Source organism: Clostridium sp. AM49-4BH (genome assembly GCF_003478335.1).
GTDB lineage: Bacteria > Bacillota > Clostridia > Lachnospirales > Lachnospiraceae > Butyribacter.
The window spans coordinates 1-57,671 of the sequence record NZ_QUFB01000005.1 but is presented as its reverse complement, the minus strand read 5'-3'; the positions used below and the strand labels follow the sequence as shown (position 1 = coordinate 57,671).

59 protein-coding genes, 5 tRNA genes and 2 pseudogenes are annotated in these 57,671 nt (G+C 42.5%); 51 read left to right on the top strand and 15 right to left on the bottom strand.

Annotated features, from left to right (window positions below; genetic code table 11):
- The first annotated feature begins 163 nt into the window (after positions 1-163).
- The 3 genes from DW981_RS02680 to DW981_RS02670 all read left to right on the top strand — a co-directional run bounded on the left by DW981_RS02680 (position 164) and on the right by DW981_RS02670 (position 2,308).
- Complete coding sequence (locus DW981_RS02680) at positions 164-1,156, top strand: aldo/keto reductase (RefSeq protein ID WP_118506690.1); 993 nt, start codon at positions 164-166, stop codon at positions 1,154-1,156.
- Positions 1,157-1,200: 44 nt separating this feature from the next.
- On the top strand, positions 1,201-1,578 hold the full coding sequence (locus DW981_RS02675) for a hypothetical protein (protein WP_022025018.1): 378 nt from the start codon (positions 1,201-1,203) through the stop codon (positions 1,576-1,578).
- A 208-nt stretch (positions 1,579-1,786) separates the two neighbouring features.
- Positions 1,787-2,308 (top strand): isochorismatase family cysteine hydrolase, encoded by a 522-nt coding sequence (locus DW981_RS02670; protein WP_022025017.1) that lies wholly within the window; start codon positions 1,787-1,789, stop codon positions 2,306-2,308.
- Positions 2,309-2,347: 39 nt separating this feature from the next.
- Here DW981_RS02670 and DW981_RS02665 read toward each other — a convergent pair whose 3' ends face one another.
- The 7 genes from DW981_RS02665 to DW981_RS02635 all read right to left on the bottom strand — a co-directional run bounded on the left by DW981_RS02665 (position 2,348) and on the right by DW981_RS02635 (position 6,861).
- The gene (locus DW981_RS02665) at positions 2,348-2,554 is read right to left on the bottom strand and encodes a hypothetical protein (protein ID WP_118506689.1); all 207 of its coding nucleotides are present in this window, start codon (positions 2,552-2,554) and stop codon (positions 2,348-2,350) included.
- Between the two features lie 44 nt (positions 2,555-2,598).
- A complete protein-coding gene (locus DW981_RS02660) occupies positions 2,599-2,823 on the bottom strand; it encodes a hypothetical protein (protein ID WP_118506688.1) in 225 nt (74 codons plus the stop codon).
- A 260-nt stretch (positions 2,824-3,083) separates the two neighbouring features.
- The gene (locus DW981_RS02655; protein ID WP_279220173.1) at positions 3,084-3,629 is read right to left on the bottom strand and encodes a manganese catalase family protein; all 546 of its coding nucleotides are present in this window, start codon (positions 3,627-3,629) and stop codon (positions 3,084-3,086) included.
- A gap of 58 nt (positions 3,630-3,687) precedes the next feature.
- Positions 3,688-4,791, bottom strand: a complete 1,104-nt coding sequence (locus tag DW981_RS02650; protein WP_182434103.1) for a recombinase family protein — start codon at positions 4,789-4,791, stop codon at positions 3,688-3,690.
- A gap of 5 nt (positions 4,792-4,796) precedes the next feature.
- Positions 4,797-5,162 carry a recombinase family protein gene (locus tag DW981_RS02645; protein WP_118506711.1) on the bottom strand — a complete coding sequence of 122 codons (366 nt, stop codon included), beginning with the start codon at positions 5,160-5,162 and terminating at the stop codon, positions 4,797-4,799.
- A gap of 508 nt (positions 5,163-5,670) precedes the next feature.
- Positions 5,671-6,189 carry an SHOCT domain-containing protein gene (locus DW981_RS15540; protein WP_243034644.1) on the bottom strand — a complete coding sequence of 173 codons (519 nt, stop codon included), beginning with the start codon at positions 6,187-6,189 and terminating at the stop codon, positions 5,671-5,673.
- Positions 6,190-6,462: 273 nt separating this feature from the next.
- Positions 6,463-6,861, bottom strand: a complete 399-nt coding sequence (locus DW981_RS02635; RefSeq protein ID WP_118506685.1) for a helix-turn-helix domain-containing protein — start codon at positions 6,859-6,861, stop codon at positions 6,463-6,465.
- A 530-nt stretch (positions 6,862-7,391) separates the two neighbouring features.
- On the opposite strand from DW981_RS02635, the gene DW981_RS02630 reads away from it, so the two are divergent.
- The 8 genes from DW981_RS02630 to DW981_RS02610 all read left to right on the top strand — a co-directional run bounded on the left by DW981_RS02630 (position 7,392) and on the right by DW981_RS02610 (position 11,733).
- Complete coding sequence (locus DW981_RS02630) at positions 7,392-7,619, top strand: helix-turn-helix transcriptional regulator (protein WP_118506684.1); 228 nt, start codon at positions 7,392-7,394, stop codon at positions 7,617-7,619.
- A 311-nt stretch (positions 7,620-7,930) separates the two neighbouring features.
- Positions 7,931-8,101 carry a hypothetical protein gene (locus tag DW981_RS14990; RefSeq protein ID WP_182434102.1) on the top strand — a complete coding sequence of 57 codons (171 nt, stop codon included), beginning with the start codon at positions 7,931-7,933 and terminating at the stop codon, positions 8,099-8,101.
- Between the two features lie 105 nt (positions 8,102-8,206).
- A complete protein-coding gene (locus DW981_RS14985) occupies positions 8,207-8,365 on the top strand; it encodes a hypothetical protein (RefSeq protein ID WP_182434101.1) in 159 nt (52 codons plus the stop codon).
- A 116-nt stretch (positions 8,366-8,481) separates the two neighbouring features.
- Positions 8,482-8,652 carry a hypothetical protein gene (locus tag DW981_RS14980; RefSeq protein ID WP_182434100.1) on the top strand — a complete coding sequence of 57 codons (171 nt, stop codon included), beginning with the start codon at positions 8,482-8,484 and terminating at the stop codon, positions 8,650-8,652.
- Between the two features lie 2 nt (positions 8,653-8,654).
- On the top strand, positions 8,655-8,978 hold the full coding sequence (locus tag DW981_RS02625) for a ParA family protein (RefSeq protein WP_118506683.1): 324 nt from the start codon (positions 8,655-8,657) through the stop codon (positions 8,976-8,978).
- On the top strand, positions 8,947-9,231 hold the full coding sequence (locus DW981_RS02620; protein ID WP_147352592.1) for a hypothetical protein: 285 nt from the start codon (positions 8,947-8,949) through the stop codon (positions 9,229-9,231). The genes DW981_RS02625 and DW981_RS02620 overlap by 32 nt, the downstream gene beginning before the upstream one ends.
- Positions 9,232-9,548: 317 nt before the next feature.
- Positions 9,549-9,881, top strand: coding sequence for a hypothetical protein (locus DW981_RS02615; protein ID WP_118506681.1), 333 nt, complete (start codon positions 9,549-9,551; stop codon positions 9,879-9,881).
- A 115-nt stretch (positions 9,882-9,996) separates the two neighbouring features.
- Entirely contained in the window at positions 9,997-11,733 is a 1,737-nt protein-coding gene (locus tag DW981_RS02610; RefSeq protein WP_118506680.1) for a M15 family metallopeptidase, read from the top strand.
- Positions 11,734-11,774: 41 nt separating this feature from the next.
- Here DW981_RS02610 and DW981_RS02605 read toward each other — a convergent pair.
- The 3 genes and pseudogenes from DW981_RS02605 to DW981_RS02595 all read right to left on the bottom strand — a co-directional run.
- Positions 11,775-11,867 (bottom strand): annotated as a pseudogene (locus DW981_RS02605) (manganese catalase family protein); the annotation flags it as partial.
- Between the two features lie 91 nt (positions 11,868-11,958).
- Positions 11,959-12,387: a spore coat protein CotJB gene (locus tag DW981_RS15535; protein ID WP_243034643.1), complete on the bottom strand. Its 429-nt coding sequence runs from the start codon at positions 12,385-12,387 to the stop codon at positions 11,959-11,961.
- Positions 12,384-12,542 carry a spore coat associated protein CotJA gene (locus tag DW981_RS02595; protein ID WP_243034647.1) on the bottom strand — a complete coding sequence of 53 codons (159 nt, stop codon included), beginning with the start codon at positions 12,540-12,542 and terminating at the stop codon, positions 12,384-12,386. The genes DW981_RS15535 and DW981_RS02595 overlap by 4 nt, the downstream gene beginning before the upstream one ends.
- Before the next feature lie 784 nt (positions 12,543-13,326).
- Here DW981_RS02595 and DW981_RS02590 point away from each other — a divergent pair.
- From DW981_RS02590 to coaBC, 9 genes are all read left to right on the top strand, one after another.
- Positions 13,327-15,177, top strand: coding sequence for a DUF885 domain-containing protein (locus DW981_RS02590; RefSeq protein ID WP_118506679.1), 1,851 nt, complete (start codon positions 13,327-13,329; stop codon positions 15,175-15,177).
- 130 nt (positions 15,178-15,307) lie between these two features.
- A complete protein-coding gene (locus DW981_RS02585; RefSeq protein WP_118506678.1) occupies positions 15,308-16,252 on the top strand; it encodes a L,D-transpeptidase in 945 nt (314 codons plus the stop codon).
- A gap of 226 nt (positions 16,253-16,478) precedes the next feature.
- Positions 16,479-18,083, top strand: a complete 1,605-nt coding sequence (gene pckA, locus DW981_RS02580) for a phosphoenolpyruvate carboxykinase (ATP) (protein WP_118506677.1) — start codon at positions 16,479-16,481, stop codon at positions 18,081-18,083.
- A 414-nt stretch (positions 18,084-18,497) separates the two neighbouring features.
- Positions 18,498-19,274 carry a Rossmann-like and DUF2520 domain-containing protein gene (locus DW981_RS02575; protein WP_118506676.1) on the top strand — a complete coding sequence of 259 codons (777 nt, stop codon included), beginning with the start codon at positions 18,498-18,500 and terminating at the stop codon, positions 19,272-19,274.
- A complete protein-coding gene (locus DW981_RS14975) occupies positions 19,256-19,393 on the top strand; it encodes a hypothetical protein (protein ID WP_182434099.1) in 138 nt (45 codons plus the stop codon). The genes DW981_RS02575 and DW981_RS14975 overlap by 19 nt, the downstream gene beginning before the upstream one ends.
- The gene (gene panB / locus DW981_RS02570) at positions 19,390-20,217 is read left to right on the top strand and encodes a 3-methyl-2-oxobutanoate hydroxymethyltransferase (protein WP_022025998.1); all 828 of its coding nucleotides are present in this window, start codon (positions 19,390-19,392) and stop codon (positions 20,215-20,217) included. The genes DW981_RS14975 and panB overlap by 4 nt, the downstream gene beginning before the upstream one ends.
- 25 nt (positions 20,218-20,242) lie before the next feature.
- Positions 20,243-21,088: a pantoate--beta-alanine ligase gene (gene panC, locus DW981_RS02565; protein WP_118506675.1), complete on the top strand. Its 846-nt coding sequence runs from the start codon at positions 20,243-20,245 to the stop codon at positions 21,086-21,088.
- A gap of 84 nt (positions 21,089-21,172) precedes the next feature.
- Positions 21,173-21,565: an aspartate 1-decarboxylase gene (gene panD, locus DW981_RS02560; protein WP_022025999.1), complete on the top strand. Its 393-nt coding sequence runs from the start codon at positions 21,173-21,175 to the stop codon at positions 21,563-21,565.
- A gap of 134 nt (positions 21,566-21,699) precedes the next feature.
- The gene (gene coaBC, locus DW981_RS02555) at positions 21,700-22,884 is read left to right on the top strand and encodes a bifunctional phosphopantothenoylcysteine decarboxylase/phosphopantothenate--cysteine ligase CoaBC (RefSeq protein ID WP_118506674.1); all 1,185 of its coding nucleotides are present in this window, start codon (positions 21,700-21,702) and stop codon (positions 22,882-22,884) included.
- 154 nt (positions 22,885-23,038) lie between these two features.
- Here coaBC and truA read toward each other — a convergent pair whose 3' ends face one another.
- A complete protein-coding gene (gene truA / locus DW981_RS02550; protein ID WP_118506673.1) occupies positions 23,039-23,953 on the bottom strand; it encodes a tRNA pseudouridine(38-40) synthase TruA in 915 nt (304 codons plus the stop codon).
- A 342-nt stretch (positions 23,954-24,295) separates the two neighbouring features.
- Here truA and DW981_RS02545 point away from each other — a divergent pair, with 342 nt between their 5' ends.
- Complete coding sequence (locus tag DW981_RS02545; protein WP_022026003.1) at positions 24,296-24,466, top strand: 4Fe-4S binding protein; 171 nt, start codon at positions 24,296-24,298, stop codon at positions 24,464-24,466.
- Positions 24,467-24,816: 350 nt separating this feature from the next.
- Positions 24,817-25,029 carry a DUF1858 domain-containing protein gene (locus tag DW981_RS02540; protein ID WP_118506672.1) on the top strand — a complete coding sequence of 71 codons (213 nt, stop codon included), beginning with the start codon at positions 24,817-24,819 and terminating at the stop codon, positions 25,027-25,029.
- Between the two features lie 122 nt (positions 25,030-25,151).
- On the opposite strand, the gene DW981_RS02535 is transcribed toward DW981_RS02540, so the two are convergent.
- Positions 25,152-26,054, bottom strand: a complete 903-nt coding sequence (locus DW981_RS02535; protein WP_118506671.1) for an adaptor protein MecA — start codon at positions 26,052-26,054, stop codon at positions 25,152-25,154.
- A 730-nt stretch (positions 26,055-26,784) separates the two neighbouring features.
- Here DW981_RS02535 and DW981_RS02530 point away from each other — a divergent pair.
- From DW981_RS02530 to DW981_RS02500, 7 genes are all read left to right on the top strand, one after another.
- On the top strand, positions 26,785-27,018 hold the full coding sequence (locus DW981_RS02530; protein WP_118506670.1) for a hypothetical protein: 234 nt from the start codon (positions 26,785-26,787) through the stop codon (positions 27,016-27,018).
- Between the two features lie 199 nt (positions 27,019-27,217).
- On the top strand, positions 27,218-28,930 hold the full coding sequence (locus tag DW981_RS02525; protein ID WP_118506669.1) for a glycosyl hydrolase family 18 protein: 1,713 nt from the start codon (positions 27,218-27,220) through the stop codon (positions 28,928-28,930).
- A gap of 83 nt (positions 28,931-29,013) precedes the next feature.
- The gene (locus tag DW981_RS02520) at positions 29,014-29,808 is read left to right on the top strand and encodes an N-acetylmuramoyl-L-alanine amidase (protein ID WP_182434098.1); all 795 of its coding nucleotides are present in this window, start codon (positions 29,014-29,016) and stop codon (positions 29,806-29,808) included.
- On the top strand, positions 29,762-30,817 hold the full coding sequence (locus DW981_RS02515; RefSeq protein WP_118506667.1) for an L-threonylcarbamoyladenylate synthase: 1,056 nt from the start codon (positions 29,762-29,764) through the stop codon (positions 30,815-30,817). The genes DW981_RS02520 and DW981_RS02515 overlap by 47 nt, the downstream gene beginning before the upstream one ends.
- 15 nt (positions 30,818-30,832) lie before the next feature.
- Entirely contained in the window at positions 30,833-31,306 is a 474-nt protein-coding gene (locus DW981_RS02510) for a hypothetical protein (protein ID WP_118506666.1), read from the top strand.
- Positions 31,290-31,718 (top strand): ribose 5-phosphate isomerase B, encoded by a 429-nt coding sequence (gene rpiB / locus DW981_RS02505; RefSeq protein WP_118506665.1) that lies wholly within the window; start codon positions 31,290-31,292, stop codon positions 31,716-31,718. The genes DW981_RS02510 and rpiB overlap by 17 nt, the downstream gene beginning before the upstream one ends.
- A 159-nt stretch (positions 31,719-31,877) precedes the next feature.
- Positions 31,878-32,924, top strand: coding sequence for a branched-chain amino acid aminotransferase (locus DW981_RS02500; RefSeq protein WP_279220174.1), 1,047 nt, complete (start codon positions 31,878-31,880; stop codon positions 32,922-32,924).
- Between the two features lie 265 nt (positions 32,925-33,189).
- Here DW981_RS02500 and DW981_RS02495 read toward each other — a convergent pair whose 3' ends face one another.
- On the bottom strand, positions 33,190-34,797 hold the full coding sequence (locus DW981_RS02495) for an SPOCS domain-containing protein (RefSeq protein ID WP_182434097.1): 1,608 nt from the start codon (positions 34,795-34,797) through the stop codon (positions 33,190-33,192).
- A 199-nt stretch (positions 34,798-34,996) separates the two neighbouring features.
- Between DW981_RS02495 and DW981_RS02490 the strand changes: the two genes are divergently transcribed.
- The gene (locus DW981_RS02490; RefSeq protein ID WP_022026014.1) at positions 34,997-35,449 is read left to right on the top strand and encodes a GNAT family N-acetyltransferase; all 453 of its coding nucleotides are present in this window, start codon (positions 34,997-34,999) and stop codon (positions 35,447-35,449) included.
- A gap of 78 nt (positions 35,450-35,527) precedes the next feature.
- Here the strand turns inward: DW981_RS02490 and DW981_RS02485 are convergent, their stop codons facing one another.
- Together DW981_RS02485 and DW981_RS02480 are read right to left on the bottom strand one after the other, a co-directional pair.
- Positions 35,528-35,704, bottom strand: coding sequence for a DUF4250 domain-containing protein (locus DW981_RS02485; RefSeq protein WP_022026015.1), 177 nt, complete (start codon positions 35,702-35,704; stop codon positions 35,528-35,530).
- Between the two features lie 13 nt (positions 35,705-35,717).
- A pseudogene (locus DW981_RS02480) lies at positions 35,718-36,820 on the bottom strand (undecaprenyldiphospho-muramoylpentapeptide beta-N-acetylglucosaminyltransferase).
- A gap of 267 nt (positions 36,821-37,087) precedes the next feature.
- Here DW981_RS02480 and DW981_RS02475 point away from each other — a divergent pair.
- From DW981_RS02475 to DW981_RS02370, 21 genes are all read left to right on the top strand, one after another.
- Positions 37,088-37,669: a 2-oxoacid:acceptor oxidoreductase family protein gene (locus DW981_RS02475; RefSeq protein WP_022026017.1), complete on the top strand. Its 582-nt coding sequence runs from the start codon at positions 37,088-37,090 to the stop codon at positions 37,667-37,669.
- Positions 37,670-37,760: 91 nt separating this feature from the next.
- On the top strand, positions 37,761-38,066 hold the full coding sequence (locus DW981_RS02470; protein ID WP_022026018.1) for a 4Fe-4S binding protein: 306 nt from the start codon (positions 37,761-37,763) through the stop codon (positions 38,064-38,066).
- Positions 38,066-39,244 (top strand): pyruvate ferredoxin oxidoreductase, encoded by a 1,179-nt coding sequence (porA, locus tag DW981_RS02465; protein WP_118506662.1) that lies wholly within the window; start codon positions 38,066-38,068, stop codon positions 39,242-39,244. Before DW981_RS02470 ends, porA begins: the two co-directional genes overlap by 1 nt.
- A gap of 29 nt (positions 39,245-39,273) precedes the next feature.
- Positions 39,274-40,215, top strand: a complete 942-nt coding sequence (locus tag DW981_RS02460) for a thiamine pyrophosphate-dependent enzyme (protein ID WP_022026021.1) — start codon at positions 39,274-39,276, stop codon at positions 40,213-40,215.
- Between the two features lie 70 nt (positions 40,216-40,285).
- A complete protein-coding gene (locus DW981_RS02455) occupies positions 40,286-41,176 on the top strand; it encodes a LysR family transcriptional regulator (protein WP_118506708.1) in 891 nt (296 codons plus the stop codon).
- Entirely contained in the window at positions 41,173-42,696 is a 1,524-nt protein-coding gene (locus DW981_RS02450; protein WP_118506661.1) for a leucine-rich repeat domain-containing protein, read from the top strand. The genes DW981_RS02455 and DW981_RS02450 overlap by 4 nt, the downstream gene beginning before the upstream one ends.
- A gap of 374 nt (positions 42,697-43,070) precedes the next feature.
- On the top strand, positions 43,071-46,232 hold the full coding sequence (ileS, locus tag DW981_RS02445; RefSeq protein WP_118506660.1) for an isoleucine--tRNA ligase: 3,162 nt from the start codon (positions 43,071-43,073) through the stop codon (positions 46,230-46,232).
- Between the two features lie 224 nt (positions 46,233-46,456).
- On the top strand, positions 46,457-46,969 hold the full coding sequence (locus DW981_RS16070) for a response regulator (protein ID WP_118506707.1): 513 nt from the start codon (positions 46,457-46,459) through the stop codon (positions 46,967-46,969).
- 38 nt (positions 46,970-47,007) lie between these two features.
- Complete coding sequence (locus tag DW981_RS16065) at positions 47,008-47,661, top strand: response regulator transcription factor (RefSeq protein WP_147352591.1); 654 nt, start codon at positions 47,008-47,010, stop codon at positions 47,659-47,661.
- 6 nt (positions 47,662-47,667) lie between these two features.
- Entirely contained in the window at positions 47,668-49,164 is a 1,497-nt protein-coding gene (locus DW981_RS02430) for a histidine kinase (protein ID WP_243034642.1), read from the top strand.
- Positions 49,165-49,515: 351 nt separating this feature from the next.
- Positions 49,516-50,556, top strand: coding sequence for an ABC transporter substrate-binding protein (locus DW981_RS02420; protein WP_118506657.1), 1,041 nt, complete (start codon positions 49,516-49,518; stop codon positions 50,554-50,556).
- Positions 50,557-50,747: 191 nt separating this feature from the next.
- Positions 50,748-52,265, top strand: coding sequence for a sugar ABC transporter ATP-binding protein (locus DW981_RS02415; RefSeq protein WP_118506656.1), 1,518 nt, complete (start codon positions 50,748-50,750; stop codon positions 52,263-52,265).
- A complete protein-coding gene (locus DW981_RS02410; protein ID WP_118506655.1) occupies positions 52,258-53,319 on the top strand; it encodes an ABC transporter permease in 1,062 nt (353 codons plus the stop codon). Before DW981_RS02415 ends, DW981_RS02410 begins: the two co-directional genes overlap by 8 nt.
- 1 nt (position 53,320) lies before the next feature.
- On the top strand, positions 53,321-54,358 hold the full coding sequence (locus tag DW981_RS02405) for a sugar ABC transporter permease (RefSeq protein WP_022026030.1): 1,038 nt from the start codon (positions 53,321-53,323) through the stop codon (positions 54,356-54,358).
- Positions 54,359-54,392: 34 nt separating this feature from the next.
- Positions 54,393-55,985, top strand: coding sequence for an FGGY-family carbohydrate kinase (locus DW981_RS02400; protein WP_118506654.1), 1,593 nt, complete (start codon positions 54,393-54,395; stop codon positions 55,983-55,985).
- Between the two features lie 39 nt (positions 55,986-56,024).
- The gene (locus DW981_RS02395) at positions 56,025-56,723 is read left to right on the top strand and encodes an L-ribulose-5-phosphate 4-epimerase (RefSeq protein ID WP_022026033.1); all 699 of its coding nucleotides are present in this window, start codon (positions 56,025-56,027) and stop codon (positions 56,721-56,723) included.
- A 289-nt stretch (positions 56,724-57,012) separates the two neighbouring features.
- Positions 57,013-57,087 (top strand) — tRNA-Pro (locus DW981_RS02390).
- Positions 57,088-57,146: 59 nt separating this feature from the next.
- Positions 57,147-57,217: transfer RNA gene (locus DW981_RS02385), tRNA-Gly, on the top strand.
- 7 nt (positions 57,218-57,224) lie between these two features.
- Positions 57,225-57,298, top strand: a tRNA-Arg gene (locus DW981_RS02380).
- A 13-nt stretch (positions 57,299-57,311) separates the two neighbouring features.
- Positions 57,312-57,385 (top strand) — tRNA-His (locus DW981_RS02375).
- A 79-nt stretch (positions 57,386-57,464) separates the two neighbouring features.
- Positions 57,465-57,536, top strand: a tRNA-Gln gene (locus DW981_RS02370).
- Positions 57,537-57,671 lie beyond the last annotated feature (135 nt).

The following is a 57,671-nucleotide window of genomic DNA, read 5'->3' as shown; positions in this document are numbered from 1 at the left end:
CAGGATTTCTATGCCTAATGGAATTTCCGGGGAACTCCTGAGATGAGTACGTCGTGTTTGTTATGGAAAAAATGATTGGGATAGATTCTATGTAAAATATATGATACACTGAAAGAGAATTGTGACGTTATGTTGTTATTTTTGGAACAGGAGGAAACAGAAAATGTATTTGCCGAGTGATAAGAGATATGACAAAATGATCTATTCGCGTTGTGGCCGCAGCGGGTTAAAACTGCCTAAAGTGTCTATGGGATTATGGCAGAATTTTGGGCATCAGGGTCGTTTCAGCGATATGGAAGAAATGGTACATACAGCGTTTGATCTGGGGATTACACACTTCGATCTGGCGAATAATTATGGGAATCCTTATAATGGAAGTGCAGAGGAAAATTTTGGGCGGATATTAGACCGGGGAATGCGTGAATTTCGTGATGAACTTTGCATTTCAACGAAGGCGGGTTATGAGATGTGGGACGGACCATATGGTGATCGAAATGGTTCTCGCAAATACTTGATCGCTTCCTTGGATCAAAGTTTACGACGGATGAAATTGGATTACGTCGACATTTTTTATCATCATGTTTTTGACCCGGATACTCCGCTTGAGGAGACGGCACATGCGTTGGATCAGATTGTTCGTCAGGGCAAAGCATTGTATGTGGGAATCTCGAATTATAATGCAGAGCAGACCGAGAGAATGCAGCAACTGCTTACGGACTTGGGGACGCCGTTTATTGCAAATCAGCCGTCATATTCGATGCTTAACCGTCAAGTGGAAAAGGATGGTCTGGATCAATACGCGTTGGCGCATGGGATTGGACTTGCTGTCTTTTCTCCATTATCACAGGGATTTTTAACAGACCGATATTTAAATGGGATTCCAACAGATTCGCGCGTGGGAAGAGGAAATACATGGCTTGGAGAACAATTGAATAAAGAATTGGTCAGCAAATTGCAACAGTTAAATACCCTCGCCGAGCGACGGGGACAGACGCTTTCTCAGATGGCATTGTCTTGGTGCCTGCATAATCCGGCGGTTGTCACAGTACTTGCCGGCGCAAGCAGAAAGCAGCAGATCATTGATAATGCGGCTTGTATAGAACATTTAGAGTTTAGTGAGGAAGAATTGCAGGAGATAGAACAAATTCTTAAGTGATAAATGAGATGGGGATGCTGGATTTGCCAGGGAGGAGAAATGTTATGGAATTATGCGGATTTTTAGCAGGGGATGGAACTTTTACATTTTGTGAATGTTGGCAGCATGTGGCATCTGCCCAAAAATTGGTACAGGAGACCTATGGCGAATATTTGACAGGTATCAGAGCTGAGAACTTTTTAATGGAACAAGGCTATGTTGTTTATTATGCGAATAGCGTGCAACATCGTTTTTGCATAGGATTTGGTGCGAAAAGCAGAATGATGCTATTGACGGCAGAACAAAAGGATTTCATTGTGGCAAATCTCTCAAATGCACTTACTGTAGAACAGCGTAAATCGATGGAAGCATTGCTGCGGCAAGACGAGGAGTGTCAAGAGAAGAGCGTTTTGTCGAGAATGGAGGCAAAATATTTGCAGTGATTTTGTCCTTACAAAATGTTAGTAAACGTACCCCGTAATAAGTATTATGGGACTTTGGCGTACATTCGGGTGTGGGAAGTTTGAGTTATTGACATAATAAGCAATATGTGGTTGTGGAGGACTTGAGGTATGGGAAGTTGGAGTTGTTAATAAACAGAACGTTAGAAGCTTTTTAAGCTTGATATAGTTGGAAAGGAAAAGTGAATTTATGAAAGTATTAATTGTTGTAGATATGCAAAATGATTTTATTGACGGTGCACTTGGCACGAAAGAAGCGGTTGCTATTGTACCTAACGTTATTGAGACAATTAAGGGCTTTGAAGGAACGATTTTATACACGAAAGACACACATTTTGATGATTACATGGATACGCAGGAAGGAAAAAATCTGCCGGTGCCACATTGCATCAAAGGAACCGACGGTTGGAATCTGGCAGAGGATATAGAGACGGTGAAATGCCCACAGGACAAAGTGTTCGAGAAGATGACCTTCGGCTCCAAAGAGTTGGGAGACTATTTACAGAGACTGGCTATTGAGGAAGACATTGAAGAAATTACGTTGGTGGGGCTGTGTACGGATATTTGTGTTATTTCCAATGCATTGCTCGTTAAAGCGTATTTACCGGAAGTACCGGTTGCTGTATTGCAGGATTGCTGCGCCGGTGTCACGCCTGAAAGCCATAAGAATGCTTTAGAAGCAATGAAGATGTGCCAGATCGAAGTGCGGTAATACAAAAAATACCACCATGTCATCTCCGACTGGTGGTATTTAATCCCAAATTATTTCAGGTTTAGGCTGTTCTGTTTTTGGCACCGTTCCATACTTCTTTATTGTATAATCAAAGTTATCTTCGACACATTTTAACAGTTCCTCTGCATAGGCATCCTGATCAAAATCTATATCATTTGGATGATTTGGGTAATATCCAAAATGCTCGATAAATTTCATACTGGCTTCCTTATGTTTTTGAGTCATTTTATCCCTCCTTTAACTTTTGGGTAGCGTTGTCGCCTTCTAATTTATTGTCTACTTATCACAGTAGCAAATCTATTTCTCGCGGCCTCATCTTGTGGGCGTATTATTATTTTTCCATCTTTAGCACACTCTCGAAGATGTTCTTTGTAGTCTTCTATTCCCGTATAACAATCATAATTAAACCCCAGACTCTGTCCGGTCTTTTCCTTTAACTCTTTATTTAATTGTGATATCTCTTCATCTGCAGCTATCATGTTCAATATTGTCATTTTACAATCTCCTTATAAGCATCATACAACTATCGCGTATCCCAATTTACTGCCTGACCACATATTGCTATTTTGCCAATAAAATAATAACAATATGTGGATCGGTCAGTAACCTCCGATATGGGAAGTAGTTAGTAATTATAACATAATATTTTATCAATTTGTGGGTTGGAATGCAATGCCTTCAACCCAATGTAATTTTAGCATGATTTTTTATCAATCTGTGGGTTGGAATGCAATGCCTTCAACCCAATGTAATTTTAGCATGATTTTTTATCGATCTGTGGGTTGAAGGCATAGAAGTTGCGTGAGTCTCGTTCATCCTGTACTTTGCGGAGCGCTTCACCAAAGCGCTGAAAATGAACAATTTCACGTTCTCTTAAAAAGCGAATCGGATCTGCAATCTCTGGGTCCTTCACAAGACGGAGAATATTGTCGTAAGTTAAGCGTGCTTTTTGTTCAGCCGCCATATCTTCGTAAAGATCTGTGATCGTATCGCCGGTGCTCTGGAACTGGCTGGCACTGAAAGGCTCGCCGCTTGCGGCCTGTGGCCAAATGGCTAAGGTGTGATCGATATAATATTTGTCAAATCCAGAAGCCTTGATTTCTTCCGGGGTAAGATTCCTGGTTAATTGGCAGATGATGGTTGCAACCATCTCTAAGTGGGCCAATTCCTCGGTGCCGATGTCAGTCAACGTTCCGGCCGCAATGCGGTTTTCCATGGAATAACGCTGTGACAGATATCGCATGGAAGCACCAATTTCGCCGTCAGGACCACCGTACTCGGATAGTAGCAATTGCCCCAAAATGTCTAAAATGCGGCATTTGTTATATAGATATCATAATGGAGTTTCGGAGAAACTCCTAAGATGAGCACTGTGTGCTCATTATATCATCAGACAGAAATGCAGAAAACTGTTGTTTCTCACGATTCCATTCAAAATGATCAAATATTTTTCGTATAGCGGTGGCTTTTTGCTCTGTGGTAACAGATTCATCTTGAATCAATCGGATTATTTCCCCAAAATCAACTTTCTTGCGATTTTGTTTTGGAGCGATAGGTGTTTCTAAGGTAGCTAGCTTGGCTTCCAGTTCGTTCTGTCGTGCCATGATCAATTGCTTATTTTCTCGGTATTCATCGAGTGTGTCTACTCCGTTTCGGTATGCTTCTTTTACGCGCTTGAGTTTTACGCTCAAGCTGTCAAGTTCGGATTGAGTACGTTTCACCTCAAGGTCATCCGTTTCCGCTCCGGCTTGCTCGCTGTATATATAGTAAAAATCGGAGGCGGCAAGGGACTGTAGTGCAGATAAAACTTCTTGGATCGCTTTGGCTTCTGTGATACTGCTGGTGGAACGACACACTCCTTTAGCATGCTTCCAGCAATTAAAAAAATGCACATCACGGTGATAGCCTAAATTGGATCCGCATTCGGAACAGGCTATCATGCCTGACAGCCAATGCCCGGCAGTAACGGAAGTTCGTTTGCGGCCAAATCCACCATGTTTTCTTGCCTTGCAGCGCTTGGCTTGTGCCAATCCCCATTGCTCATCTGTAATGATCGGCTCATGCTTTCCGTCAACTATGATAATTTCATCCTCATTTTTACGCTGGTGATTGTTTCTGTCGTAATAGTTCCAACGGATCTTCCCGATATAAAAGGGGTTATCCAAGATGTATGCGACTGTTTTTAACTCAAATTTGCTACCCCTGTTGCTACGATAACCGAGAGCATTGAGCTTGGCAGCGATGTCAGCCATTGCCATATCATCTTTCGTGTACATATCATATATGTACTTAACGATGTCTGCTTTAGGTGGGTCTATTTCGGGTATGCAGCCTTTCTTTTTGATGTAACCTAGTGGCGCATTGCTGTTGTAACCGCCTCGCAGAGCATTTTCCGTCATTCCACGATGAACTTCGCCGGAAAGGTTATATAAATAAAATTCGTCCGACCATTCGATCACCATCTCGATCAAACGTCCATACATACCTCGATAATTGGCTCTGATACACTCTGGACATCTACATTGCATTTCTTGCGCAAGATTGATTTGTAATAGGTCGATTCGTCAATGTTGCGGGCGAATCGTGAGAATTTCCATACCAGCACAACATCATATGGATGTGATTTCTCCTTGCAGGTGGCGATCATTTCCTGAAATGCCGGGCGTTTACTGGCATTTTTGCCGGAAATGCCATGCTCTTCTACGTATATTTTGGAGATAAGCATATTGTTTCTAGCTGCATATTCTTTGATTTCACGGATCTGACTATCCGGGGACAGTTCTTCTTGTTTGTCAGTGGATACACGCACATAGGCGCAGGCTGTTTTTATCATATTCACACACTCCTTTGGTATAATTTATAAAAATGTGTATAAAAATAACACATCTTTGCAAAATGTGCCTGTGTGTGATATAATAAGCTTGCTTAGGGCGTGTTTGTATCACCAGACACGTGTTGACTGCCTCTGGTCGTTGACCGGGGGCAGTTGACTTTTACAGCAGATTTGCTATAATACACTTAACAAGAGAGCCAAACGCTAGGTGCAGACTAGCCGCCGGCATAAATAAGAAGAAAAAAGTAACGCCTTACTTTGTCGAAGCTGGGGCGTTACTTTTTGCGTATAAGCGATATAACAAGAGTAATCACTGCGCAAAGCATAATCACAAAAGTAAATAAATCACTGTATGTAACCATTGGCATCAGCCCCTTTCGTAAAGTCCGGTGGCTGTCGTAGCACCCTTTGGCTCCCCAGTTAAATGTACATTATTATGTTAATCAATAAAAAACTCCGGGTCCGAAGGACGCCGGAGTACGTTCCAAATCACTCCGGAATATCACAATTAAAGTAACTCGCTTTTCTTTTTGTCAAATTCTTCTTGCGTGATTGCTCCAGAATCTAATAATTCCTTATACTCTTTAATAAGTTCAATGGTATTAGCATTATCGGATATAGAATCTTGTTGCTTTTTCTGTCGTTCGCGCAATTCCCTTTGTGCTTTTGCATTTATTGCTTTTTGCTGTTCGCTTTCTTCCTTGCTTTTGCCGCAACCGCAATTGGTAACATAGTCGGCGTTTATTCTGTGGCAAAAATAGCATTCCCAATCGCCATCATTCATGCTGTTTTTGCGATGCTCTGCAACGAAAGAATTAGCTGCGCTAGAGAGCGGTAAATACTCTGATGATTCGTATTCGGAATGATGGTATACTGTTGGTTTGGATAAAGCAACAAGAAGAGCGATGAGCCCGAAAAAGAATCCCCACCAGAACCAATTTTCATCATATCCTTTATTTTCAACGATTTTGTTTGTTGCAAATCCCCAAATGGCGCCTTGAACCGCCCATATAATTAGATAGATCATTTTGTACCTCCTAGATTTTCATAATTTGTTGTGATGTGCTGTCAATTCGATGTCGTTGACGTTAATGTTTGCAGTTTCGAAGTCGTGATTAAGTATGTGTCTTAATTCGTGTTGATAGGCCTGTAGCCGTTTTTCGTGGGAAATTCTTGCATTGAGAAAAATGCTATAACTGCCATCTTCATTGACCGTTACTGATGCAGGTACAGAATTTCCAAAGTCGATTAGAAAACTATTAATATCATCGTATATTTGCGTCACCCCCTTAGTCTATAATTATGAATTACCCTGCTCTTTACGTTTTAATGCCATTAACATGCTATGCACAGTTTGCAGATCTTCGGGATCTGCGTCTCTGGCTGCGTCAAAGAGTAAGGATAGTTCTTTGTTGTCATAAATCTCTTGTGCTATTTTGCTTGTTTCTGGATTGAGATAGTAATCATCTGTATTACTGGCAGATTTTTCTTCTAGCAAGTCGGATTTCATAATATGAAAATAATCTGCAAGCAATTGTATCTTATCCATACGTGGAAGTTTTGCACCTGTACACCAATTTGATACGGTTGAAGAACTCAATCCTAAATCGTGCATAAGATCCATTTGGTTTTTGCCTTGCGATGTCATATAGTGTTTAAGGTTTTTTGCAAAAATTTTTTTATATTCGTTTTCTGCCATATGATACAACCTCCTTATAAGATACTAATATCATAAAAGCGAGAAAAATACAACAAAAAGTAAAAAAAATCTCGCAAAAAGGGTTGACATCTCGCTATTAGCGAGGTGCAATGTGTTTGGAAAGGAGGAAAACGATGGCTAATAAAAAGAAGAAAGACAAAAAGAAAAAAGCTATCAACTTATGAGATATTAAGTCTTATAATAGAAGCGGTCGGAGTACTCGCAACGCTCATTGCTTTATTAAAAGACTGAGTTGATAGCTAGGGTGGGAGGGGCGAAAGCCCCAACCACTTGAAGTATAGCACATCGTATATAATAATACAATGAAAAGCAGTGATAAGATTAGACACACATTGACTGTAATTCTCTGTTTAGCAACTATTGTAGGTGTTAAAATGGGGATGCCTATTCCGGTAAAGATATGTATGGGATTTTTAGCAGTAGTGTTACTGGTGATGATTCTGTATAAGCTAATGAGTAGAGATTAGGTAAGAAGGCTGACCTATCGGCTACACGGGGAGAAAGGAAAGATGGAAGTGTTACAAATTAGTTTGGCGGCGGCAAGGGTTAATGCAGAAATGACACAGGAACAAGTGGCAGAAAAAATGCAAGTCGATAGATCTACTGTTAGAAGATGGGAAAAGGGAGATAAAATTCCTGGATATGATGAATCGAAAAAATTATCGGCTATATATAATATACCATTAGACTATATTTTTTTTGAAAAAAATCTCGCTGAAAGCGAGAGCTGGCGCTGATTGACAAACCTCGGTGCTAACGTACCGAGATAACCTCGGTATTTTTTGTATGATATTGCCATCAAAACGAAAGGAAAGAAATTGTATGGTAACAACAATAAGATTGCCGGAAGAATTACATAGCAAGTTAAAAAGGAATGCAAAGAAGTAAGGGATGACATTCAATGGATATGTATTAAGCATATTGTGGAAAAGCGTGCAGACGATGTGCCATAACGACACAATACAGTTTTGATGATACAAACACGCCCTAAGCAAGCATAAGACAACCAGATCACTTCATATATTGTCACAATTTTGGAGGTGATTCTATGTGTAGAATATTAATTAAAAAAGCCGGCAAATTTGTCGATTTTGAAACATTAACATCAGAGGAAAAAGATACAGTGCGTTGTAATGTGACTGGTAAGTTAGCAGATACGCTCATGCTTCAGCTTGGATACAAGAGAGTTGCGAAGCAGCGAAAAGAGAAAGCGGGATAATACAAATTGCTGAGCTACCGGCATGACGGGCAAACTCCCACCCTATTTTGATCCCCCCGGCGTTTAGCCTGCCGGGGGGATTAGAGAACAAGAAAGGAGAACCTTATGACAGTACAGAGGGCGACTACGTTAGGCAGCCATAAAGAATGCAGATTGTGCGGCAAGATCTATTCACTGCGGCATGACAAAAAGTTTTGTCCGTGTGGCGGATTTATCTATACGATCAGTCAGGTGTATCAGCCAAAAGTAAAAAAAGAGCAGTAGACGAATCTACTGCCCCTATGATGAACCATACAAGTTACACCGTACAAATCTATTGTAACAAACATATGGTTCATCCGTCAATAAATCCACTGACGGATATTTTGTTAGGGGGATTTATGTGGAAAGACGAATATCGGGTCAGTGATCCGTTTTTTATCGTGCATTGTAAAAGTTGTGGAAAAAAGTATTGGAGTACCAGACGGAGCAATGCAGTGTGTAGCTTTTGTCACAGCGAAAATGTGTATACGGAGACACCGAAGCACACGATCGTCAAAGAAGGAGGGTAATAATGTACACCATATGTGTTGCAGCATTAAAGGGTGGCGTAGGTAAGACAACGACCGCCACCAATATAGCATATTTGTTAAGCAAAAGTAACAGGGTATTATTTGCAGATGCCGATTGTCAAGGCGATTCGTCAAAAGTGTTTGGAGCGTATTCTGCATCGTTTGGCGGCATGGCAAAGCTGATGCAGAATGGCATATCTGTATCTGATGATATTACCGTAGATGATTACTGCAGAACACCAAAGTCTGGCAGTTTAACAGTGCTTCCGGCGAATGAGTGGCTGCAGAAAACGAATGCAGAACTCATGCTCGTTGTATGTGTTTGAGAAAAAGCTAATTGGTGATGCAAAGGAAAATGTGTCGCTTGACATAGCGACAGTGCGTAACACGGCGAGACTGTTTCTGGAAGATGGTGCGAAAGCCTCCGGATCAGAGTTGACGAAAAAGGCCATAGAGAGCATCATAGACAATGCAGGCGGTGTATATGACCTGGCAGCAAATTTGTATGTGATATTCTCGAAGAGCATCGCTTCCAATGTCGATGAAAAAAACGAGGAGAGCCAGACGGAGACAGAGTAAATATTGACTTCGGCTGGCTGAAATATGTAAGTGTGGCCAGACTGGGTTTTAGTCACACGGAAACAATGTGGCTCTCGTTTGGAGAGTATCAAGAATTGTATCAAGCATATATGAGGCTGTTTGATGTTGAGAATATGTTACATAAAACAGGGCAAAACTATGAGCATTTGATAAAAGCAGAAAATGAGATAGAAAAGCCTATAGATTTTGATTTTTAGCGATATAATAGGGGATTTTTTGTTGTAAATAAGGATGTTTTGGATTATAATATTAGTACAAAATATTGTAATGATTGTTGTAGAAACGGGGGGATGATTATGTACTATTCGCCAATATCCATTAGTGGAATGCTTATATTATTGATTGTTTTGTTTTTTAGGAAAAATGAATATACTAGAGGTTTGTTTTGGGCATTGTGCATGATAGTGTATGGAATGATTGTTAAGAAGTTTGTTGGTCCTATTTTGGGGTGGGCGCTTATTGGCATTGGTGCATTTATAATAATAATGGAAATAGTTGCATGGTTGACGGTCAAATTTGACCACGATCAGGCAGGAAAAGTTAATAACATTATAGATAGCATGGAAGAGACCCGGAGAGAAAAAGAATACATGAATAGACTGGAAAACTGGTCAAAACATGTAAATTAGCAGAGTGGAGAAAAATGATAGCTAAACAGACTATATGAAAAGGTTAGATAACTGTGGAAAAGAATATAAGCGATTAGGAGACTGTAAAAGGTCTCCTTTTTGATTGGAGGAATTTATGGCAAACAAGGCAAAGATTGGGGCATCGATAGTATTAGATGGGGAAAAAGAGTTTAAAAGTGCGGTGACGGCCTGTAATAAAAAGCTGGCAACGATGAGGTCTGAATTGGGCCTCGTTAAAGAAAGGTACGCAGAGAATGCCAATAGTTTGACTGCTTTGCAAGAAAAAAATACGGTGCTGACAAATATTTTGAACATGCAAAAATCCAAACAAGAATCAGTGCGTGTAGGCTTGGAGCATGCAGAAAAAACACAGCAGAAAGTATCTGAAAGTTTGAGAAAACTAAAACAAGAATATCAATTGGCACAGGATGGCATGAATAAAATGAAGGCATCCTCTTCTGGTACAGATAAAGAGCTTGAAAAACAAGAGAAAAGGGTCAAAGAATTAGCACAGGCTATAGAAAAAGGGGAACGCAATTATGATACAGCTTCCAGAAGGGTTGATTTATGGAGAACGCAGTTAAATAGAGCGCAAACACAGGTGTTAAAAGCAAATCATGCAGTGCAGCAGAATGAAAAATACATGCATGAGGCAGAAAACGCTACTGATAAATGTGCGAAATCATTAGATCAGTATGGGAAAAAGGCAAAAAATGTTGCTCTTTATGCTGACGACATGAATACACTTGCCACGCAAACGGGAGTAGCAACGGATACATTACAAGAATTGAAATACATGGAAAATTTGGTGGATGTATCGCTGGAACAGGTGACAGGATCTATGGCAAAAAATATTAAGTCAATGTCTAAAGCTAGACTCAACAATATTGATAATGGTGGAGTGTTTATACAAAACAGTGCCAATTCGCGTATCAATACGTGTACTATTCGAGGTAATTATTTGGATTTTTCCAACACCGCCACAGCAGGTGATAAAGCTATCCTTGGCTGCTATAATTCCATCTATCCAATGTTGTCGTTCACAAACTCGGCAAATACAATTGAAACAAAAATAACAGGTACATCTGCATTGTTTGGTGGCACCGTGGATTTTTCAGGGAGTCTTTATCTGGGAAATAATAGGGGGATATATGCAAAAGACACAAGTAACACCAATAGACAAATGATGATCTACAGAAAGCGAGAAATCGAAATGAAAAAAGAGCATGATGTAAGAATAGACAGGTCAAAACTGCATCCATGGATGGATTATAAATTAACTTGTTTATTGCGAGAATGTGGAAAGAAAGGAATTTATCTGATCGTTACCGAAGGGTTCCGGACGAAGGAACAGCAGGATGCCCTGTATGCAAAGGGACGGACTAAACCGGGGAAGATCGTTACTAATGCCAAAGGCAGCAACTATTCCAGCCAACACATGTGGGGGATTGCTGTTGATTTTGCAATCAACGATTCCAAGAAATTATATGATACCAATTTAATGAGAAAGGTGGCTAAAATTGCAAAATCCAAAGCAGTAGGTCTTGCGTGGGGTGGTGATTGGAAGAGCCTTGTAGATACGCCACATCTGTACATATCTAAATGGGGAAGCACAACGACAAAACTGAAGAGAAAATACGGAACGCCTATGATATTTAAGGAGACATGGAAGGCTAAAGTTAAGCGTCCTGTGGGGTTGATTTTGTGGCAGGACATAAAAAAGAAAAAACAGTATTTCCGTGTGGCTAACAATGCATCTGTTAAAGTGTTATTTCGGTCATCGATTAAATGGTATGCAAAAGTGGAGAAAAATGGTAAAATTGGATATATGAATAAAAAGTATTTAGTATAATTTAATTTACCTAAAAACAATTTGCTACTGTCCGAGTACAGACCACCGTATTGACTTGCTATGATCATGGCAGCTTTTGGATCGCAGCGTGTGATTTTCACAGGATACTGCAGTCTCTTTTCATAATTCCACATAATTTAGTTTCCTTTCGAAGTTATAATTTAAGAAACGCAACAAAAAACGTTCTCATATATTCTTAAACTTGTGTTGCCCTTTAATGCCCGATTATTCCCAAGGCAAAGGCTCCTGTCCCCAGTCCCAAGTGCAGCCATCACCGGCGCAGTCAAGGACAAGAGGACCAAACTTGCGAGTATAAATATCCATGGCAGCTTTTCTTTTTTTCTTCATTTTTTGAAAATAATCCAATGCACAAGAATCCATAGGGTGTGTATCTAAGAACAGGCAGCAGTCATACATAGCGAAGCTCACTTCGTTGATTACTTTGAGAAGATCATCGCGACATAAATTCATAAGATTTTGTGAAAAATCCACAGATTCACAGCCACAGCCATTGTTCGGCCGGTTCATTTGGTTGCCACAGCCACAGCCATTGTTCGGTCGGTTCATTTGATTGCCACAGCCACAGCCATTGTTCGGTCGATTCATTTGATTGCCACAGCCATTGTTCGGTCGATTCATTTTATTTCCGTTCATGAGAGACCTCCTTTTTGACAGCGAAATCCTTTAGGGATGCAGCCGCAAAACGGCAGATCCAGTGGTGGAAAAATAGTTCCGCGTTGTAATGCTTTATCAGGACAATACGTCTGTCCCCATTCTTGGACAGGAACATAGCCAATACCTAGAGGCATGCCGCGTAAGGGATCAGTGTTCGGACAGTCTGTACTAGGACGGGAGCAGGAATTACAGCAAACATTCATCTCACTTCTGTTATTCATTGCGAGTATCCTTTCTTTCTTTATTTATTGCCGGAATAATTTCCGTGCTAATTCATATATATGTACGTGGCGGTGAAATGTGATTCCCGGAATAATTTGAATGCTAATTCATATACATGTATTTAACTCGAACTTCACACGTCCATAGACGCTAACAGGCCACATATTGCCTATTATGTCGATAGCTATATCGCATTTTGCAGCTACTACCTAGTGGATTCTGCCATCAGGGAACTATAGCAATTGCCTTGCCGCATTTTCGTTTTAGGTGATTTCTAAATTTTGTTGTCTCTGATGATTGATTTACATGCCCTTCGGAAACTCGAAGTCCCGGAAGCAAGGTAATCATCATTTTTGAAAGGGACTTTGCGCTCGTCGTTACTTATGTCTCGTATTTCAGAGACATTAAGTAACGTGACGTAGCACATCGTAGCGAAAGCGTCCCGTCCAAAAATCGATGATACCTTGCTAAACCGGGACATCTCAGACATTCCTTCAGGCATGTATTCATCAGAGACTAAACAAAATAAGAAATCACACAAAAACTTTGCGTTCTGCGGCAATTGTCTTAGTCCCCTGATGGCAGAACAATTTAGTTTGTTGGCTGCAAAATGGATATGTGGTTGTGAAAGTATTCCTGAGATGGAAAGTGTCAGAATTTTATAAATAGCAATATAAATGTGGGGGCATTCAGTAGATGGCAAAATATGTAGGAAGAAGCAAACAGCGGTTTTATGCAAAAAAAACAGCGGCAAAGATTATGGTAAGCTGTTTTCTTGTCATTGTAGCATGTGGCACATTGTTGTGTTATGGCAGGCAGCAAAAGGGATGGAAAACATCGATTTATTCGATGGAGGATGACAATGTATTGTCGCATCCGAGCGTTCATGATTCGCGAAGCAAAAAGGAGGTTCGTGCAGATTTTGAACAGTTTTTGCAAGAGGTGTTTCGGGAAAATGTGACCAGTGATGGAATCACATTAAATTATACATTAAAAAATCCTACGGATTATGGGATAAAAAATGTGAAACCTACGTTAGGGCATTATACGAAGGAGGCAATGCAAAATGCACGGATGCTGACAGAAAACGAACTGGCAGTTTTAGAGCGTTATGATTATGACAAGTTAAATGAAGAGCAGCAGTTGGCGTATGACGTTTTACATACGGTGTGGAAACAAGATCTGTCAGGGGATAATGTAGACGAATATCAGGAACCGTTGAGTCCAACAACAGGGACACAGACACAGCTTCCGGTCATACTCACAGAGTACCACTTTTGGGACAAAGAGAGTGTTGATACTTATCTTCAGCTGTTGCAGAAAATTCCGGATTATTTTGATGAAATTATTACATTTGAGCAACAAAGATCCAAAGAAGGTTTATTTATGAGCAAGCGCACGGCGCAAGATATTATAACGCAGTGCAAGGAATTTGTTGCACTGCCGGAGAAGAATTTTATGATCACGACTTTTCCGGAGAGACTAAGCGGTCTGACGCTTACGGCGGAGCAGAAAGCAGATTATGCAAAACGCAATCGTTCCGCGGTGCTGCAGAACGTGATCCCTGCTTATCAAAAGCTGATCAAAGCTTTGGAAGAATTGGCAGATACCGGCAAAAATCAGGAAGGTCTTTGCAATTTGCCGAAGGGAAAAGCATATTATCAGCATCTGGTTCGTTCAATGGTGGGAACTGATCGAAGTATGAAAAATATTTTAAAATTATTGGATCAAACGATTGAAGATAATAAAAATATAATGTCCGATTTGTTGGTCAAGGACGGTTCTATTTATGAGAAAGCGTTATCTGTAAAATACCCGGAAGAGGAGCCGGACAAAACATTGCAGTATCTAAAGAAACAGATCAAGAAATCATTTCCTGATCTGCCGTCGGAAGTGTCTTGTCAAATGAAGTATGTTGACAAATCGTTAGAAGAACATATTAGTCCGGCGTTTTATTTGACAACACCATTAGATGCATATCAGGACAATGTGATTTATTTGAACGGGAATGCAAAGTATGACCTTACGAAAGCGTTTACAACGATTGCACATGAAGGCTATCCGGGGCATTTATATCAAAATTGTTTTTACCAGTCGCAGAATCCTTTGCCGGTGCGGAGCGTCGTGAACATCGGCGGTTACACAGAAGGATGGGGGACTTATGCGGAATTGTACAGTTATTCTCTGGCAGGTTTGACGAAAAATGTGGCAAGTTTTTTGAAAACAAATACGCTGCTTACGTTAGCGATTTATGCAAAGGTTGATCTGGAGGTTAATTATAATGGCTGGACAGAGGCGGAAGTGCGAGATTATCTGACGGATTTTGGCTATGACAAGACGGCCTGTCGGACGATATTTGATGCAGTTGTTGCCGAACCGGCGGGATATATGCAGTATACGCTCGGATATTTGGAGATTATTGATTTGCAGAAACAAGCGAAGGCGAAATGGGGCAAACAATACAGCGACAAGAGATTTCACACATTTTTCCTATCGTTGGGGGAGGTGCCTTTTGTGGTGGCAAGAGATCGTCTGGCTGCATCGTAAATATATAATACAGGTTTGGCGGTTGACCGGATGAAATTATATGACATTTGTGTTGTATGAAAAGATTAGAGATGATATGATATAAACACTATTGATACAATGATGAGAGAAAAGTATAAGGAGAACTGATTTGAAAAAAGTATTTAAAAATAATCGAATTATAGTGGGATTGTGCAGCGTTTTACTGGCAGCAGGTGTCTGCATAGGAACAAATCATTATATGATTTCCGATAGTGCCGGCAGTGTGGCAGCAGAAAGTCAGAAGGCCGATCCATTAACTCGCCTTGCGGCCGCAGCTGAGCAGGATTTTGATATTCTTGAGGAGGAACAGGAATCTGATAATTCACCGGGCTGGCATACGGAGACGCAAGGCAGCAAAACTTATAAATACTATAATAACAGTGCAGGAAATCGTTTGAAGGGCTACCGCAAGATCAAAAAAGACTATTATTTCTTTAGCCAAAAGAGCGGTTATGCTGTATGTAATGGCTGGAAATATGTGCGTATCAAAGGCAAAAAATATAAGTTGTATTTTGATAAGAAAGGCCGTCGGTCTGATCCAACCAAAAAGCTCGGCAGTAAAGCACGTTATCAGATCAGAGTCAGCCTGCGGGATAATATGGTTACGATCTACGCAAAAGATGGTGCAAAGGGGTTCATCATTCCGGTCAAAGCAATGGTTTGTTCGGTGGGCATGAGCGGGCACACAACGCGTAAGGGGACATATTCTTTGAGTCGTTCCGGACGGTGGCATGTGCTGCGTTACAATTCGAACGGCCAGTATGCGACCAGATATTCGGGCCCTTACATGTTCCATTCAGTAACCTATGATCGTTTGGGCAATCACTATTCTTTGCAAGCGGCAGAATACCGCAAGCTTGGCAAGGCGGCATCGCATGGTTGTATTCGTCTGCAGGTGGAGGATGCCAAATGGATTTACGATCATGCACCTCAGTCGACAACGACGATTCGAGATAAATTTTCCAAAGGACCATTTCAGAAACCAAAGGCAAAGAAGATTAAGAAGTCAAAGCGCGGCTACTACGATCCAACAGATCGAACCGTTGCCAAATAATTCATAAAAAAGGCAGATTGTCGATAAAGTTTCTCGTCAATTTGCCTTTTTTTGGATAAAATTTATTTTTTTAGTGCTTTTTCTTGACAAATCATGTATAATGGTTGCGATGGCTGAAAAAGGTCCACTGCAGGGACAGCGTGCAAATGCTTGATCTATGCGGGAAAGAGGCATGACAGCCGCAATGTTATCACACTATATTATAAGAAAAGGAGTTAGATTCAAGATGGCAGAAATTAATTTAACACAGTATGGAATCACTGGAACAACTGAAATTGTGCACAATCCTTCTTATGAGTTGTTATACGAGGAGGAGACTAAGGCAGATCTCACAGGCTATGAGAAGGGTCAGGAGAGCGAGCTTGGTGCAGTTAACGTAAAGACAGGTGTATATACAGGTCGTTCTCCTAAAGATAAGTACATCGTTATGGATGAGAACTCTAAAGACACTGTATGGTGGACTTCTGATGAGTATGCTAATGACAATCATCCACTTTCTGAGGAGAATTGGGCAGTTTTGAAAGATCTTGCTAAGAAAGAGCTTTCTAATAAGAAACTTTATGTAGTAGATGCATTTTGTGGTGCTAACAAAGACACTCGCATGGCTATCCGTTTCATCGTTGAGGTTGCTTGGCAGGCTCATTTCGTAACAAACATGTTCATTAAGCCTTCCGCAGAAGAGCTTGAGAACTTCGAGCCGGATTTCGTTGTTTACAACGCTTCTAAGGCAAAAGTATCTAACTACAAAGAGCTTGGATTAAACTCTGAGACAGCAGTAGCATTTAACATCACAAGCCGTGAGCAGGTTATCATCAATACATGGTACGGCGGTGAGATGAAGAAGGGTATGTTCTCTATGATGAACTACTATCTCCCACTTAAGGGTATGGCTTCTATGCACTGCTCTGCTAATACAGACATGGACGGCAAGAACACAGCAATCTTCTTCGGTTTGTCCGGAACAGGTAAGACTACACTTTCTACAGATCCTAAGCGTCTCTTGATCGGTGACGATGAGCATGGTTGGGATGACAACGGTGTATTCAACTTCGAGGGTGGCTGCTATGCTAAGGTTATTGACCTTGACAAAGAGTCCGAGCCGGATATTTACAATGCAATTAAGCGTGACGCTCTTCTTGAGAACGTTACTTTGGATGAGAATGGTAAGATTGATTTCGCAGATAAGAGCGTAACAGAGAATACTCGTGTATCTTATCCGATCGATCATATCCAGAACATCGTTCGTCCTATTTCTTCTGCACCAGCAGCTAAGAACGTTATCTTCCTTTCTGCAGATGCGTTCGGTGTACTTCCTCCGGTATCTATTTTGACACCTGAGCAGACACAGTACTATTTCTTGTCTGGATTTACAGCTAAGCTTGCAGGTACAGAGCGTGGAATCACAGAGCCAACTCCTACATTCTCCGCTTGCTTCGGACAGGCATTCTTGGAGCTGCATCCTACAAAGTATGCTGAAGAGCTTGTTAAGAAGATGAAGAAGAGTGGTGCTAAGGCATATCTTGTTAATACAGGATGGAATGGTACTGGTAAGCGTATCTCTATCAAGGATACTCGTGGAATCATTGATGCAATCCTTAGCGGAGACATCAACAAGGCTCCAACAAAGACAATTCCACACTTCAACTTCGAAGTTCCTACAGAGCTTCCGGGTGTTGACAGCGGAATCTTAGATCCTCGTGACACATATGCAGATGTTGCTGATTGGGAAGCTAAGGCTCAGGATCTTGCAGGCAGATTCGTGAAGAACTTCGCCAAGTACGAGGGTAATGAGGCTGGTAAGGCACTTGTTGCTGCAGGTCCTCAGAAATAATTTTGCTCCTTTCTGTGCAGATATTTTTCTATAATACAGGCCAACGGAACTGTTTTAGAACTGTTTCGTAATTGTAGAAAAAGGAATTGGTCTCTTCTATGAGGCTGGTTTTACATGTACTTAAAGCATTATTACGTAATGTAAGAGGCAGGGCGTAAGCCCTGCTTCTTACTTTTTTTAATGGTATAGGAAAATGCTCGTAACGTAGAGGGATGCAGAGCAAAACATACCGGAGGCAGTTAGCTTCTTTACAAAAAAAAGAGACTGTGCTATTATTTGTCTGATTGTGCGGTTGTATAATGAGGAAAGATGTTAAGTGATCTTTATGGCAATTACAATTGCACAAGGAATGAGCGGTATTCGAGAGAAACTGCATCAGAGACAGGTGCGTAGAGCATAGAAAGGTTTGATGATATGCGAATTGGTATTATTGGAGCAGGTCGTGTAGGCGTAACGATGGGGAAATACCTTGGTGACGCCGGTGTAGAAGTGACAGGCTTCTATAGTAAAACTACGCAGAGTGCTGTGCAAGCAGCAGAATTTACCGATACAACGGTTTATAAAACATTGCAGGACATTGTAGAAGCGAGCGACACCCTGATGATCACAACGCCGGATGGCGTGATCAGTGAAGTATGGGATTGCATTGCAGGATACGATTTAACAGGTAAAATTTTGTGCCACTGTAGTGGCTCTTTGTCATCTAATGTATTTTCTGGAATCGAGCAGACCGGAGCTGTTGGTTGTTCGATTCATCCGATGTACGCGTTCAGCGATCGATTTACTTCCTATCAAAATTTTTCAACTGCTTATTTGGTGGCAGAGGGAATGCCGGCAGCATATGAACCACTGGCACAGATGTTTCGTGAATTAGGACATACCGTGCTTTATCTGCAGGCAGAGAACAAGGTAAAATATCATGCGGCGGCGGCGATGGTGAGCAATGATATGATTGCATTGTTTCAAACTGTGTTGGATCTGTTGGAACAGTGTGGTTTTGCACGAGAGGACAGCGTTGGATTGCTTCGTCCGCTTGTTATGGGTAATGTGTCCAATATGTTGGACAAGGGACCGGTAGCGGCTCTGACAGGACCGGTAGATCGTGGTGATACAGAAACGGTTCATAAACACTTAGACGCTTGGCAGACAGCGAGGCGGGGGAAGTGTACCGAGTGCTTGGCAAAGTATTAGTTAAGATCGCAGAACAAAAATATAAGGGACGAGATGATACCGCCATGCGACAGCTTTTTGAGTTAAGTGATAGGAATCCGACTGAAGAGCAGCGGATATCCGGAAAGGACGAAACATGAAAAACACAGTAAGTACATTTCAGGCAGCAAAAGAAAAAGGTGAGAAATTAACGATGCTCACCGCATATGATTATTCCACCGCAAAATTAATGGATGAAGCAGGTATTAACGGTATTTTGGTGGGTGACTCCTTAGGGAATGTTATTCTTGGTTATGAGGATACGATTTCTGTGACGATGGAAGACATGATCCATCATGGAGCAGCCGTTGCAAGAGGAACCAAAGATACTATGGTTGTGGTTGACATGCCATTTATGTCATACCAGACATCGGTTTACGATGCGGTTATGAATGCCGGCAGATTAATGAAAGAGGGTCGTGCAAACGCTGTAAAACTGGAAGGTGGAGCTGCTGTTGTAGAACAGATAAAGGCAATTACGGCAGCGGGTATCCCGGTTATGGGACACTTGGGACTGACACCGCAGTCTATTAATGCATTTGGCGGTAATAAAGTGCAGGGCAAGAGCGAAGAGGCAGCTAAAAAGCTGATCGAGGATGCTTTGGCTGTACAGGAAGCAGGTGCTTTTGCGGTTGTATTGGAATGCATTCCGGCGAAATTAGCTTCTATTATTACGAAGAAATTGACAATCCCGACGATCGGTATTGGTGCGGGTGCAGGATGTGACGGACAGATTTTGGTTTATCAGGATATGTTAGGTATGTTTTCGGATTATGTGCCGAAGTTCGTAAAGCGTTTTGCAGATGTCGGAAGCGTTATGAAAGAAGCATTTCAGGCGTATGGCGATGAAGTGAGAGCAGGAAGTTATCCGGCACAGGAGCATACGTTCCAGATCAGCGATGATGTTTTAGATAAATTGTATTAATTGAGAGCAGAAAGGACATGGGATCATGAAAATAGTAGAGACAATAGCGGAAGTCAGAGAGCAGGTAAAACAATGGCGTAAGGAGGGACTGACAGTGGGTCTTGTCCCAACAATGGGATATCTCCATGAAGGACACAAGAGTTTGATCGACCGTGCGGTTGCAGAAAATGATCGTGTCGTTGTCAGTGTATTTGTAAATCCAATGCAGTTTGGCCCATCAGAGGATTTGGAAAGCTATCCACGTGATATGGATCGTGATGCAGCACTTTGTGAAAAAGCAGGTGCAAGCCTTATTTTCCATCCGGATCCAAGCGAAATGTACCACAAGGATTTTTCTTCTTTTGTTGATATGACAACGCTGACGGGTGGTCTTTGTGGAAAAACAAGACCGATTCATTTCCGCGGTGTGTGCACGGTTGTGTCCAAATTGTTTAACATTGTTGTACCGGACAAAGCATATTTTGGGCAGAAGGATGCACAGCAGCTTGCAGTGATCCGTCATATGGTAAGTGATCTGAACTTTGGTATTGAGATTGTCGGCTGCCCGATCATTCGAGAAGAGGATGGATTGGCTAAGAGTTCCCGCAATACGTACTTAAGTGCACAGGAGCGTGAAGCAGCGCTGATCCTCAGCAAGTCTTTGGCAAAGGGTAAGGAAGCCTTGAAGGCGGGTGAGGCAGATGCAGCGAAGATCCGTCAGATCATTTTGGATGAGATTGCAACGGAACCTCTTGCAAAGGTTGATTATGTAGAAGTTGTTGACTGGAATACATTAGAGCCGGTAGAGACGGTTAAGGAGCCGGTTCTTGTGGCAATGGCTGTATATATTGGAAAGACACGTCTGATCGATAATTTTATTACGGAAAAGTAGCATTGAGGTGCAGGATACGACAGTAAAAAAATTATGCGGAGATTTTGAGAAAAACTTTGCAAAGCAAAAGAATGGAGGATTCTTATGGAACTTACGATGCTAAAAGGAAAGATTCACCGTGCGGTTGTAAAGCAGGCGGAACTGAATTACGTTGGCAGTATAACGATCGATCCGGAGCTGATGGATGCGGCTGGGATCTTAGAATATGAGATGGTACAGATTGTTGATGTAGAGAATGGCAATCGTTTTGAGACATATACGATCTGTGGTGAAGCCGGCAGTGGAATGATCTGCTTAAATGGTGCAGCAGCACGACAGGTTCAGGTGGGTGACCATGTGATCATTATGTGTTATGCATCAATGACCCCGGAAGAAGCCAAAACGCATCGGCCAAAGGTGGTCTTTGTGGATGAAGAAAATAAGATTCATCAAGTGTCGCGTTATGAGAAGCACGGAGAGCTTGGCCTGGTGCAGTAAGGCGGAATAACGAATTAGCTTGGCCTGGTGCAGTAAGGCGGGATAACGAATTAGCTTGGCCCGGTGCAGTAAGGTGGAATAACGAATTAGTTTGAAACGATGTGGTAGACAGATATCGCATGGAGGAAAGAAAGATGCTTAAGGGAAAAACGGTGGTACTCGGTGTGACAGGGAGTATTGCAGCATATAAGATCGCAAATCTGGCAAGTATGCTTGTGAAGATGCATGCGCAGGTACACGTATTAATGACGAAGAATGCGACCAATTTTATTAATCCGATCACATTTGAGACATTGACAAGTACCAAATGTCTGGTTGATACATTTGACCGCAATTTTCAATATAGTGTAGAGCACGTCGCGCTGGCAAAACAGGCGGATGTGGTGTTGATCGCTCCGGCGTCTGCGAATGTTATTGGAAAGATTGCAGGCGGCATTGCGGATGACATGTTGACAACAACTGTCATGGCATGCAAATGTAAAAAGATCATTGCTCCGGCGATGAATACCAATATGTACGAAAATCCAATCGTTCAAGATAATTTGGAGAAACTTCGTCATTATGGTTATGAAATTATTGCTCCGGCAGTTGGATATCTGGCTTGTAAAGATGTTGGAGCGGGTAAGCTCCCATCGGAAGAAGTTTTATTGGAATATATTTTACGTGAGATTCGCTTCGAAAAGGATCTGGAAGGCAAAAAAGTACTTGTTACTGCCGGTCCGACCGTCGAAGCAATTGATCCGGTACGCTTTATTTCTAATCGTTCCACAGGTAAAATGGGATATGCGCTTGCGAGAGTTGCTATGCAGCGAGGTGCGCAGGTGACACTTGTGTCCGGACCGGTTTCTTTAGAACCGCCGCTCTTTGTAGATGTTGTTCCGGTAGAAAGTGCAGAAGACATGTTTCAGGCAGTTACTTCCCGCATGGCAGAGCAGGATATTATTATCAAAGCCGCTGCAGTGGCTGATTATACACCTGCTACTGTAGCAGACAATAAGATCAAAAAGACAGATGGGGAAGCAGCGATCGCACTTACACGCACGAAAGACATTTTGGGCTATTTGGGAGAACATCGCACAGAGAAACAGATCTTATGCGGATTTTCTATGGAAACAGAGAATATGTTGGAAAATTCCCGCAAAAAATTGGATAAAAAGCATTTGGACCTGGTTGTTGCGAACAACTTGAAAGTAGAAGGAGCCGGGTTTGGCGTTGATACAAATGTGGTGACCTTGATCACAAGAGAAGGAGCCCGCGAGCTGCCGAAAATGACAAAAGAGGAAGTCGCAGGCGCCATCTTAGATGAAATAGTTGAGTAGTGTCAGCAGATATTATCTTAGATACATTAGTCGAGTAGTGTCAGCAAGGCCTGTCTTAGATACATTAGTTGAGTAGCGTCAGCAAGGCCTGTCTTAGATGCATTAGTTGAGTAGTGTCAGCAGATACTATCTTGGATGCATTTGCTGAGAACAGCTAATAAGTAACATTCATAAGAAATAATCCTTGTGGAGGGGCAGTGAAACCGGCTGCCTCTCTTTTTTGTGCCTGTAGAATGGCAGGGATATCTTCAGGACTTTTTAGCCCAATGCCAACTTCTAACAAAGTGCCGGTCAGAATGCGTACCATATGATACAAAAAGCCATTCCCATAAAAATCAAGTATCATCTTGTTATTTTCATTTCGAATGGTCAGATTCGTAATTGTACGGACGGTTGACTTCTTCATACGCTTATTATCGCAAAAACTTTTGAAATCGTGTTCGCCGCACAGCAGGGCAGCGGCTTTCTGCATCGCTTCCAAATCGTATATTATTTGAGGCGGCATTGTGTTGTTGGATGCTACATTGTTTCTTTGAGGCGGCATTGTGTTGTTGGATGCCACATTGTTTCTTTCAGAAGGTCTTGAAATATCCGTGTTGACAGAACTATCGCCAAATGTGGCGGATAAGTGACCGGTTTGTCTGCATAATTTATAGAAATAGTCCGTATCTGCAAAGCGAGTCATGTATTTTCGCTCAAACACTTCAGCGGCAGAGCCGTTGTCAATTTGGTAACGGTAGTGTTTCTGCTTAGCATTGAGGCGTGCGTGAAATCGTGGATCTACCTGTGTCACGCTCGTGATCCGAACGTCTTGCGGTAAATATTGGTTAAGCGCTGTCATGATCTGTGGACACGATAAGGCAGCAGATGTTTTGAAATTGGCCACCTGACATAGGGCATGGACGCCGGCATCCGTGCGGCCGGATCCATGGATCTCAATGTCTTCTTTCAGCCATTTTTGCAATACGGTTTCAATTTTACCTTGGATCGTATCAGCAGTATTGCCCTGCTTTTGCCAACCGCTGTAGCGTGTGCCATCATATTGTATTGTTAATTTATAATTGTTCATTGAAGTCCTCGTTTCTATTTATGGTATATGTGGTTATTATCATATAATGTTCTTTCCGGAAAAACAAGCAGCAGCTTCAAATGTGTAAAGTTTGAATTAATGATAAAAAATATCAATAAATCACCTTGACAAATTAACGGAGTTAGTCACAACTACTTGCCGAGCACTGTCGAAAACACGCACTTTTTTAAAAGTTTAAATAAGATATTGAGCGTAAACGTACGTTTGGTAAGTTGCGCCTAACCCAGTAAAACAGGGCGTTTGGAGAATTTTGGGGGTTGCCATTTTAGATGAATTGTATTAAAATTAAGCCATACTTAAATCAAAAGGAGGTACTTTATAATGGCATATGTTATTAGTGATGATTGCGTAAGCTGTGGAGCTTGTGCAGGTGGATGCCCTGTAGGAGCAATTTCTGAGGGTGAGGCTCATTATGAAATTGATGCAGATAGCTGCATTTCTTGTGGAGCTTGTGCAGGAACATGCCCATCCGGAGCAATTTCTGAGGCTTAATTTATGGTTGAGACAACTATAAACAAAATTAGCAGCCAGTTTGTTGATGAATGACAGACTGACTGCTTTTTTTGTTAAGTCTCTGATGAATACTAATTGTGGCAAAGCAATTGCTATAGTTTCTTGATGGCAGGACTCACTATATAGCGGCTGCAAAATATAATTAGCCCATCGACATAATAAGCAATATGTGACTAGATGACAGCTTCGGATGTGCGAAGTTTGAATCAGTAATAAAAAATTACAGCTTGTTTTTATAGAAAGAGAGTGTTATAATCGGTGCGTACTTAAGCGAACAGCAGTCATTCTGCCTGTATCGCTGAATATATCATATAATGGAGGTAATAGATATGGCAGCAACAATTAATAAAGATATGATAATCGCAGATATGCTTAAAATTGATCCGGGCATTGCAGCAATTCTTATGGCATCAGGAATGCACTGCATCGGATGTCCTTCTGCACAGGGAGAGACATTGGATGAAGCGGCTATGGTTCATGGCATGAACGCAGATGAGCTTGTTGTAAATGTAAATGAGTATCTGGCCAAGAAAGAGGCATAATAGAACTGTTTTTATAGTAAACAATCATAAAAAAGCATTGCTTTGATAGGTTGCCCGAAAGATTGACATTGGGGCAGTCGCTTATCAGTTAAGCAATGGCTTTTGATGTTTATATCCGTCATTTAGAGGGTGCCAAGAACTTGAACAGCGCGGTCGGCGATCAAAACTTCACAATGTTCTGCGAGAAACTGCGGAGCAGCATGATTGTTCGGACAAGGTGTACCGTACTCGGCTGCAACAGCTTCAGCTCTGGCAAAGCGGGCAAGGTCATAAATCCCTCTATGCAAAATGATATAATATTTACCCAAAGAGGTGGAGCGGTAAGCTGTATTAGGTCCATTATAAAAGTTGCGTAAATGCTCGCACATTTCGACCAGTTTCTCGAGAGAGGAGAATGAGAATATACGGGTAATATCTACAAGTGCCTCATTAACATCTACATCTGGTTCCATAGGGTGTTCCAAATTGATGTCGGGTTTGTTCTTGTCGGCAGTGGCTTTGTTGTCCTTCGATTCTTTTTGCACATTACCATGGAAAAGTTGATCCAGGACGGCATCTGCTTTGCCACGACCGGGCCATTTTGTTTGAGAATTAACTTCATTGAGCATTTGCTCAATATTCATATCCTCTGCGGAATCCGGTCCATCGATATCAAAGTCATCTGCATCAAACTCTTCGTCATCGTTAATGATTACAAAATCATCTGTCGAGGAATCGTCCAAATAATGCTCTGACGGATCGTCAGTAAAGTTTGAAAAGCGGGTATCCAATTCATCGGGATCTTCCACTTTGGTGATCAACAAAATAAGTGCATCCGGAAGCATTGGAATTGCTTCTATCATTAATGGGATATCATCTGCCTCAAATCCAAATTCGTAGGACGCTTGCTGCATCATATCTCGAAAAAGAGCCCGAGCTTTTTCGGTTCCGTATGCCAATTCGCTAATGCGGATTTCGCGGTCCTTTAAATCTTTTTGATACAACGTACAACGGATCTGATGTTCATTGATTTTTTCAATTCGCATAGGCTCACTTCCCTTCGTCAATAATTAATATTAAGCCTTATAAAAAGCTAGAATATGCGGCCTGGATGAGTTGTCATCCCGACCTATGTTCTTTATATATCAGTATAAAATAATACTGAAAAGAAGTCAAACGATAGGAAAGTCTGCTATCGAATCAAAGCTGCTTTGTCTATGTACTTAAAATGGAATGAAATATGCTAATTATAGATTTCGTCAGTTTGAACAAAAGCATACGTGGAGAATATTCTCAATTTCTCCAAATATTTTGAAATCTATTTAAAATCTATCAAAAAAAACAAAAAGTTGGTAAATACTAACAAAGTTAGAGGTTGTTTTCTAATATCAATTTGTCGATTTGGTATTGCCAGAATGTTTGCAGGGAGCATATAATGCCCTCAGAGAAACGAACCCGATGTGTAGGAGGTGATGATGTTTCGTTAAAAGGACGGATATGATACTTTTGTTTCAAACACTGTGTCTCGCATAATAGCAGTGTATTCTGAAATAACCAAAAGGTTCCGATTGCGGCGTATGATAGGGATTCGATTCTCAGTGATTCAAGTATGGTTTATATGGAAATTGTGATTTTCATATGAGCGATTTGAGCCCTGCAGATTATGATTTATGAACTGCAGGAGCATGGGTGAGCAGTATGAAAGATTGACATGTCACAATATACAACCAATGTTCAGGAAAGTCGTACTGTCATCGAGCAAAGGGGGATAAGCAATTGGAGAGAAAATCAACAGGTCTGCGGGAGACAATGTATTCTTGGGTGATTTCCGAAATATCTGATGCAGAGCGCGTTGGTGTGCCGGTGCGGGTAGACGGTGTGCTCTATTCGACGAGGGATGCCAGAGTGCTGCATCAGGTCATGGAGGATCATTATTACATGAAGAGTTATGTTGGCGATGAAGCAGGCAAAATATGTGAGATTGATTTTGATCATATTACGGAATTTTGAGTAAAACCGTTTATTGGCAGGATGGCTGATAACGGGAATGTATGTCTGTGCGAAACTTCGCACACAACCTTTTTCGGAGAGACGTCAAGGCCCCGATGTCTCTCCGATATTTCAGTTTGCCCGATAGAGGGAAAAGTGGTATACTAAAACAGAGTATTGTTGTATGACTAGTACGATTAAGAAATGAGGGCTTTGACGAATGAAGAACAAGAAGAGGATTACCATTGGAGTAGTGGTTGTGCTTTTGGCTTTGGCAGCAATCCTTGCAGTGATCATGCTTAAGAAATTTGCACCAAACAAAACGCACATGAGTCTGACAAAGTATTTTCAGGTGACCGATCAGGGGATGATGCCGGTTGTGCTGGAAGATGATATATGTGGACTAAAAGCTATCGAGAAAGATGGTCATATTTATGTAGATAGAGAATTTGTGACAGAGAAGTTAAATCATCGTTTTTATTGGGATGCCAATGAAAATATGCTGTTATATACAACTTCGACCCAGCTGATCTCCGCTGCATTAAACAGTAAAGATTGTTATATTAATAATAAAAGCCGTGTTAGCAAGGATTATACAATTGCTGTAGCACAGGACAATGTTGTTTATGTGGCTTTGGACTATGTTCAGCAGTACACGGCGATGGATTATAAACAATACAAAAAGCCAAATCGTATTGTGATCCACACGGTATACAATAAGGATATAAGCTATGCGGATGCGAAGGATGATGTGCAGATCCGCAATAAACAGAGCATTAAGAGTCCGATCCTGCAAGATGTAAAGTCGGGACAGAAGCTTCGTGTTCTTGCCGGTGAAAATAAGGACACAGGATTTATGAAAGTGATGTCTGAGTCCGGTGTGATAGGATACGTACAGGCTAAGAAGATGAAGGAAACCTATAAGAAACAGTCAGAAACAACGTTTCGTGAGGAGTCCTATAGCCATATCCTAATGGATAAGCAGGTGAATTTAGTGTGGCATCAGGTGACGAATCAGTCAGCTAATGGAAGATTATCCGGTTTATTATCTGCAACAAAAGGTGTGAATGTTGTGGCGCCTACTTGGTTTGAGACGTCGGATAATGATGGCAATGTTACATCACTGGCTTCCGATTCTTATGTGCAGACGGCACATCAGGCCGGTGTACAGGTATGGGCCCTGTGCAGTGATTTCGGCCCTAAGATGAAGATTGGAAAAGTGCTGGGTACAACGAGCAAACGTCAAAAATTAGTCAAGAACCTGATTGCCGAGGCAATACGATACGATCTTGACGGAATTAACATTGATTTTGAGAATGTTAAAAAGGATTCCGGCGAGGACTTTATACAGTTTGTAAGGGAACTTGGAATTATGTGCCGCAATAATGGAGTTGTTTTGTCTATAGACAATTACCCACCTGCGGGAGGAATTTCGGCATATTATAATCGCAAAGAGCAGGCAGAGGTTGCTGACTATGTGATCACGATGTCATATGATGAGCACTATGCCGGCAGTAAGGAAGCCGGTCCGGTTTCTTCAATCAGTTATGTGACGAATTCCATACAGGAAGTAGGTGAGGAAGTCCCTGCAGAGCAGATGGTTATAGCATTGCCGTTCTATTCCAGACATTGGAAAGAGAAGACAAAGGGTGGGAAAGCAAAGTTATCATCCGAGGCGTGCTCTATGAAAGGTGCGCAGACTGTGCTTAAGGATTCCGGCAAAAAGGCAACTTGGGATGATGCAACAGGAATGAATTATGTAGAATATACAGAGAGTGGAACGGTTCATAAAATTTGGATTGAGGATGCGAAATCGTTGGAACTTAAGATGAAAGCGGTATCGGATGCAAATCTGGGTGGAGTTGCCTTTTGGAAACTGGGATTGGAAGATGCCTCTGTGTGGAATATGATTGAGAAGTATGTGAAACATTAATTGGGATTCCTATCATTAGTATGTTTTTTGCTTCATAGATATGTATAGAATAATGGCGGAGGATGCCACAATGTGGCCTGCGTATGAATAATGTATCTTTTTTGAAGCAATGGGGGAAGAAATACGGAATTGGAATTATTGTTGGTTTGTTACTGTCTGTCGGTTTTTTGGTGATGGATGCAGATCGGTGGATCAGTGTGCATACATTGAATCAAAAAACAGCAAAATACACTGTTGTGATCGATAGTGGTCACGGAGGAGTAGATCCGGGTAAGATTGGCGTTGATGGTGTATACGAAAAGGATATCAATCTGGCAATAGCAAAACAATTGCAAAAGGTATTGGAACGCAATAACTGTCAGGTGATAATGACACGTGAGGCGGATCAGGGATTATATGAGGAATCTGATACGAATAAGAAACGCGCAGATATGGCGAAACGTGTCAGCATTATGAACGGGTGCGATGCGGATGTTGTTGTCAGTATTCATCAAAACAGCTATACAGATGCGACGTCGAGAGGGGCGCAGGTGTTTTACCAGGCAACCTCTGAAAGCGGCAAACAGTTGGCCGCTAAGATCCAAGAAACGTTGAAACGAGATGTAGCACCCGATAATCGCAGACAGATCAAGGCAAATGCGGATTATTATCTGCTGAAAAATACAACGAGCACAATGGTAATTGTGGAATGTGGTTTTTTGTCGAATCTGCAGGAAGCAAAGCAGTTACAGGAAGCAGAGTATCAGAAAAAGGTTGCACAGGCAATTGGAATGGGGGTATTGTATTATTTAGGGGAATCTGGGGAAACTAAGCAAAGAAAAGAGGATTCAAATGGAGACGAAAATACTGCAGGTCAATCCGGAGCAGTTTGGCGATGAGGAGTTGCAGGAGGCATGTCAGGTACTTCGGAACGATGGCTTGGTGGCGTTTCCGACAGAGACGGTATATGGTCTTGGAGGAAATGCATTACATAAAGAAGCTGCTAATCATATATATGCGGCCAAGGGAAGACCGTCCGACAACCCATTGATCGTACATATCTCAGAGGTAAAAAGTTTATATGAACTGGCGGCGGATGTCCCGGAAGCGGCCAAAAAGCTTTCGGAAGCATTCTGGCCGGGACCGCTTACGATGATTCTGCCAAAAGCAGATATTGTGCCTAAATCAACAACAGGTGGTTTGGATACGGTTGCAATACGAATGCCATCGCACCCAATTGCTAAAGAATTGATTCGGCAGTCTGGAGTATATATAGCAGCACCGAGTGCAAATCTATCCGGCAGACCGAGTCCGACCAAGGCAGAGCACGTTATCGAGGATTTGTCGGGGCGTATCGATATGATTATTGACGGCGGAGAAGTGGGAATTGGTTTGGAGTCAACGATCGTGGATCTGACAGGGGATGTGCCAATGGTGCTTAGACCTGGTTATATTACATTGGAGATGCTCCGAGAAGTATTGGGAAATGTAGAAGTTGATCCGGCAGTGCTCAGCCGAGAAGTTAAGCCGGGGATTGTAGCAAAGGCGCCGGGAATGAAATATCGACATTATGCGCCGAAAGGTCAATTGACGATTGTAGAGGGAGAAACAAAACAGGTCGTTGCGTCTATCTTACAGATGGTACATGATAAACAAAAGGAGGGATACAAGGTAGCAGTGATCGCTGCACAGGAGACAGCGAACTGTTATCCAAGTGGCATTGTTTATAGCATTGGTTCTAGAAAATGTGAGGGATCTATTGCTGCGGGGTTATATGATATATTGAGAGAAATGGATCATTTGGGGGCTGAGTATATCTTTGCAGAAAGTTTTGAGGATGATAATTTGGGACAGGCTATTATGAACCGGATGCTCAAAGCTGCTGGGTATCACATAGTTAAGGCGTGAAAGGAGCGTAACACGATGAGACCATATGACAAAATATTTTTTGTATGCACATCCAACACGTTGCTAAGTCCCATCGCAGAAGGGATCTACCGTTCGAAGGCGGCAGTTTATATGCCGGAGCCATATTCGAGAGGACTGGTTGTATTATTTGAGGAGCCGATCAGCCCAAAGGTAAATCTTTTGCTTAGTAAGCATGAGATGACGCCGGGAAATCATTCGCAGTCAATGCAATTGCAGAAAGAAGAGTTAACTGATAAAACATTGATCCTAACAATGACATTTCCGGAGAAGGTACAATTTTTGGAAACGTATGGAGATGGTTATGCGGTTTATACTTTGGGGGAATTTGCCGGAGTAGAGACGGATGTGTCAGATCCGTACGGAGCGGAAGAGGAAGCATATGAAAAATGCTTTGAAGAGATTGAGGAGAGAATCAGACTTACAATACACCGATTGGAGGAGGAAGAAAAAGATGATAGCATTGGGTAGTGATCATGGCGGATACGGCTTGAAACAGGAAGTGAAAGCATATCTGGAAGGGAAAGGAATTCCGTATAAAGACTATGGCTGTCTGGATGAGACGCCATGCGATTATCCGGTTTATGCCAAGGCAGTTGCAAAGGCAATAGTAGATGGAGAATGCGACAAGGGCATTTTGATCTGTGGTACAGGTATTGGGATTTCTATCGCTGCGAATAAGGTAAAAGGTATTCGTGCGGCAGTTTGTCATGATACATTTAGCGCACAGGCAACGAGAGAACATAATGACGCCAATATTCTTGCTATGGGGGCACGAGTGGTTGGACCGGGTCTTGCCTTAAAGATCGTTGATACGTTTTTGAATACTGAATTTTCGGGAGAAGAAAGACATGTAAATCGTATTCGTCAGATAGAAGATTAAAGAATCCTTTGTTAAGAGTATTCGACGGATAAAGGATCCGCAAAATTATAGAAATAGTATACTTGTATACTTTGTCTTGACACTCTGAGAATCAAGGCGTAAAATGAAGTTCAAATAATGTATTTCGCTTGAGGCAGACGCAGTTTGTTTGAAACGGATATTAGGAAAGGAAGTAATAATATGGCAAAGAAAGACATTGATTGGAACAATCTTGGATTTGGTTATGTAAAGACAGATAAGCGTTATGTATCCAACTTCAAGAATGGCGCATGGGATGATGGTGCCTTGATTGAGGATGACCAGATCACCATGAGCGAGTGTGCCTGTGTATTGCAGTATGCGCAGACAGTATTTGAAGGATTAAAGGCATACACAACAGAGGACGGTCATGTCGTGTGCTTTCGCCCTGACCTAAATGCACAGCGTTTGGCACAGTCTGCAGCAAGACTTGAGATGCCGGTATTCCCGGAGGATCGTTTTGTGGAGGCTATTGCTAAAGTAGTTGAGGCAAATATAGATTATGTACCACCATATGGATCTGGAGCAACCTTGTACATCCGTCCATATATGTTTGGTAGTGATGCTGTTATCGGTGTAAAACCGGCGAGTGAATATCAGTTTCGTGTATTCACGACTCCTGTAGGACCATACTTTAAGGGTGGCGCAAAGCCAATTACTATCCGTGTTTCGGATTTTGACCGTGCAGCACCTCATGGAACAGGTAATATCAAAGCTGGTCTGAACTATGCAATGAGCTTGCATGCAATTGTAGATGCACATAAGAATGGCTTTGATGAGAATATGTATTTGGATCCTGGTACACGTACTAAGGTCGAAGAGACTGGTGGAGCTAACATTCTTTTTGTAACCAAAGATAATAAATTAGTTGTACCAAAATCAGATAGTATTCTTCCATCTATTACAAGACGTTCATTGGTAACAGTGGCTAAGGATTATCTTGGATTAGAGGTCGAGGAGAGAGAAGTTCTTTTTGAAGAAGTGAAAGACTTTGCAGAATGTGGACTTTGTGGTACAGCAGCCGTTATTTCTCCGGTTGGAAAGATTGTTGATCATGGTAACGAGATATGCATGCCAAGTGGTATGGATGAGATGGGACCGATCATGACAAAATTACGTGAAACATTGACTGGTATCCAGATGGGTCATATTGAAGCACCAGAAGGATGGATCAAGGTTATCAAGTAATAAATACATAAAAAGTGATAGGGGCCAATGGATTCATTCTGTTTCTGTTATGTGAGCAGAGACAGAATGTGATCCGTTGGCCTTTTGTTGTTTTGTGTCATGCTGATATAGCGTGATCCGTTAGCCTTTTGTTGTTTTGTGTCATGCTGATATAGTGTGACCCGTTGGTCTTTTGTTGTTTCGTGTCATGCTGATATAGCGTGATCCGTTGACTCTTTATTATTCTGAGATATGCTGATAGGCTTTTAAGTTATGTTTCGCAACACTAAAGAATACCGTCTGTTTGCTTTAAGAGGATCAGTTTGTCACCGGGAGTGACAGCATCAGACTCTAATTCATTGATTGTGCGAATGTCATTTGTGGTGGTGCGGAACAGTTTGGCAATATCCCATAGTGTATCGCCGTTTTGTACTACATAACAAACTAATCCCGGCATTTGTTGAAAGGTTTCCATGTCAATTTCATGCTCTTCAATGTCAGTCACAACGTCGTTACAGCATTCAGTGAAGACGAGAACACAGAGATTTAATACAAGTTTAGCTTCCAGTTCTTCACGGTCGAGCATGAGTACATTGATACTGCTGATGTCGGTCTGCAGTTCGTAATCATCTTCCGGAGAAATGCCGCGTACTTCAATGGTATGTTGAAAAGGAATGCTTGCCTGCAATACGTTTAGCGGATGCAGATCATCTTCGGTGATATATAGGATATCCAGTTCTACTGCACCTTCGATAGAGATACCATCCGTGACAATGGTTTGTTCATCAATTTGGATCGTTCCGGTAGCGTTGCATATTTGCAAAATGTTGTCCTTTTCGGGATCGACTTTGATGTGGTCCGAAACACGTACTGCACTCTGATTTTTGAGCAATAATTGTTTGGCATGCGAATTGCTCTTAGTCAAACGAAGATCACAGGAGGTGGAGTAGGCGTCCTGCAAGCAGTCGAAATGTTCTTCTTCATAGAACTTGATATCCAGCAGCAAAGAAAGTTCTACATCAAAGATGCGCATTTCGCCGTCTTCATCGCTGCGGCATTCCAGTGATTTTTTGCCGGGAACAATTTCAATATCAGCAACCATATCTTCGTGGCAGCCACTACAAGAGACGATGCCGTCAAATGGCAATTCAGTTTCAAAATATTCCAAATTGCGCTCATCATCTTCGGGTGTGTATAAAACAAATATCAGAAGATCGCCGGTGATCCGAATACCGTCATCAACGAGCCTTGTTGCAAGACCCTGCGTGGATAGCTCATAGTACAATACATTTTCACAACTTGGTTTTCCCTTCGGCAGCGAGGTTTCATCTTTGATCCGAAACAGATCTTTTTGGTGGGAGGTCATTGTGGTAACGGACATAGGTGCCAGTTGTTGTTCAACACCGGCCGGCGGGGTGGGATCGCCCATCTCTGCCTGTACTGCATCGTCCGAAACAATGCCGGTACCGATGGCGAGTATGTGTTCCTCTTCCTGGCAGCAATGAAGACTTAGGATTGCACGAACGCTGATCTTGCGCGAGTTGATGAGACTGGCTCGGCAGTCCTCCAAATCATAATGACAGTGAACTTCCAGATCTGGGTTGGCGTTCTCTAAATTGATGCTTTCCTCAAAAGGAATCTGTCCCTGCATAGTATGTATTTGGCGAAAATCCACGTCGCTTAAATAAAGGAGGGAGAAGCTTAATTGACCACGAATGATGGCGCGATCTGTCTCAGCTGAGGTTTCTTGTACATGGATCTCCCCCTGGATTTTAATGATGTGTTCAATATCGGGCTTGCTGTCAGGTACATTAATGTCATCCTCGAGCGTCAACTGCATATCGCTGTGACAATTTTTCAGACTGGTGCGGATTTGCCTGGTCATGAGTTTCATAGGTGCTTTCTCCCTTTCCTGCATTGAAATCAATTTGCGTCCGCAGAACACTATTTTGCGGCAAGTGTCTTATGCGGAAACTATTACTATTCTCATTGTATGCATCCGGAGTGTAAAATAGACAATATATTTGGGGTCTTGTGAAAAGATTATGATTGCGATACACTGTAGGCATGAGTATACAGAAAAGAGGATGACTATGAAATCTACAATTACATTTACAAATAATATCACGGTAGAAAATTATAATGCACTGCGTGCGGCAGTTGACTGGATACAAGTCACAGAAAAACGTGCATCTATTGCATTGCAGCACTCTTTTTATTTGTGTGTTGCGATGGATGGAGAACGTCCTGTAGGAATGGCACGTATTGTCAGTGATGGTGGATATACATATTTTATTACGGATGTCATTGTGCATCCGGACTATCAAGGGTATCATATTGGGACAGAACTGATCAGCAGAGTGTTGGATTACATTCAGAAAGATGTGATGGACGGTGAAACGGTTATGGTCAGCCTGATGGCAGCATATAAAAGGGACAGCTTTTACCACCGCTTCGGGTTTCATAGCCGTCCCTTTGGAAATCACGGATCAGGAATGTCTATGTGGGTTTCACGCGACATTTCCGGTAAGATCATTACTGCGTAATGCTTGCTTATGACAAGTCCGTTACTGCCTAATGTTTGCGCATAGTAACGGCATGCTCCGCTACCGCCTGACGCTTTATTATACAAATTGATTCCTGGCAGGATCATATTGATAATCAATTCCGGCAAGTGTTTTGCACAAGGTTTCCTGCTCAATACTCAGGGACTTGCACATTTCCTCCAAAGAGGGATAGAAGTCCCTAAGCTGGGTGTTGACGTAACTGAGTAATATCATTGGATCGTTTGGTAGTGCCATAGTTTCGTTATCCTCATTTCTGTTTTCTGTTCAGACGGCGGTTATGCTTACGCGCCTCATTGATCAATCCCACGATTTTTTCAATGGAATTATTCAACTGACTTTTGTCCATGGCGTGAATATATTGTTCTCGGTTCGTGTACACGTCATTTACCGTCTTCAGCAATAATTCGTTGGTCACATCTTTTTCCTGTATTACAACGCTGTAACCGGACTTTTCAAAAGAAGCAGCATTAAGGATCTGATCGCCGCGGCTGGCTTCAGCAGACAGCGGGATTAAAATGTTCGGTTTGCGCAGTGCCAAAATTTCACAGATTGCATTTGCGCCGGCACGAGAGATTAAAATATCGGCAGCGGCCATAAGGTCTCTTAATTCCGGTCCGATATATTCATATTGAGCATATCCTTTTGTGTCGTTTAGCGAATCGTCTAATTTGCCCTTACCGCACAAATGGATCACATGAAACTTTTGCAACAGTTCCGGCAATATGCCTCGGACAGCATCGTTGACTGCTACGGCACCAAGACTTCCACCCATGATCAGAAGAACCGGTTTTGTATCATCAAAACCACAGAATGCAAGGCCTTTTTCACGACTGCCCTTAAACAACTCCTGGCGGATCGGGGAGCCGGTTAGTACAGCCTTTTCTGCCGGGATATGCTTCATCGTCTCTGGAAAGTTAGTGCATACGCGGTGCGCACATGGAATGCAGATCTTATTGGCAAGCCCCGGTGTCATATCAGATTCATGGATCACGCAGGGAATGTGACGAAACTTTGCTGCCAATACGACAGGTACAGACACAAATCCACCTTTGGAAAACACAACATCCGGCTTGATTCTGCCCAATAATCGAATTGCCTGACCGAGACCTTTTACTACCTTAAAAGGATCACTTAAGTTTTTGACATCAATATAACGTCTAAGTTACCACTGGAAATTCCGTAATAAGGGATCCCCTGCTCTTTGATCAATGTGCGTTCAATTCCCTCATAGGAACCAATATAATGTACATCGTACCCTTGTTTTTTAAGCTCAGGGAGTAATGCAATATTCGGGGTGACGTGGCCGGCTGTGCCGCCACCGGTAAGTACGATTTTTTTTACTTTGCTCATAAATATCCTCCTTGCTCTGCGGTAAAAATGCGATAGTACGGCTTATGAATATGTGATAACAGCCGCTTCATATATGTGCAGACACTATTATCAATAGTATACCAGTATCAAGAAAACTCGCAACAGGTGCGCAGGTGAATTTTATTCATCTGCAAAGTGAAAGAAAAGAAACTTTCTCGCTTTACTTTTTCGATACACCCTATATAATAGTATTGTTGAGAAAAAATGAACAATTACATGAAAAATATTCACGAGACGGAGGACACCATGAAGAATGGAATAGAAATCAGATGGCATGGCAGAGGTGGACAGGGTGCTAAGACTGCAGCACTTTTGCTGGCAGATGTTGCGTTTAAGACAGGACAGAATGTGCAGGGATTCCCGGAGTATGGTCCGGAACGTATGGGGGCGCCGATCACAGCGTACAACCGTATCAGTCAGGATGTGATCCGCGTTCATTCAAATATTTACCATCCGGATTATGTGGTCGTTGTGGATGAGACGCTGTTAGAGTCTGTTGACGTCACAGCAGGTCTTAAGAAAGAAGGTGCGATCATTGTAAACACACCAAAGTCTAAAGAGGAGATCATGGAGCATCTCAAAGGATATGAAGGTGATGTGTACACTGTGGATGGTCGTAAAATTTCGGTGGATGCGTTGGGCAAGAATTTTCCGAATTCGCCGATGTTAGCTGCTATTGTTGCAGTAAGCAAGGTGATGCCTCGTGACAAATTTATTACAGAGATGCGGGCATCTTATGAACATAAATTTGCAAAGAAGCCGGAAGTGATCGATGGTAACATGAAAGCACTGGAAATGGCGTTTGATGCGGTAGAAGCATTGATGTAGGCGACAGCACTGCGAATGTAGAAAGAAAGCATCAGCAACGCAGCCTGCAGCATCAATAAAATGAATAGAGTTTAAGATAGGAGAACAAGAGATGAGAACCGATATTACCAAAATCAATGAAAAGACACCTCATCAGGATCTGACAGAGGGATTGATGGTATTTGCCGGTGGTACGTCCAAACTGTTTAACACAGGAGAATGGCGTACTAACACGCCGGTATATGTAGCCGACAAATGTAAACAGTGCTTGCTGTGCACACCGACTTGTCCGGATGGATGTATTCCGGTTGTCGATGGCAAGCGTCTGGCATTTGATATGGATCATTGCAAAGGATGTGGTATTTGCGCAAATGTATGTCCATTTGGAGCAATTGAGATGAAGGAGGGAAATGTATAATGGCGATCAAAGAACGTATGTCAGGTAACGAGGCGGTTTCCTATGCGATCCGTCAAGTCAACCCGGATGTTATGCCGGCTTTCCCGATCACGCCATCCACGGAGATTCCGCAGATGGTATCTACTTATATTGCGAATGGGGAAATGGATACAGAGTTTATTCCGGTAGAGAGTGAGCATTCCTCCATGAGTGCAGCCATTGGTTCTGAGGCAGCAGGAGCAAGAAGCCTGACGGCAACATCTTCCGCCGGATTGGCGTTGATGTGGGAGGAACTTTTATTAGCAGCTTCAAATCGTCTGCCGCTAGCACTTACTTTGGTCAACCGTACCTTATCCGGCCCGATCAACATCAACTGTGATCACTCCGATGGAATGGGCGCAAGAGATACCGGCTGGATCCAAATATATGCAGAAAATAATCAGGAAGCGTATGACAATTTTATTCAGGCGTATCCAATTGCGGAAGACACCGGAGTACATTTGCCGATCATGATCTGTCAGGATGGTTTCATCACCAGTCATGCGGTGGAAAATATTATGTTGTTAGAGGACGAGCTGGTAAAAGACTTTGTTGGCGAGTATGAGCCGGAAGAGTTTTTGCTCAACCCGGGCAAGCCGATCGCAGTTGGACCATATTCAGTCAGCAACTATGCAATGGAAGCTAAGAAAAATCAAGAAATTGCGATGGAAAATTCCAAAGAAGTCATTTTGGAAGTTGCCAAAAAATTTGCGGCAATGTCTGGCAGAGAATATGGATTATTTGAGGAGTACCGCACAGAAGATGCTGATTATATCATATTGATCATGGGTTCAGCAGCAGGAACGGCAAAAGAGGCAGTGGATGAACTGCGTGAGCAAGGGAAAAAAGTTGGTGTGTTAAAGCTTCGTGTTTTCCGTCCGTTCCCGGCAGAGGAAATCGCAAAGGCACTCAAAGGCTGCAAGGCAGTGGCTATTTTGGATCGTTGTGAAAGCTATAACGGTAACAATGGGCCGCTCGGTCAGGAAGTAATGGCTGGATTATTCCGCGAGAAGGTAATGATCGAGGCAGTAAATTATATTTACGGACTGGCAGGAAGAGATTTTACCATATCTGATGCAAAAGCTGTATTTGAGGAAATTACGGATCTGGTAGAAAATGGCAAGGAAGTTCCGCAGCATCAGTACATCCGTTTACGTTAACAGTATGAAAAATAGAATGGAGAACGACAATGAGTGATTATACATTAAAAACGATGATGAACAAGCCGGAGCGTTTGGCACCGGGACACCGTATGTGTGCGGGTTGTGGAGCGACGATTGCTGTTCGTGCCGTACTTCGCGCTCTGCATGAGGGAGATCAGGCAGTGATCGGTAACGCAACAGGATGTTTGGAGGTATCTTCTTTCATGTATCCGTATACGGCATGGGAAGACAGCTATATTCATAACGCATTTGAAAATGCCGGAGCTACGTTGAGTGGTGTTGAGACAGCATATAAAGCATTGAAAAAACGCGGTAAACTGCCGGAAGATGTTAATTATAAATTCATCACTTTTGGCGGCGATGGTGGAACTTATGATATTGGTTTCCAATCGTTATCCGGTGCAATGGAGCGTGGGCATGATATGGTATATGTCTGCTATGACAACGGAGCGTATATGAATACCGGTATTCAGCGTTCTTCGGCGACACCGATGTATGCAGATACAACGACAACGCCGGTTGGCAAGCAGTCAAATGGTAAAATGCAGAATCGTAAAGATCTGGCAAGTATTATTGCAGATCATGATGTCCCATATGTGGCACAGACAACCTTTACCACGAATTTTCAGGATATTCACCGCAAAGCAGAAAAGGCAATTTACACAGAAGGTGCTTCTTTTCTCAATGTAATGACGCCGTGTCCAAGGGGATGGCGTTATGATGCGGCAGAAGTGATGAAGATATGCAAATTGGCAGTAGAAACATGCTACTGGCCGTTGTTTGAGGTAGATCATGGTAAGTGGATCTTATCTTATGAGCCTAAGAAAAAATTGCCGATCGAGGATTTTCTTCGTGAGCAGGGACGTTTCAAGCATTTGTTCAAAAAAGGCAATGAGCATTTGATCGAGCAGTTTCAGGAAGAAGTTGACAGACGTTGGGAAGATTTGCAGTTTAAGTGTTCCAGATAGTTGTGTGTGGATCTGAGATAGAACTCACAGGAAATGACAGCCAAGCTGGAACGTAGAAATGGAAGCGGCTATGACTTTATTAATGTATCAGGTATTAAAAACAGTGACGGAACAGGGGAGCTTTCGTAAAGCAGCAGAATTGCTGGGACTGACGCCATCCGCGATCAGTCACGCAGTTGCTTCGCTGGAAGGAGAACTTGGATTTCCGGTGCTTAACCGCAGCAAATCCGGCGTCACATTGACAGATTATGGGGAGCGGCTGCTCCCCTATGTTAACGCAGTGTTAAATAGCAACGAGAGTTTACAACAGAAAGTGGCGCAGTTTAACGGCTTAGAACAGGGAACCGTTAAGCTGGGCTGCTTTTCCAGTACTTGTACTAATTGGATCCCGGATATTTTGCATTCGTTTCATAAACTTTATCCGGGAATTGTGATAGAAGTACTTCAAGGAACGTATGACGATGTGGTATACTGGATCAAGAACGGTGTGGTGGACATGGGATTTTTGTCGGCATCAAGTGCAGGTGACCTCTCCATTGTCCCATTGTACAAAGATCCGCTGCTGTGCGTTATGCCCCAAAATATGGAGCGGCACGGCGATGGTGAATACATTGGGATTGACGAGATGAAGACGTATCCGTTTGTAGCGCAGCGGGAGTCTACAGATGCAGATATACAGAACTTTTTGAAAGGAAGTGCTCTGGATGTACATGCCAAGTATCATGTTGTAGATGATCTTGCCATGGTATCTATGGTTGCGCATGGATTCGGAATATGTATTATGCCGGAAATGGTCATGAAAGACATTCCATATGAGGTGAAATGCTATCCGATTAAGCCTGAAGCATACAGAATCGTTGGACTCGCCACACAGAACTCGGAGTTTATGGCTCCGGCAGTCAGCACAATGTATCAATATATTATTGAACATTACAAACAGAAAGACGAGGTAGATGTATGAAACAGTGGGAGAAATTAACGGCGTGGCTGGTGGTATTTGCGCTGGTTGCCGGTTTAGTCGGTGGAAGCGCCTTCGTGCAGGTGAGCGCAGCAGAGGAAAACAGCGATTTTGCGTATGCTGTCAATGAAGATGGAACGGCAACGATCACCGAAGTGAAAACCAATGCGGCAGATGTGATCGTTCCGGCGGTGATCGATGGACATACCGTAACGGCGATCGGAAGTCATACGAGCGAATGGTCAACAACGCCGGCGGGCGCGTTTGAGAGCAAATGGCAGGCTGTGAATGTCTATTTGCCGGATACGATAACAAGTTTTGCAGACAGAGCCTTTGCTTCTTGTGCGATAGAACATATATATCGATATGATCCTGCACAAATATCAGCAGAAGATATTATCAGCAGCGGTTCGGCATTGGGTGTGCCAATGCAGCTTAAGACAATGGGAAGTCATTGCTTTGATAATAGCCGGTTGAAAGAAGTTCAGATTGATGCACAGGTGGACAGTATTGGAGATGGTGCCTATGCTACGATCGCAGCGCTTAGCAGTGTGACACTCGGCAAGACCGGACGTATTGGAACGATCGGTAAAAATTGTTTTCAAAATTCCGGAGCACAGACGCTCAACTTTTATTTCTATGGAAGGGTAGATGCGATTGGTGCGAATGCGTTCGAGGGTTCGGGCGGTATTCAGGATTTTTATATGGAAGATGTCGGGATCGTGGGAACAGAAGCATTTAAGAATTGTCACATCAACACAATGACACTCAAGGGTTCGTTATCAGCGATCGGTGATCGCGCCTTTATCGGATGTGGCAATTTGGACAAAGTGACAATACAGTCTTCTACACCATATACCATTGGAAAATATGCCTTTACTTGTGCATCGATTAAAGAGGTGACATTTTCAGATGGTCTTAGTTCGGTAGCGGAAGGAACTTTTTCCGGCTGCGGCAAACTGTCTAAAGTGTATTTGCCAACGACATTAAAAGAAATTGAGAAAAATGCCTTCGAGAATGTATCGACGATCACAACGATCACGATCAATGATACTGCCAAAGTTGATGATGAAGCCTTTAAGGGAGCGGGTGGCACAACTTGGGGTGCCCTGGACCGTTTGAATAATCAGTCTGTCAAAAAGATTGTGGCAAAGGCATTGCATCGAAATCTGAAGACGCCGCTGCCAAAGGTTGCCAAGGCATCGCTTAAGAAAGCCAAGGCTGCGAAAAATAAAAAGAAGGCAAATCTTAAATGGACAAAGAGCAAGAACGCAAATGGATATATTGTGTACTGCAAGGTTGTTAAGAAAGGCAAAAAAGCCGGTAAGATTGCGTGGAAAAAGGTAAAGACGGTCAAAAAGCCGAAAACAACCAAGTGCACGGTAAAGATAAGTGCCAAACAGCGTAAAGTATTAAAAAAGAAGGGAAAGATCTATTACAGCGTGCGTGCTTACAAAAAGGTAACCGTAAATGGCAAGAAAAAGACCATTTACAGCGTGTATTCTCAGAAAAAACTGAAATAGTTCATTGTCCCAGCTCAAATGGAGCCGACAATGGTATATATTTGTAAAAAAGCAGAAATAGCCTTGACAAAGAAAAAATCGCACAGTATTATTAAGGTTAGATTACAAAGACGATGACGAAGACAGTAGCCTTAGGGGAAATGTTTCAGAGAGTCCGGGGGAGTGTGAGCCGGACACGGAGTATCCTATGATCGCGAACATCACTTCCGAGTTGCGGCTGGAACGGATCAAATATCTCAGTACAAACCGTCGGTGCCCACCGTTACATGGGTCATGCATAGATTATTGTGCAGCAGAATAGGTGGTTATACGAAATTACAGCTTTCGTCCTGTTTGGGGACGGAAGCTTTTCTTTTTGAGGAAAGGAGAACACAATGTATCAAAAAGTATCAACAGACTTAAATTTCGTTGACAGAGAGAAAAATGTTGGCGAATTTTGGCGCAACCAAAAGATTTTCGAAAAATCCATGAAAGCACGTGAAGGAAATCCAACCTACACGTTTTATGATGGACCGCCTACCGCAAATGGTAAGCCGCATATCGGTCACGTTCTGACTCGTGTTATCAAGGATATGATCCCTCGTTATAAGACGATGAAGGGTTACATGGTGCCACGTAAAGCGGGATGGGATACTCACGGACTTCCGGTTGAGCTGGAAGTAGAGAAACTGCTTGGCTTAGATGGCAAAGAGCAGATCGAAGAGTATGGTATGGAGCCATTCATTAAGAAATGTAAAGAATCTGTTTGGAAATACAAAGGTATGTGGGAGGACTTCTCCGGCACGGTTGGATTCTGGGCTGATATGGACAACCCATACGTTACGTATGACGATAACTTTATTGAGTCTGAGTGGTGGGCACTCAAAGAGATCTGGAATAAGAAGCTATTATATAAGGGCTTTAAGATTGTTCCTTACTGTCCAAGATGTGGTACACCACTGTCTGCACAGGAAGTGGCACAGGGTTATAAGTTAGTGAAAGAACGCTCCGCTATCGTGCGTTTCAAAGTGACTGGCGAGGACGCTTATTTCCTGGCTTGGACGACAACACCTTGGACGCTGCCATCTAACGTTGCGCTTTGCGTAAACCCAGAGGATACTTATATTAAAGTAAAGGCAGCAGACGGTTATACGTACTATCTTGCAGAAGCATTAGCAGACAACGTATTAGGAAGCCTGGCAGATAAAGACAGTGATACACCTGCTTATGAGGTGCTTGAGACTTATAAGGGAAGCGATCTGGAGCGCAAGGAGTATGAGCCATTGTATGCTTGTGCCAAAGAGTGCGCAGACAAACAGCACAAGAAAGGTTTCTTCGTGACTTGTGATACTTATGTAACCATGTCCGATGGTACCGGTATCGTGCATATCGCTCCTGCCTTTGGTGAGGACGATGCCAATGTTGGAAGAAACTACGATCTTCCATTTGTACAGTTTGTTACAGAGAAAGGTGAGATGAGCGCAGAGACGCCATTTGCCGGACTTTTTGTAAAGAAAGCAGATCCGGAAGTGTTGAAAGATCTGGATGCGAAAGGACAGCTTTTTGCAGCACCGAAGTTTGAACATGATTATCCACACTGCTGGAGATGTGACACACCACTTATTTACTATGCACGTGAGTCTTGGTTCATCAAGATGACAGAAGTGCGTGATGATCTCGTGCGCAACAATAATACCGTAAATTGGATTCCGGAGTCGATCGGAACCGGACGTTTCGGTAACTGGCTGGAGAATATTCAGGACTGGGGTATTTCCCGTAACCGTTATTGGGGAACACCATTAAATATTTGGGAATGTGAAGGCTGCGGCAAGCAGGAGTCCATCGGAAGCCGTGCAGAGCTCGCTGAGCGCAGTGGTAATCCGGAAGATGCCAAAGTAGAACTTCACCGCCCATATATTGATGCCGTTACATTTACCTGCCCGGACTGTGGTAAGACAATGAAGCGCGTACCGGAAGTGATCGACTGCTGGTTTGATAGTGGAGCAATGCCGTTTGCACAGCACCATTATCCATTTGAGAATAAGGATCTTTTCGAAAAACAGTTCCCGGCTCAGTTTATTTCTGAGGCAGTAGACCAGACCCGTGGATGGTTCTATTCTTTGATGGCAGAGTCTACCCTGCTCTTTAACAAGGCGCCTTATGAGAACGTTATCGTCCTTGGACATGTACAGGATGAAAACGGTCAGAAGATGAGTAAGTCTAAGGGAAATGCAGTGGATCCGTTTGATGCACTTGAAAAATACGGCGCAGATGCGATTCGTTGGTATTTCTATATCAATAGTGCACCGTGGCTACCGAACCGTTTCCATGGCAAAGCAGTGCAGGAAGGACAGCGTAAATTCATGGGTACTCTTTGGAATACCTACGCATTCTTCGTATTATATGCTAATATTGACAACTTTGATGCGACAAAATATACATTGGATTACGATAATCTTGCCGTTATGGATAAGTGGCTGTTGTCACGTTTGAACAGTACGGTTCAAGCTGTGGATGATAATTTAGCAGCTTACAAGATTCCGGAAACTGCCAGAGCATTGCAGGAATTTGTGGATGAGATGAGTAACTGGTATGTAAGACGTTGCCGTGACCGTTTCTGGGCAAAGGGCATGGAGCAGGATAAGATCAATGCATACATGACATTGTATACAGCGCTTGTAACCATTGCCAAAGCTGCAGCACCAATGATCCCATTTATGACAGAGGATATTTACCGTAATCTTGTATGCTCATTGGATGCAAGTGCACCGGAAAGTGTACATTTGTGCGACTTCCCTGAGGTGCAGAAAGAGCATATCGACAAGAAGCTCGAGGCAGATATGGAAGTTGTACTCGAGGCAGTTGTACTTGGACGTGCATGTCGTAACACTGCCAATATCAAGAACCGTCAGCCGATCGGTAAGATGTTTGTCAAAGCAGATGCGGCGTTGTCACAGTTCTACCTTGACATTATCAAGGACGAGCTTAACGTCAAGGAAGCAGAGCTTACCGAAGATGTCAGTGCACTCACGACCTACAGCTTTAAGCCACAGCTTAAGACGCTGGGACGTCGTTTTGGCAAAAACATCAATGCGGTTCGTGAAATCCTTGCAGGATTGGACGGACAGGCTGCTATGGCAGAATTGAAAGAGAAAGGCACTCTGACGATCCAGGTAGAGGGCGTTGACGAAGCACTCGCTGAAGAAGATCTGTTGATCGAGGCTGCACAGATGGAAGGCTATGTATCTGACAGTGATCACGGAGTAACTGTTGTACTGGATACGAACCTGACTCCGGAACTGTTAGAGGAAGGTTTTGTGCGCGAGGTTATCAGTAAAGTACAGACCATGCGTAAAGATGCCGGATTCGAGGTGATGGATCACATTCAGTTGTACGTTAAGGACAATGACAAGGTGAAAGACATCGTGCAGAAGAACGAGGAAAGCCTTTGTTCAGATGTTCTGGCGGATGGCGTAACCTATGATGAAGTTTCCGGATTTACCAAGGAATGGAGCATCAATGGTGAGAAAGTTACGCTCGGTGTAGAGAAGAAATAATGTGTTATATTCTTGAATAATAGTAGAATAATACTTGCATTATTTTTCGTTTTATGTAAACATAAAGAAGGGCAAACAGTGATGACAATGTTATATGTATATGACATTGACAGAAGCGTTTGCCCTTTTGTAGTATAGACAATAAAGTATATGAGACAAGACAGGTGACGTAACAGAAGAACAGCCGCAGGTTGATCAATAAAGAGTATGGAAGGGTGATGTATATGATTAAGGTTTTTTTAGTGGAAGATGAGATGGTAATTCGCGATGCGATCAAAAATAGTATTGATTGGGAACAGGAGGGCTATGAATTTGTTGGGGAGGCAAGCGATGGGGAACTTGCATTGCCAATGATCTTGAAAGAAAAGCCGGACATACTTATCACAGATATTCGTATGCCGTTTATGGATGGGCTGGAGTTAAGTCGTCTTGTCAAAAAAGAGCTGCCGGACACGAATATTATTATTCTTAGTGGATATGATGAGTTTGAATATGCAAAAGAGGCGATCAAGATAGGGGTTGAAGAGTATTTGCTGAAACCAATCTCTTCCAATGTATTGTTGGAACATTTAGGGGAGGTGGCTTCCAAAATTCATGAAAAACAGAAGGAATATGAGCAACGAGAACGACGTATTCGTGAAATGCGCGAAAAATATCTTTCCTTTCAAAAGAAGGATCGTGACGATAACAGCAATTCCATCAAGAGTTCTGACGCGGATTTGATATCAATAGCGTAGATGATCTTAAAGAAATACAGGATGCGATCGCAGACTTTTTGAGCGAAGGAAGCCCTGAGGACGTCCCTCATTTTGTTGAGGCGTTACTGGATAAGATGCCAAGAGAGCATTTTCGTTCTATAATATTACGGCAATATGTTATTGTAAACATCTTTGCCACGGTAACTTCTTTTTGCAAAAAATTTGAAGATAAGGTGGAGAAGACTCAGACAGAAGAGATTGCACATTTGCAGGAATTAAAAGATCGTGAAAAATTGCTTCGGGAGGCATTGGCAACTGCAGAGTCACAGGAAGACATTCAAACATACATGACACAGCTTTTGGCAAATGCATTGGAAGTGCGCAATACAGTAAGTGACAGGAGATATTCAGATGTTATTCTTGCGGCGCAAAAGATCATAAAAAAACAGTATATGTCAGAAGACATTTCGCTGAATACAGTTGCAGCAGAAGTGGGGATGAGCGCCAGCTATTTTAGCACGATCTTTAGCCGTGAAATGAATCAGACATTTGTTGAATATTTAACAGAGATACGCATGAATAAGGCAAAAGAACTGCTTACCTGTTCGTCTCTTAAAACTGCAGAGATTGCATTTGAAACGGGATATCGAGATCCTCACTATTTCAGTTCGCTGTTCAAGAAGACACAGGGGTGTACGCCGAAGGAATATCGCGCATCAAGAAAGGGGTGATTGTCCGTGAAGTGGCGAAGATATAATCAACTATCCATCAACAAGCGCTTGATCATGATTCCGTTTGTTGCGATCATGCCCATGATAGTTCTTGTGTGCTATCTGGTGTGGACGGTATCCAGTGCAACTGCAGCATATGCCGGCATTAATAAAAATGTGGAGCGAGCCAATCAGTATGTACGTGATTTTAAGGAACGAATTGATTACACCATGTATCTGTCCGTGATTCGGAACAAAAGCATAAATGAGCTGGATATTGGAAAAACGACAATCAATGGTATTGTTACGGTGAATCCATATGATTATATTGAAGAGTTAAAAACTGTTTGTGATGAGTTGTCGGAATCAGCTACAGTAGATATCAATCGCAATCAGATCAAACGCCTGAAAAATTCCTTAAAATCCTTAAAAAAGAATGTTGCAGAGTTAGAATATAATATCAAAAATAATGAATTGTACGATGCCAATATGAAATATTTGGATGACAATATCTATGAATTGACTGCCTTGATCCAAGCAGGCATACAAAATTATATTTATATAGAAACAACCAACTTTGAGGAGGTAAAAGAAGCGCTGGATAAAAATAATGAAAGAACGATCTTGCTTTGCATGATTACAGCGATGGTCGTGACGGCATTATCAATCTGCCTGTCTGCACAGGCGACCAAAAGCATTATTGTTCCGATACGCAAATTATGCAAGATGACAAGTAAAGTGGCAGAGGGAGATTTTACAGCTAAGACAAAAGTGAATACCAAGGATGAAATTGCAGTGCTGGCACACAACTTTAACGACATGACGAAGGAGATTGGTCATTTGGTGGATGATATGCAGCACAATCATGAAACGCAGCGGATATTGGAGAGTAAACTGCTTCAGGCGCAGATCAATCCGCATTTTTTGTATAATACATTAGATACTGTTGTGTGGCTTGCGGAAGCAAAGCAAAATGATCAGGTTGTGGCGATTGTGACTTATTTGTCAGAATTTTTCCGAACAACACTTAGCAAGGGACAGGACATTATTACGATTTATGATGAAAAGCGGCATATTGAAAGTTATCTCAAGATCCAGCAGTTCCGATATCAAGATGTATTAGAGTACAGTATTGATATCGAGGAGAAATTGTATGCGGTAAAAATCCCCAAACTATTATTGCAGCCCTTGGTAGAAAATGCATTGGTGCATGGGGTTCGCAATAAGAGAGGCAAAGGGCACTTGTCGGTTCGGGGTTACTTTCAAGAAAATGATGTGATCTTTGAGGTAGAAGATGATGGAAAAGGAATGAATAAAGAGGAACTGAAAGCATTGATCCACGGTATGGATCATGATTCCGGTGCTGACAGACAAAGTGGATTTGGGGTGGCAAATGTAAATCAGAGAATACATATTTATTATGGTGAGCAGTATGGAATCAGCTATGAAAGTCACCCCGGAGAAGGAACGCTTGTCCGTATACAGGTGGCGGATCATGTGTCAGAGGTTCCGGTGATACGGTGACAAATATCACGTGTCAGAGGATCCGGCAATACGGTGACAAATATCACGTGTCAGAGGTTCCGGTGATACAGTGACAAATATCATGTGTCATTGTGAAAAGAAGACTATGGGGATGGGGCGGTCGAAAAAAATTCCACTTTTTTTCAAAAAAATCCCCCTTATTCTGTTTGCAAAGAAAAAATCTCAACCAAAACAAAATGATATTCTGTATGCGAACGGTGAAAAAAACAGTATTCTATATATACAAGTTACAGATGAGACTGCAATACATAAAACTGTTTGCCCGATGGTTACTGATTGCTAAACATCTGAAATAGAACGTCAAATTAACGAGATAAGGAGGATACGCTTATGAAAAAGAAATTACTCGGACTGGCTCTTTTAGGAGCAATGATGGCAACGTTGTTAGTTGGATGTGGTTCATCCGGAGGGAAGAAAGGTGATACGAAAGATGATGTGATCACCGTTGGATTTTCTCAGGTTGGTGCAGAATCTGATTGGAGAACAGCTAACTCAGAATCAATGAAATCAACATTTAGTGAGAAAAATGGTTACAAATTGATTTTTGATGATGCTCAGCAGAAACAAGAAAACCAGATCACAGCAATCCGCAACTTTATCCAGCAGGAAGTTGATTATATCGTACTTGCTCCGGTAACAGAATCCGGATGGGATCCGGTTTTGAAAGAAGCAAAAGATGCAGATATTCCGGTAATCATTGTAGATCGTATGGTAGATGTATCAGACGATAGCCTTTATACTGCATGGGTTGGCTCAGACTTCAAACTGGAAGGTGAAAAAGCATGTGCTTGGCTGAAGGCTTACACAGAAGCTAAAGGCATGAAGGAAGTAAACATTGTCGACATCCAGGGAACGATTGGTGCATCCGCACAAATTGGTCGTACAGAAGCCCTAAATGAAGCTGTAAAAGCCAATGGCTGGAATCTTCTCGCACAGCAGACCGGTGAATTTACACAGGCAAAAGGTCAGGAAGTTATGGAGTCTATGTTGAAACAATATAAAAATATCAATGTTGTATATTGTGAAAACGATAATGAGGCATTTGGTGCCATCAATGCAATTGAAGCTGCAGGAAAAAAAGTGGGACCGGATGGAGATATTTTGGTAATGTCCTTTGATACGACAAAGGCTGGTATCACAGATACCCTGTCTGGCAAGATCATCTTAAATACAGAGTGCAATCCACTTCATGGACCACGTGTAGAAGAGATTATTAAGAAATTAGAAGCGAATGAAAAGGTTGATAAGAAAGCTTATGTTGATGAAGGAATTTTTGCTCACAGCGATGATGTGACAACAGTAAAAGCGGGCGACAAAGATTTTGATGTTACCAAGGTAACAAAGGATGTGATCGATAAGAGAGCTTATTAATTGACAGCAGCTTCAAAATAAGCAGACAAAAAAATAAGCGGCGTGGTGGACAACCGGCAGATGCCTAAGGTTACTGCCACGCCCTTTTTGCGCAATTTTTCAGGACGGATCGTACGGAAAAATAATGCAAAGGTACAAAACATATGGCACGGGAAAATAAATCATAAACAGTAGAAAGTGGGTGAATCTTTATGGAAAACAATGTGGTATTAAGTATGCATGACATTTCCAAAACATTCCCTGGTGTAAAAGCATTACAACATGTAGATTTCACACTTCGTAAAGGTGAAATTCATGCGTTGATGGGTGAAAATGGAGCGGGAAAGTCAACATTGATCAAGGTGCTTACCGGAGTACATTCCTTTGAGAGCGGCGAGATTTTGATGGCAGGATCAGATGGAGCAATCATTAATCGATCTCCGCAGGAAGCACAGGAACATGGAATCAGCACGGTATATCAGGAAGTGAATCTGTGTCCGAACCTGACGGTGGCAGAAAACTTATTTATCGGCAGAGAACCTAAAAAACTTGGAATGATCGATTGGCATACAATGAATAAAAAATCGACAGCATTGCTAAAAAGTTTATCGATCGATGCACGAGCAACGGACAAATTGGAAGAGTGCTCTATCGCAAAACAGCAGATGATCGCAATAGCCAGAGCGGTTGATATGAAATGTCAGGTATTGATCTTGGATGAACCAACATCATCCCTGGATGATGAAGAAGTAGAAAAGTTGTTTGTATTGATGCGTAAACTGAAAGATCAGGGAGTAGGAATTATCTTTGTTACACATTTTCTGGAACAGGTGTATGAAGTATGTGACAGAATCACCGTATTAAGAAATGGACATTTGGTGGGAGAATATCCGGTGAAGGAATTGCCTCGTGTGGAATTGGTTGCTAAGATGATGGGCAAAAATTTCGATGATCTTGCAGATATTAAAGGAGATCATAAAAAGCTGGAACAGTATATTCCGGTTGTGGAAGCGGAGCAGGTTGGCCGAAAAGGCAGCATTCGTCCATTTGACTTTACCGTCAATAAAGGTGAAGTTGTAGGACTTACCGGGCTTTTGGGGTCGGGACGATCTGAACTGGTTCGTGCAATATATGGTGCTGATAAACCAGATGGTGGTACGATCAAGGTAAATGGCAAAGAAGTTAAGATCAAATCACCGCTTGATGCAATGAAGCTGGGAATGGCATATTTGCCGGAAGACCGCAAAAAAGATGGCATTTTGGCAGATCTGTCGGTGCGTGAAAACATGATCATTGCACTTCAGGCAAAGAAAGGTATGTTTCATCCGATGAGCCGAAAGGAAATGGAAGAGGCAGCAGATAAATATATCGATCTGCTTCAGATCAAGACAGCGAGCCGTGAGACACCGATCAAGAGCCTGTCTGGTGGTAATCAGCAAAAGGTGATCATTGGACGTTGGTTATTGACTGATCCGGACTATCTTATTTTGGATGAGCCGACGAGAGGTATTGATATTGGTACGAAAACGGAAATTCAGAAATTGGTGCTTGATCTCGCAGATCAGGGAATGGCAGTAACTTTTATTTCTTCTGAGGTGGAGGAGATGCTTCGTACTTGCACAAGAATGGGAGTTATGCGAGATGGTAAAAAGGTAGGAGAAGTTGCCGGAGATGAATTAACACAGGAAAATATCATGAAGGCAATAGCGGGAGGTGACAACAATGAGTAATGTAAAAGAAAAGATAAAGGCAGTCACATCAATGCGCTTGTTTTTGCCGATCGTTTGTTTAATTGCTGTGTTGTTGGTCAATCTGATCACGACACCGGGATTTTTCAAGATCTCCATTAACAATGGCGTATTGTATGGCTATGTTGTAGATATTGTAAACCGAGCATCGGAGCTTGTTATATTGGCAGTTGGCATGACATTGGTTACAGCGGCTTCCGGTGGACAGGATATCAGCGTAGGCGCTGTGATGGCGGTGGCAGCAGCAGTTTGCTGCCAGATATTATCCGGTGGAAAGGTATCGGTCGATGCGTTGGCGGCACCACTTGCTTTAGGAGTTGTAGCTGCACTGTTAGCCTCTGCATTATGTGGAGCTTTCAATGGATTTTTGGTAGCAAAGCTTAACATCCAGCCAATGGTGGCTACATTGATCTTGTTTACGGCAGGGCGCGGCATTGCACAGCTCATTACATCCGGACAGATCACTTATGTAAGAGTTGGTTCCTACAAAGTGTTTGGTGGTTACATTGGCAAAATTCCAGTGCCGGTGCCAATCTTTTTAGCGATCATCGTTGTACTTTTAGTGCACTTAGTGCTGAAGAAGACAGCGCTTGGATTATATATCGAGAGCGTCGGGATCAATGGAACGGCATCTCGCTTGGTAGGACTTAATTCTACAATGATCAAATTTGTAACGTATGTGATTTGTGGCTTAATGGCAGGAATCGCCGGAGTGATCGCTTCCAGTAGAATCTATTCGGCAGATGCAAATAACATTGGCTTGAACCTAGAGATGGATGCCATCTTAGCGGTTGCTCTTGGCGGCAATGTATTGGGCGGTGGAAAATTTAGTCTGATGGGATCAGTGATCGGCGCATATACAATTCAGGCATTGACTACGACATTATATGCAATGAATGTTAAAGCGGATCAGTTGCCGGTATATAAGGCAATCGTAGTTATTATCATTGTCACATTACAAAGCCCTGTATTCAAAAGCTTTATCAGCAAGCAACGTGCAAAGAGAGCGGCAGCTATAGCGGAAGGGGGTAAATAATATGAAGTTTTTACGTAGAAATGAAGAATCCAAACGATCTATTAATAGCAATACCTTTCTTCTGTTTATCACGATCGGCCTGTTTGCGGCAATGTACATAGCAGGAATGATCATATTTGAGGATAAGGGATTTGCGAAACCACAGATGTTTTTGAACTTATTTATCTCCAATGCAGGTCTTTTGGTCATCGCTGTTGGACAGACCATTGTAATGATCACCGGTGGTATTGATATTTCGGTAGGCTCGGTAACTGCCCTGGTATGTATGGCGGTTGCGAATCAAATGGAACATCATGGAATGAATGCCTATATGGCGGTTCTCTTGGCACTGTTCATTGGTGTCGCCTATGGCGTGGTGCAAGGATTTTTGATCTCCTATCTTGAGATACAGCCTTTCATCGTCAGCTTGGCAGGTTTGTTCTTTGGACGTGGTTTGACTTCCATGATCAGCACGGAAATGATCTCAATCAAGAATAAAACATTTCTTGCATGGGCCAATTATAAGATCTATCTGCCAATTGGTTCGTACAGCAGGCGTGGAAAATTCTTGCCGGCATATATTTATCCAACCGTTATTATTGCATTGCTGATCGTCATTATCGTCGCGGTCATCATGAAGTATACTAAATTTGGCCGTGAGGTATATGCAGTAGGTGGAAATGCGCAGAGTGCCATGATGATGGGATTAAATGTTCGCAAAACAAAGTTTAAGGCATATCTACTGAATGGACTTTTGGCAGGATGTGGTGGATTCCTGTTTTGCCTGAATAGCTGTTCGGGCTTTGTGGAGCAGGCTAAGGGGCTTGAAATGGATGCCATTTCCGCATCTGTCATCGGAGGAACCCTGTTAAGTGGAGGTGTTGGTACACCGTTTGGAACAATTTTTGGTGTATTGATCAAAGGTTCGATATCCAGCTTGATCACCACACAGGGATCACTTTCCAGCTGGTGGGTTCGCATTGTGTTATCAGCACTGCTTTGCTTCTTTATTGTATTACAGGCTGTGTTAGCACACATGAAAAGAAAGAGAGCCAATTAACGAGAGTTGGTATTAGAGGAAGGGATGGTTTTCTATGGACGAGATCAAAAAAAGAATCGAAGAAGGAAGAACAACGCTTGGTATCGAATTTGGTTCGACCAGAGTAAAAGCGGTCTTAGTAGATGAGACATTTCAACCTATTGCGTCTGGTAATTATCGCTGGGAAAATCAATTGGTAGACGGTTATTGGACATATTCTCTGGAGGAGATCATAACAGGTTTGCAGGAAAGTTATCAGAACATGGTGTTGGATGTGCAGAAAAAATATGGCGTGGTTCTGACGAAAATCGGTGCGATTGGTTTTAGCGCAATGATGCACGGATATATGGCATTTGACAAGGAAGATAATTTGTTAGTACCATTTCGGACTTGGCGCAATAGCACAACAGAAAAAGCGGCAGCAGAATTAACGAAACTGTTTGGGTTTAATATTCCTGAACGATGGAGTATAGCTCATTTATATCAGGCGATTTTGAATGAAGAAGATCATGTAAAAGATATTTCATACATTACAACGCTGGCGGGATACCTTCATTGGCGGCTGACAGGGGAAAAAGTGATCGGGATCGGCGATGCTTCCGGTATGTTTCCAATTGATGTTGATACGAAGCAATATGATCAGGAGATGATTGCGCAATTTGAGCAATATATTTCCGAAAAAGACTATTCTTGGCATTTGTCAGATGTTTTGCCAAAGATTTTGCTTGCCGGAGAGCAGGCGGGAGTTTTGACAGAAAAGGGAGCTAAGCTATTAGATCCTAGCGGGACACTGTTGGCTGGAATACCGCTTTGTCCACCAGAGGGAGATGCCGGTACGGGCATGGTAGCGACTAACAGCGTGCGTGTGCGAACCGGTAATGTATCGGCTGGAACATCTGCTTTTGCTATGGTTGTCTTGGATAAACCAATAGAAAAAGTATATCCGGAAATTGACATTGTAACAACACCGACCGGAGAGGCAGTGGCTATGGTACATACCAATAACTGTACTTCTGATATTAATGCTTGGATCGAAGTGTTTGGTGAAACGTTGAAATGCTTTGGTGTTGAAGCTACAAGAGAAGAGGTTTTTGATAAACTATTCCGGGTTGCAATGGCGGGAGATGCAGACTGTGGAGGATTGTTGTCCTATGGATATTACTCTGGAGAAAACATCACCAAATTATCCGAAGGCAGACCTTTGTTTGTGCGAACACCGGAAAGTAAATTTACACTTGCCAATTTTATGCGGATGCATTTGACAAGTGCTTTAGGAGCGCTCAAGGTTGGCATGGATATTCTCTTGAAACAGGAAAAAGTAAATTTGGAGCAGATTTTAGCGCATGGAGGTTACTTTACCACGAAAGATGTAGGACAGAAACTGCTTGCCGCAGCGCTTGGTACGCCTGTGTCAGTCATGGAAACGGCAGGTGAAGGCGGCCCTTGGGGTATGGCGATCTTGGCAAGATATATGATAGACAGAGGTGAGGCTGAATCGTTAGCTGCCTATTTAGATCATTATGTATTTGCAGAAGCTGTTGGAAGCACAGAACAGCCGGATCCTGATGCAGTAAAGGGCTTTGAAACGTTTATTGCCAGCTATAAACAGGGACTTGGTGTAGAACAGAAAGCTGTAGAGATAATGTAAGGTGTTACATATCGCCTGGATGGAAAGTGAGGGAATGAGATGTTAGAACAGCTAAAACAAGAAGTGTATGAGGCAAATATGTTGCTTCCTAAATATCATCTGGTGACATTTACATGGGGAAATGTTAGTGGTATTGATCGTGAAAAGGGATTATTTGTCATCAAACCAAGCGGTGTGGATTATGACAAATTGACTCCCGACAGCATGGTAGTTGTTAATTTGGAGGGTGAGGTGGTAGAAGGAGATTACCGTCCATCTTCCGATACACCTACACATGTGGTGCTATATAATCGTTTTCAAGAGATTGGTGGCGTGGTACATACACACTCACCGTGGGCAACAAGCTGGGCGCAGGCTGGCAGAGGAATCCCGTGCTATGGCACAACGCATGCGGACTATTTGTATGGACAAGTTCCGTGCGTGCGTACCCTCACGAAAGAAGAAATTGAAACTGCTTATGAAAAAAACACGGGAGTGCTTATCGCAGATGAGTTTGAACGCTTAGCAGTGGATTATCTTGCAACACCGGCAGTGCTTTGCAAAAATCATGGTCCATTCACGTGGGGAAAGGATGCGAAAGAGGCAGTGCACAACGCAGTGGTCTTGGAAGAAGTTGCCAAAATGGCGGCACGTTGTGAGCAGATCGATCCGAAGGTAAATCCTGCACCCCAAGAACTGCAAGATAAGCATTATTACCGCAAACATGGTAAAAACGCATATTATGGTCAGAGCAAGTAAAGTAATAGATTCAAACTTCGCACATCCGAAGCTTGAGTAATGGATGAAAAATCCATACAAAAATATCCCCTGCATATCGGCTATCGCATAACCTTCTCAGATGCTACTGCATTATGTTTCCCCCGAATAAAAACCGGTATGCAGGGGGATAAAATATACGCAAACCCAGTAAATATGCGGGTTCCAGGACTTTAGAAAAAAGTTGCAAAAAAAAATAAAAAAAAGTGTTGACATTTTAGTGTCATGGTCATATAATATTACTTGCGTCACGGGAAAACGGAAAGTGATTCGGGGTGTGGCACAGTTTGGCTAGTGTACCTGATTTGGGATCAGGGGGTCGCAGGTTCGAATCCTGTCACCCCGACTAGTGACGCTTTACATACATTTTAATATAGGGAAGCATTTTGGAGCTTTCCAATTTATGCGGGTGTAGTTCAATGGTAGAACACCAGCCTTCCAAGCTGGATACGTGGGTTCGATTCCCATCACCCGCTCTTATACGTGTCAATAGCTCAGCTGGATAGAGCAACGGCCTTCTAAGCCGTAGGTCGGGGGTTCGAATCCCTCTTGACACGCTTTACATGTATGGTGGGTATAGCGCAGTTGGTTAGCGCGCCAGATTGTGGCTCTGGAGGCCCTGGGTTCGAATCCCAGTATCCACCTTTTATCCTTGTTAGAGAGCTAGCAAGGATTTTTTTCTAACAAGGGAAGAATTTGCAGAGGCTTCTTCCTATATAATGATGGGCTATCGCCAAGCGGTAAGGCACAGGACTTTGACTCCTGCACTCGTGGGTTCGAATCCCGCTAGCCCAGTAAAAAAAGGTATCACACCGAATGGTCAATGGCATTAAGTTAAGGCTAATTATGAGAGAAGTTGGTATCTTTTTTCGATACTAACTTCTCTTTTCATTTTCTTGTCACAGATTAAATTCCATACATTAATCAAAA

What these genes read in the sequence shown, in the direction of transcription:
- DW981_RS02650 (WP_182434103.1), bottom strand. Translation starts at nt 4,791, where the DNA reads ATGGTGATCGAATGGTCGGACGAATTTTATTTATATAACCTTTCCGGC.
- DW981_RS02620 (WP_147352592.1), top strand. Translation starts at nt 8,947, where the DNA reads ATGCAGAACTCATGCTCGTTGTATGTGTTTGAGAAAAAGCTAATTGGT.
- truA (WP_118506673.1), bottom strand. Translation starts at nt 23,953, where the DNA reads ATGAACAATTATAAATTAACAATACAATATGATGGCACACGCTACAGC.
- DW981_RS02450 (WP_118506661.1), top strand. Translation starts at nt 41,173, where the DNA reads ATGAAACAGTGGGAGAAATTAACGGCGTGGCTGGTGGTATTTGCGCTG.
- DW981_RS02670 (WP_022025017.1), top strand. Translation starts at nt 1,787, where the DNA reads ATGAAAGTATTAATTGTTGTAGATATGCAAAATGATTTTATTGACGGT.
- pckA (WP_118506677.1), top strand. Translation starts at nt 16,479, where the DNA reads ATGGCAGAAATTAATTTAACACAGTATGGAATCACTGGAACAACTGAA.
- DW981_RS02475 (WP_022026017.1), top strand. Translation starts at nt 37,088, where the DNA reads ATGAAGAATGGAATAGAAATCAGATGGCATGGCAGAGGTGGACAGGGT.
- coaBC (WP_118506674.1), top strand. Translation starts at nt 21,700, where the DNA reads ATGCTTAAGGGAAAAACGGTGGTACTCGGTGTGACAGGGAGTATTGCA.
- DW981_RS02520 (WP_182434098.1), top strand. Translation starts at nt 29,014, where the DNA reads ATGAATAATGTATCTTTTTTGAAGCAATGGGGGAAGAAATACGGAATT.
- DW981_RS14980 (WP_182434100.1), top strand. Translation starts at nt 8,482, where the DNA reads ATGTGGAAAGACGAATATCGGGTCAGTGATCCGTTTTTTATCGTGCAT.
- DW981_RS14990 (WP_182434102.1), top strand. Translation starts at nt 7,931, where the DNA reads ATGTGTAGAATATTAATTAAAAAAGCCGGCAAATTTGTCGATTTTGAA.
- DW981_RS02490 (WP_022026014.1), top strand. Translation starts at nt 34,997, where the DNA reads ATGAAATCTACAATTACATTTACAAATAATATCACGGTAGAAAATTAT.
- rpiB (WP_118506665.1), top strand. Translation starts at nt 31,290, where the DNA reads ATGATAGCATTGGGTAGTGATCATGGCGGATACGGCTTGAAACAGGAA.
- DW981_RS02535 (WP_118506671.1), bottom strand. Translation starts at nt 26,054, where the DNA reads ATGCGAATTGAAAAAATCAATGAACATCAGATCCGTTGTACGTTGTAT.
- ileS (WP_118506660.1), top strand. Translation starts at nt 43,071, where the DNA reads ATGTATCAAAAAGTATCAACAGACTTAAATTTCGTTGACAGAGAGAAA.
- DW981_RS02665 (WP_118506689.1), bottom strand. Translation starts at nt 2,554, where the DNA reads ATGACTCAAAAACATAAGGAAGCCAGTATGAAATTTATCGAGCATTTT.
- DW981_RS02575 (WP_118506676.1), top strand. Translation starts at nt 18,498, where the DNA reads ATGCGAATTGGTATTATTGGAGCAGGTCGTGTAGGCGTAACGATGGGG.
- DW981_RS02470 (WP_022026018.1), top strand. Translation starts at nt 37,761, where the DNA reads ATGAGAACCGATATTACCAAAATCAATGAAAAGACACCTCATCAGGAT.
- DW981_RS02495 (WP_182434097.1), bottom strand. Translation starts at nt 34,797, where the DNA reads ATGAAACTCATGACCAGGCAAATCCGCACCAGTCTGAAAAATTGTCAC.
- DW981_RS02675 (WP_022025018.1), top strand. Translation starts at nt 1,201, where the DNA reads ATGGAATTATGCGGATTTTTAGCAGGGGATGGAACTTTTACATTTTGT.
- DW981_RS02525 (WP_118506669.1), top strand. Translation starts at nt 27,218, where the DNA reads ATGAAGAACAAGAAGAGGATTACCATTGGAGTAGTGGTTGTGCTTTTG.
- DW981_RS14985 (WP_182434101.1), top strand. Translation starts at nt 8,207, where the DNA reads ATGACAGTACAGAGGGCGACTACGTTAGGCAGCCATAAAGAATGCAGA.
- DW981_RS02395 (WP_022026033.1), top strand. Translation starts at nt 56,025, where the DNA reads ATGTTAGAACAGCTAAAACAAGAAGTGTATGAGGCAAATATGTTGCTT.
- panC (WP_118506675.1), top strand. Translation starts at nt 20,243, where the DNA reads ATGAAAATAGTAGAGACAATAGCGGAAGTCAGAGAGCAGGTAAAACAA.
- porA (WP_118506662.1), top strand. Translation starts at nt 38,066, where the DNA reads ATGGCGATCAAAGAACGTATGTCAGGTAACGAGGCGGTTTCCTATGCG.
- DW981_RS02400 (WP_118506654.1), top strand. Translation starts at nt 54,393, where the DNA reads ATGGACGAGATCAAAAAAAGAATCGAAGAAGGAAGAACAACGCTTGGT.
- DW981_RS02680 (WP_118506690.1), top strand. Translation starts at nt 164, where the DNA reads ATGTATTTGCCGAGTGATAAGAGATATGACAAAATGATCTATTCGCGT.
- DW981_RS02645 (WP_118506711.1), bottom strand. Translation starts at nt 5,162, where the DNA reads ATGATAAAAACAGCCTGCGCCTATGTGCGTGTATCCACTGACAAACAA.
- DW981_RS02455 (WP_118506708.1), top strand. Translation starts at nt 40,286, where the DNA reads ATGACTTTATTAATGTATCAGGTATTAAAAACAGTGACGGAACAGGGG.
- DW981_RS02510 (WP_118506666.1), top strand. Translation starts at nt 30,833, where the DNA reads ATGAGACCATATGACAAAATATTTTTTGTATGCACATCCAACACGTTG.
- DW981_RS02615 (WP_118506681.1), top strand. Translation starts at nt 9,549, where the DNA reads ATGTACTATTCGCCAATATCCATTAGTGGAATGCTTATATTATTGATT.
- DW981_RS02485 (WP_022026015.1), bottom strand. Translation starts at nt 35,704, where the DNA reads ATGGCACTACCAAACGATCCAATGATATTACTCAGTTACGTCAACACC.
- DW981_RS02595 (WP_243034647.1), bottom strand. Translation starts at nt 12,542, where the DNA reads ATGCCTCTAGGTATTGGCTATGTTCCTGTCCAAGAATGGGGACAGACG.
- DW981_RS02545 (WP_022026003.1), top strand. Translation starts at nt 24,296, where the DNA reads ATGGCATATGTTATTAGTGATGATTGCGTAAGCTGTGGAGCTTGTGCA.
- DW981_RS15535 (WP_243034643.1), bottom strand. Translation starts at nt 12,387, where the DNA reads ATGAACGGAAATAAAATGAATCGACCGAACAATGGCTGTGGCAATCAA.
- DW981_RS02460 (WP_022026021.1), top strand. Translation starts at nt 39,274, where the DNA reads ATGAGTGATTATACATTAAAAACGATGATGAACAAGCCGGAGCGTTTG.
- DW981_RS02415 (WP_118506656.1), top strand. Translation starts at nt 50,748, where the DNA reads ATGGAAAACAATGTGGTATTAAGTATGCATGACATTTCCAAAACATTC.
- panD (WP_022025999.1), top strand. Translation starts at nt 21,173, where the DNA reads ATGGAACTTACGATGCTAAAAGGAAAGATTCACCGTGCGGTTGTAAAG.
- DW981_RS02420 (WP_118506657.1), top strand. Translation starts at nt 49,516, where the DNA reads ATGAAAAAGAAATTACTCGGACTGGCTCTTTTAGGAGCAATGATGGCA.
- DW981_RS02540 (WP_118506672.1), top strand. Translation starts at nt 24,817, where the DNA reads ATGGCAGCAACAATTAATAAAGATATGATAATCGCAGATATGCTTAAA.
- DW981_RS02630 (WP_118506684.1), top strand. Translation starts at nt 7,392, where the DNA reads ATGGAAGTGTTACAAATTAGTTTGGCGGCGGCAAGGGTTAATGCAGAA.
- DW981_RS15540 (WP_243034644.1), bottom strand. Translation starts at nt 6,189, where the DNA reads ATGATCTATCTAATTATATGGGCGGTTCAAGGCGCCATTTGGGGATTT.
- DW981_RS02590 (WP_118506679.1), top strand. Translation starts at nt 13,327, where the DNA reads ATGGCAAAATATGTAGGAAGAAGCAAACAGCGGTTTTATGCAAAAAAA.
- DW981_RS02610 (WP_118506680.1), top strand. Translation starts at nt 9,997, where the DNA reads ATGGCAAACAAGGCAAAGATTGGGGCATCGATAGTATTAGATGGGGAA.
- DW981_RS02405 (WP_022026030.1), top strand. Translation starts at nt 53,321, where the DNA reads ATGAAGTTTTTACGTAGAAATGAAGAATCCAAACGATCTATTAATAGC.
- panB (WP_022025998.1), top strand. Translation starts at nt 19,390, where the DNA reads ATGAAAAACACAGTAAGTACATTTCAGGCAGCAAAAGAAAAAGGTGAG.
- DW981_RS02635 (WP_118506685.1), bottom strand. Translation starts at nt 6,861, where the DNA reads ATGGCAGAAAACGAATATAAAAAAATTTTTGCAAAAAACCTTAAACAC.
- DW981_RS02515 (WP_118506667.1), top strand. Translation starts at nt 29,762, where the DNA reads ATGGAGACGAAAATACTGCAGGTCAATCCGGAGCAGTTTGGCGATGAG.
- DW981_RS16070 (WP_118506707.1), top strand. Translation starts at nt 46,457, where the DNA reads ATGATTAAGGTTTTTTTAGTGGAAGATGAGATGGTAATTCGCGATGCG.
- DW981_RS02410 (WP_118506655.1), top strand. Translation starts at nt 52,258, where the DNA reads ATGAGTAATGTAAAAGAAAAGATAAAGGCAGTCACATCAATGCGCTTG.
- DW981_RS02660 (WP_118506688.1), bottom strand. Translation starts at nt 2,823, where the DNA reads ATGACAATATTGAACATGATAGCTGCAGATGAAGAGATATCACAATTA.
- DW981_RS02625 (WP_118506683.1), top strand. Translation starts at nt 8,655, where the DNA reads ATGTACACCATATGTGTTGCAGCATTAAAGGGTGGCGTAGGTAAGACA.